Annotated in this window: 55 protein-coding genes and 1 riboswitch (1 of these 56 only partly in view); of the genes, 10 read left to right on the top strand and 45 right to left on the bottom strand. The window is 40.3% G+C overall.

The features are described from left to right. Window positions 1-35: 35 nt before the first annotated feature. The 7 genes from IGI42_RS00555 to IGI42_RS00525 form a co-directional block, all read right to left on the bottom strand. Entirely contained in the window at window positions 36-539 is a 504-nt protein-coding gene (locus IGI42_RS00555) for a dihydrofolate reductase (protein WP_438713585.1), read from the bottom strand. 10 nt (window positions 540-549) lie between these two features. Beyond that, window positions 550-1,497, bottom strand: a complete 948-nt coding sequence (locus tag IGI42_RS00550; protein ID WP_438713584.1) for a thymidylate synthase — start codon at window positions 1,495-1,497, stop codon at window positions 550-552. A 1-nt stretch (window position 1,498) separates the two neighbouring features. Next, entirely contained in the window at window positions 1,499-3,385 is a 1,887-nt protein-coding gene (locus IGI42_RS00545; RefSeq protein ID WP_438713583.1) for an ABC-F family ATP-binding cassette domain-containing protein, read from the bottom strand. A 263-nt stretch (window positions 3,386-3,648) separates the two neighbouring features. Continuing rightward, window positions 3,649-4,101 (bottom strand): hypothetical protein, encoded by a 453-nt coding sequence (locus IGI42_RS00540; protein ID WP_438713582.1) that lies wholly within the window; start codon window positions 4,099-4,101, stop codon window positions 3,649-3,651. A gap of 59 nt (window positions 4,102-4,160) precedes the next feature. Beyond that, the gene (locus tag IGI42_RS00535; RefSeq protein ID WP_438713581.1) at window positions 4,161-4,538 is read right to left on the bottom strand and encodes a thioesterase family protein; all 378 of its coding nucleotides are present in this window, start codon (window positions 4,536-4,538) and stop codon (window positions 4,161-4,163) included. Further along, window positions 4,531-5,751 (bottom strand): CCA tRNA nucleotidyltransferase, encoded by a 1,221-nt coding sequence (locus IGI42_RS00530; RefSeq protein WP_438713580.1) that lies wholly within the window; start codon window positions 5,749-5,751, stop codon window positions 4,531-4,533. Before IGI42_RS00530 ends, IGI42_RS00535 begins: the two co-directional genes overlap by 8 nt. After that, window positions 5,748-6,095, bottom strand: a complete 348-nt coding sequence (locus IGI42_RS00525) for a nucleotide pyrophosphohydrolase (RefSeq protein ID WP_438713579.1) — start codon at window positions 6,093-6,095, stop codon at window positions 5,748-5,750. Before IGI42_RS00525 ends, IGI42_RS00530 begins: the two co-directional genes overlap by 4 nt. A gap of 113 nt (window positions 6,096-6,208) precedes the next feature. Between IGI42_RS00525 and IGI42_RS00520 the strand changes: the two genes are divergently transcribed. Further along, a complete protein-coding gene (locus IGI42_RS00520) occupies window positions 6,209-7,096 on the top strand; it encodes a YitT family protein (RefSeq protein ID WP_438713578.1) in 888 nt (295 codons plus the stop codon). Between the two features lie 155 nt (window positions 7,097-7,251). On the opposite strand, the gene IGI42_RS00515 is transcribed toward IGI42_RS00520, so the two are convergent. The 10 genes from IGI42_RS00515 to IGI42_RS00470 form a co-directional block, all read right to left on the bottom strand. Further along, window positions 7,252-7,812, bottom strand: a complete 561-nt coding sequence (locus IGI42_RS00515) for a YpiB family protein (RefSeq protein ID WP_438713577.1) — start codon at window positions 7,810-7,812, stop codon at window positions 7,252-7,254. A 12-nt stretch (window positions 7,813-7,824) separates the two neighbouring features. Further along, the gene (locus IGI42_RS00510; protein WP_438713576.1) at window positions 7,825-9,078 is read right to left on the bottom strand and encodes a tetratricopeptide repeat protein; all 1,254 of its coding nucleotides are present in this window, start codon (window positions 9,076-9,078) and stop codon (window positions 7,825-7,827) included. Beyond that, window positions 9,079-10,131: a hypothetical protein gene (locus IGI42_RS00505; protein ID WP_438713575.1), complete on the bottom strand. Its 1,053-nt coding sequence runs from the start codon at window positions 10,129-10,131 to the stop codon at window positions 9,079-9,081. A gap of 758 nt (window positions 10,132-10,889) precedes the next feature. Then, a complete protein-coding gene (locus tag IGI42_RS00500; protein WP_438713574.1) occupies window positions 10,890-11,165 on the bottom strand; it encodes an HU family DNA-binding protein in 276 nt (91 codons plus the stop codon). A gap of 231 nt (window positions 11,166-11,396) precedes the next feature. Next, window positions 11,397-12,707, bottom strand: a complete 1,311-nt coding sequence (gene der, locus IGI42_RS00495) for a ribosome biogenesis GTPase Der (protein WP_438713573.1) — start codon at window positions 12,705-12,707, stop codon at window positions 11,397-11,399. Between the two features lie 476 nt (window positions 12,708-13,183). Further along, on the bottom strand, window positions 13,184-14,407 hold the full coding sequence (gene rpsA, locus IGI42_RS00490; protein WP_438713572.1) for a 30S ribosomal protein S1: 1,224 nt from the start codon (window positions 14,405-14,407) through the stop codon (window positions 13,184-13,186). A 137-nt stretch (window positions 14,408-14,544) separates the two neighbouring features. After that, the gene (cmk, locus tag IGI42_RS00485) at window positions 14,545-15,225 is read right to left on the bottom strand and encodes a (d)CMP kinase (protein WP_438713571.1); all 681 of its coding nucleotides are present in this window, start codon (window positions 15,223-15,225) and stop codon (window positions 14,545-14,547) included. A 191-nt stretch (window positions 15,226-15,416) separates the two neighbouring features. Next, window positions 15,417-16,043 carry an SAG1386/EF1546 family surface-associated protein gene (locus IGI42_RS00480; protein ID WP_438713570.1) on the bottom strand — a complete coding sequence of 209 codons (627 nt, stop codon included), beginning with the start codon at window positions 16,041-16,043 and terminating at the stop codon, window positions 15,417-15,419. A gap of 70 nt (window positions 16,044-16,113) precedes the next feature. Further along, a complete protein-coding gene (locus tag IGI42_RS00475) occupies window positions 16,114-17,505 on the bottom strand; it encodes a RecQ family ATP-dependent DNA helicase (protein WP_438713569.1) in 1,392 nt (463 codons plus the stop codon). Beyond that, window positions 17,502-18,488, bottom strand: a complete 987-nt coding sequence (locus IGI42_RS00470; protein ID WP_438713568.1) for a helix-turn-helix domain-containing protein — start codon at window positions 18,486-18,488, stop codon at window positions 17,502-17,504. The genes IGI42_RS00475 and IGI42_RS00470 overlap by 4 nt, the downstream gene beginning before the upstream one ends. 26 nt (window positions 18,489-18,514) lie before the next feature. Here IGI42_RS00470 and IGI42_RS00465 point away from each other — a divergent pair, with 26 nt between their 5' ends. Next, the gene (locus IGI42_RS00465) at window positions 18,515-18,730 is read left to right on the top strand and encodes a ferredoxin (RefSeq protein ID WP_438713567.1); all 216 of its coding nucleotides are present in this window, start codon (window positions 18,515-18,517) and stop codon (window positions 18,728-18,730) included. Window positions 18,731-18,844: 114 nt separating this feature from the next. Here IGI42_RS00465 and IGI42_RS00460 read toward each other — a convergent pair whose 3' ends face one another. The 12 genes from IGI42_RS00460 to IGI42_RS00405 form a co-directional block, all read right to left on the bottom strand. Further along, window positions 18,845-19,441 carry an ECF transporter S component gene (locus IGI42_RS00460; RefSeq protein WP_438713566.1) on the bottom strand — a complete coding sequence of 199 codons (597 nt, stop codon included), beginning with the start codon at window positions 19,439-19,441 and terminating at the stop codon, window positions 18,845-18,847. Window positions 19,442-19,564: 123 nt separating this feature from the next. Next, window positions 19,565-19,683: riboswitch (FMN riboswitch) on the bottom strand. A 66-nt stretch (window positions 19,684-19,749) separates the two neighbouring features. After that, window positions 19,750-20,466 (bottom strand): pseudouridine synthase, encoded by a 717-nt coding sequence (locus tag IGI42_RS00455; RefSeq protein WP_438713565.1) that lies wholly within the window; start codon window positions 20,464-20,466, stop codon window positions 19,750-19,752. Then, on the bottom strand, window positions 20,467-21,048 hold the full coding sequence (gene scpB, locus IGI42_RS00450) for an SMC-Scp complex subunit ScpB (protein WP_438713564.1): 582 nt from the start codon (window positions 21,046-21,048) through the stop codon (window positions 20,467-20,469). Further along, the gene (locus tag IGI42_RS00445) at window positions 21,045-21,791 is read right to left on the bottom strand and encodes a segregation/condensation protein A (protein WP_438713563.1); all 747 of its coding nucleotides are present in this window, start codon (window positions 21,789-21,791) and stop codon (window positions 21,045-21,047) included. The genes scpB and IGI42_RS00445 overlap by 4 nt, the downstream gene beginning before the upstream one ends. Next, on the bottom strand, window positions 21,791-22,159 hold the full coding sequence (locus IGI42_RS00440) for a GNAT family N-acetyltransferase (RefSeq protein WP_438713562.1): 369 nt from the start codon (window positions 22,157-22,159) through the stop codon (window positions 21,791-21,793). The genes IGI42_RS00445 and IGI42_RS00440 overlap by 1 nt, the downstream gene beginning before the upstream one ends. 13 nt (window positions 22,160-22,172) lie before the next feature. Then, the gene (gene xerD, locus IGI42_RS00435; RefSeq protein ID WP_438713561.1) at window positions 22,173-23,063 is read right to left on the bottom strand and encodes a site-specific tyrosine recombinase XerD; all 891 of its coding nucleotides are present in this window, start codon (window positions 23,061-23,063) and stop codon (window positions 22,173-22,175) included. Between the two features lie 120 nt (window positions 23,064-23,183). Next, a complete protein-coding gene (gene fur, locus IGI42_RS00430) occupies window positions 23,184-23,645 on the bottom strand; it encodes a ferric iron uptake transcriptional regulator (protein WP_438713560.1) in 462 nt (153 codons plus the stop codon). Window positions 23,646-23,756: 111 nt separating this feature from the next. Continuing rightward, window positions 23,757-24,608, bottom strand: coding sequence for a CvfB family protein (locus IGI42_RS00425; RefSeq protein ID WP_438713559.1), 852 nt, complete (start codon window positions 24,606-24,608; stop codon window positions 23,757-23,759). Window positions 24,609-24,689: 81 nt separating this feature from the next. Further along, entirely contained in the window at window positions 24,690-26,339 is a 1,650-nt protein-coding gene (locus IGI42_RS00420) for a cell division site-positioning protein MapZ family protein (RefSeq protein ID WP_438713558.1), read from the bottom strand. 259 nt (window positions 26,340-26,598) lie between these two features. Next, window positions 26,599-27,708, bottom strand: a complete 1,110-nt coding sequence (gene rpoD, locus IGI42_RS00415; RefSeq protein ID WP_438713557.1) for an RNA polymerase sigma factor RpoD — start codon at window positions 27,706-27,708, stop codon at window positions 26,599-26,601. Window positions 27,709-27,730: 22 nt separating this feature from the next. After that, window positions 27,731-29,551: a DNA primase gene (gene dnaG / locus IGI42_RS00410; RefSeq protein ID WP_438713556.1), complete on the bottom strand. Its 1,821-nt coding sequence runs from the start codon at window positions 29,549-29,551 to the stop codon at window positions 27,731-27,733. A gap of 140 nt (window positions 29,552-29,691) precedes the next feature. Continuing rightward, the gene (locus tag IGI42_RS00405) at window positions 29,692-30,321 is read right to left on the bottom strand and encodes a lysozyme family protein (RefSeq protein ID WP_438713555.1); all 630 of its coding nucleotides are present in this window, start codon (window positions 30,319-30,321) and stop codon (window positions 29,692-29,694) included. 186 nt (window positions 30,322-30,507) lie between these two features. Here IGI42_RS00405 and IGI42_RS00400 point away from each other — a divergent pair, with 186 nt between their 5' ends. The 4 genes from IGI42_RS00400 to IGI42_RS00385 all read left to right on the top strand — a co-directional run bounded on the left by IGI42_RS00400 (window position 30,508) and on the right by IGI42_RS00385 (window position 35,721). Then, on the top strand, window positions 30,508-31,236 hold the full coding sequence (locus IGI42_RS00400) for an alpha/beta fold hydrolase (protein WP_438713554.1): 729 nt from the start codon (window positions 30,508-30,510) through the stop codon (window positions 31,234-31,236). Continuing rightward, window positions 31,237-33,813, top strand: coding sequence for a bifunctional lysylphosphatidylglycerol flippase/synthetase MprF (gene mprF, locus IGI42_RS00395; RefSeq protein ID WP_438713553.1), 2,577 nt, complete (start codon window positions 31,237-31,239; stop codon window positions 33,811-33,813). It begins immediately after the preceding gene. Between the two features lie 11 nt (window positions 33,814-33,824). Then, window positions 33,825-34,277: a GNAT family N-acetyltransferase gene (locus IGI42_RS00390; RefSeq protein WP_438713552.1), complete on the top strand. Its 453-nt coding sequence runs from the start codon at window positions 33,825-33,827 to the stop codon at window positions 34,275-34,277. 148 nt (window positions 34,278-34,425) lie between these two features. After that, complete coding sequence (locus IGI42_RS00385; protein ID WP_438713551.1) at window positions 34,426-35,721, top strand: MATE family efflux transporter; 1,296 nt, start codon at window positions 34,426-34,428, stop codon at window positions 35,719-35,721. Window positions 35,722-35,770: 49 nt separating this feature from the next. On the opposite strand, the gene IGI42_RS00380 is transcribed toward IGI42_RS00385, so the two are convergent. Beyond that, entirely contained in the window at window positions 35,771-36,676 is a 906-nt protein-coding gene (locus tag IGI42_RS00380; RefSeq protein WP_438713550.1) for a LysR family transcriptional regulator, read from the bottom strand. 107 nt (window positions 36,677-36,783) lie between these two features. Between IGI42_RS00380 and IGI42_RS00375 the strand changes: the two genes are divergently transcribed. Then, window positions 36,784-38,145 carry an acyclic terpene utilization AtuA family protein gene (locus tag IGI42_RS00375; RefSeq protein WP_438713549.1) on the top strand — a complete coding sequence of 454 codons (1,362 nt, stop codon included), beginning with the start codon at window positions 36,784-36,786 and terminating at the stop codon, window positions 38,143-38,145. 2 nt (window positions 38,146-38,147) lie between these two features. Further along, window positions 38,148-38,468, top strand: coding sequence for a DUF4387 domain-containing protein (locus IGI42_RS00370; protein WP_438713548.1), 321 nt, complete (start codon window positions 38,148-38,150; stop codon window positions 38,466-38,468). Between the two features lie 44 nt (window positions 38,469-38,512). On the opposite strand, the gene dnaJ is transcribed toward IGI42_RS00370, so the two are convergent. From dnaJ to hemW, 6 genes are all read right to left on the bottom strand, one after another. Beyond that, complete coding sequence (gene dnaJ, locus IGI42_RS00365; protein ID WP_438713547.1) at window positions 38,513-39,682, bottom strand: molecular chaperone DnaJ; 1,170 nt, start codon at window positions 39,680-39,682, stop codon at window positions 38,513-38,515. Window positions 39,683-39,835: 153 nt separating this feature from the next. Then, a complete protein-coding gene (gene dnaK / locus IGI42_RS00360; RefSeq protein ID WP_438713546.1) occupies window positions 39,836-41,665 on the bottom strand; it encodes a molecular chaperone DnaK in 1,830 nt (609 codons plus the stop codon). Between the two features lie 33 nt (window positions 41,666-41,698). Continuing rightward, a complete protein-coding gene (gene grpE / locus IGI42_RS00355; RefSeq protein ID WP_438716979.1) occupies window positions 41,699-42,235 on the bottom strand; it encodes a nucleotide exchange factor GrpE in 537 nt (178 codons plus the stop codon). A gap of 51 nt (window positions 42,236-42,286) precedes the next feature. Next, window positions 42,287-42,493, bottom strand: coding sequence for a hypothetical protein (locus tag IGI42_RS00350; protein WP_438713545.1), 207 nt, complete (start codon window positions 42,491-42,493; stop codon window positions 42,287-42,289). Window positions 42,494-42,506: 13 nt separating this feature from the next. Then, window positions 42,507-43,550, bottom strand: coding sequence for a heat-inducible transcriptional repressor HrcA (gene hrcA, locus IGI42_RS00345; protein WP_438713544.1), 1,044 nt, complete (start codon window positions 43,548-43,550; stop codon window positions 42,507-42,509). A gap of 121 nt (window positions 43,551-43,671) precedes the next feature. Further along, on the bottom strand, window positions 43,672-44,841 hold the full coding sequence (gene hemW, locus IGI42_RS00340) for a radical SAM family heme chaperone HemW (protein WP_438713543.1): 1,170 nt from the start codon (window positions 44,839-44,841) through the stop codon (window positions 43,672-43,674). 107 nt (window positions 44,842-44,948) lie between these two features. Between hemW and IGI42_RS00335 the strand changes: the two genes are divergently transcribed. Beyond that, window positions 44,949-45,554 (top strand): GNAT family N-acetyltransferase, encoded by a 606-nt coding sequence (locus IGI42_RS00335; protein WP_438713542.1) that lies wholly within the window; start codon window positions 44,949-44,951, stop codon window positions 45,552-45,554. A gap of 91 nt (window positions 45,555-45,645) precedes the next feature. Here the strand turns inward: IGI42_RS00335 and IGI42_RS00330 are convergent, their stop codons facing one another. From IGI42_RS00330 to IGI42_RS00295, 8 genes are all read right to left on the bottom strand, one after another. After that, a complete protein-coding gene (locus tag IGI42_RS00330) occupies window positions 45,646-46,386 on the bottom strand; it encodes a class A sortase (RefSeq protein WP_438713541.1) in 741 nt (246 codons plus the stop codon). Further along, window positions 46,379-47,470 carry a DUF916 and DUF3324 domain-containing protein gene (locus IGI42_RS00325; protein WP_438713540.1) on the bottom strand — a complete coding sequence of 364 codons (1,092 nt, stop codon included), beginning with the start codon at window positions 47,468-47,470 and terminating at the stop codon, window positions 46,379-46,381. Before IGI42_RS00325 ends, IGI42_RS00330 begins: the two co-directional genes overlap by 8 nt. A gap of 73 nt (window positions 47,471-47,543) precedes the next feature. Next, the gene (locus IGI42_RS00320) at window positions 47,544-48,332 is read right to left on the bottom strand and encodes a WxL domain-containing protein (protein ID WP_438713539.1); all 789 of its coding nucleotides are present in this window, start codon (window positions 48,330-48,332) and stop codon (window positions 47,544-47,546) included. A 22-nt stretch (window positions 48,333-48,354) separates the two neighbouring features. Next, a complete protein-coding gene (locus tag IGI42_RS00315) occupies window positions 48,355-49,074 on the bottom strand; it encodes a WxL domain-containing protein (protein ID WP_438713538.1) in 720 nt (239 codons plus the stop codon). Between the two features lie 35 nt (window positions 49,075-49,109). After that, window positions 49,110-49,688, bottom strand: a complete 579-nt coding sequence (locus IGI42_RS00310; protein WP_438713537.1) for a WxL domain-containing protein — start codon at window positions 49,686-49,688, stop codon at window positions 49,110-49,112. Continuing rightward, window positions 49,685-50,041 carry an LPXTG cell wall anchor domain-containing protein gene (locus tag IGI42_RS00305; protein WP_438713536.1) on the bottom strand — a complete coding sequence of 119 codons (357 nt, stop codon included), beginning with the start codon at window positions 50,039-50,041 and terminating at the stop codon, window positions 49,685-49,687. Before IGI42_RS00305 ends, IGI42_RS00310 begins: the two co-directional genes overlap by 4 nt. Before the next feature lie 13 nt (window positions 50,042-50,054). Further along, window positions 50,055-52,622 (bottom strand): pectate lyase-like adhesive domain-containing protein, encoded by a 2,568-nt coding sequence (locus tag IGI42_RS00300; protein ID WP_438713535.1) that lies wholly within the window; start codon window positions 52,620-52,622, stop codon window positions 50,055-50,057. 195 nt (window positions 52,623-52,817) lie between these two features. After that, the gene (locus IGI42_RS00295; protein ID WP_438713534.1) at window positions 52,818-53,492 is read right to left on the bottom strand and encodes a winged helix-turn-helix domain-containing protein; all 675 of its coding nucleotides are present in this window, start codon (window positions 53,490-53,492) and stop codon (window positions 52,818-52,820) included. Between the two features lie 632 nt (window positions 53,493-54,124). Here IGI42_RS00295 and IGI42_RS00290 point away from each other — a divergent pair. Beyond that, window positions 54,125-55,588 (top strand): helix-turn-helix domain-containing protein, encoded by a 1,464-nt coding sequence (locus IGI42_RS00290; RefSeq protein WP_438713533.1) that lies wholly within the window; start codon window positions 54,125-54,127, stop codon window positions 55,586-55,588. Window positions 55,589-55,691: 103 nt separating this feature from the next. On the opposite strand, the gene IGI42_RS00285 is transcribed toward IGI42_RS00290, so the two are convergent. Further along, on the bottom strand, window positions 55,692-57,671 hold the 3' portion of the coding sequence (locus tag IGI42_RS00285; RefSeq protein ID WP_438713532.1) for an ATP-binding cassette domain-containing protein. It continues 276 nt past the right edge of the window; only the last 1,980 of its 2,256 coding nucleotides appear in the window; its start codon lies beyond the right edge, outside the window; it ends in the stop codon at window positions 55,692-55,694.

The raw sequence follows: 57,671 nt of genomic DNA, 5'->3' as shown, positions 1-57,671 counted from the left end.
ACACATTTTAAAGAATCTTGAAAAAAACCGAACCCTTATTCGGCTCGGTCTTTGTTATTCTTGAAAGTCTCAAACACATGGGAGTATAGATTTTTTTCATCCACTGTTCCTTGAGTTTGCTGAATTAATTGCCAGTTTTCCCAAGTGACTGGAGGAAAGTACGTATCCCCTTCAAAGGCGTGATTAATCACGGTTCGATACAACTGGTCACAATGAGGAAGAAATGCTTTATAGACCGCCGAACCTCCTGCAATGTAAGTAATTGCTTTTGTTTGTTGACTATAAGCTATGACTTCTTCTACAGAGTGCATTACTAGAACTTGATTGTTGTTATAATCAGAATTTTGCGTCAACACAATTGTCTGACGATTAGGCAAAGGCCGCCCCCCCATGCCTTCAAAAGTTTTTCGCCCCATTACCAGAGTATTATTTACGGTTTTTTCTCTAAAGAAGCGTAGGTCATTGGGCAGGTGCCAAGGCAACTGATTATTTTTACCGATTAAGCCGTTTTTATCTTGAGCCCAAATTGCAATAAGCATAATTCTCCTCCTAAACTGCTACCGGTGCTTTAATAGCGGGTGCTGGATCATAGCCTTCAATTTTGATATCTTCCATTTCAAAATCAAATACAGATTGCTTATCTTGATTTAGAAGAAGTTTAGGAAAAGCTTTTGGTGTACGACTTAGTTGTTCAGTCATTTGTTCTTCATGATTGGAATACAGATGAGCATCTCCTAACGTATGCACGAAATCTCCAACTTCTAAATTCGTCTCATGAGCGATTAAATGCGTCAACAAGGCATAGCTGGCAATATTAAATGGTACGCCCAAAAACACATCAGCACTACGTTGATACAACTGGCAGCTTAGTTTTCCGTCATTAACATAAAACTGGAACATCGTGTGACATGGAGGTAATGCCATTGAGGGTACATCTTCAGGATTCCAAGCCGAAATAATTAAGCGACGTGAATTAGGGTTGGTTTTGATCATTTCAATCACATCTCCTAATTGGTCGATAAAACCGCCATCCTTGGTTTCCCAATGACGCCATTGAGAGCCATAGATATTTCCTAAATCCCCATACTCTTCAGCAAAAGCTTCATCTTCAACAATTTTCTCACAAAAGGCTTTAAGTTCCTTTTTGTATTGTTGATTAAAGTCCTCATCTTGCAATGCGCGCCGACCAAAATCAGTCATATCCGGTCCTTTGTAGTCTTCAGATTGAATATACCGTTCAAAAGCCCATTCATCCCAGATATGATTGTTGTGCTGCAAAAGATAGCGAATGTTGGTATCACCTTTAATGAACCAAAGAAGTTCGCTCTTGATCAAGCCAAAAGGGACTCTTTTAGTAGTCAGTAATGGAAAGCCTTCGCGCAAATTAAAGCGCATCTGATAGCCAAATAAGCTTTTGGTTCCAGTACCAGTACGATCGCCTTTTTGGTGGCCTTCTGTTAGCAATTTTCTACCTAAATCCAAATAAGCTTGTTCCATATTATTGTTCCTCCATAATTTCACTTAAGTATTCCCAACGTGCCATTTTCTCTTCTAGTTCCTGTTCAGCATTACTAATACCTTGCTGTAATTCCTGTAGCTTCGTAAAGTCATCCCCTTGATGGTTCATCGCTTCTGTAAGATCAGCAATTTTTTGCTCTAGTTCGCCAATGTTATCTTCAATGGTTTCCCATTCTTTTTTCTCATGATAAGATAATTTCTTTTTCTTCGGTTTTTCCTGAGTGGAAACTGGTATCTTTACTGCTTTTTCTTCTTTAGTCTGTTGTGTTTGTTTTTCTAGATAGTCAATGATCGAGCCAAAATAACTGTCAATCACAGCATTACCTTGGAAAATCAACAGCTTTTCTGCCACTTTATCTAAGAAATAGCGATCGTGAGATACTGTGATAACAGCGCCAGGAAAATCAAGCAGATAATCCTCTAATACAGTTAAAGTAGCAATATCTAAATCATTCGTTGGCTCATCTAAAAGCAACACATTAGGCTGTTGAATCAATAATTTCAAAAGATACAGCCGGCGTTTCTCACCACCGGACAACTTTCCGATAACTGTACCATGCATAAATCGCGGAAATAAAAAGCGTTCTAATAATTCGGCTACACCAATTTGACTACCATCGCGTTGTTTTACTTCTTCAGCAGCTTCTTGCAAATAAGCAATCATACGCTGATCAGGCTTCATCTCTTCATTGCGTTGGGTATAATAGGCCAAACGCACAGTCTCACCGACTTCTAAAATACCGCTATCCAACGTAATTCGTCCGGCTAAAATGTTCAATAGCGTTGACTTACCTGCTCCGTTTTTACCAGTAATTCCTAAGCGTTCTCGGGCTTGAATCAACAGGTCAAAATGATCCAGCAGTTGTTTGCCTTCGATTTGATATGAGGCATTCTTTAATTCCAATACTTTTTTACCCAATCGTGTCGTAGCAATATTCATTTCTACCTGACCATCTGTTTTTACTTGATGTAGATTTTCTTTCAAATCTTCAAAACGATGAATCCGCGCCTGCTGCTTAGTTGTACGGGCCTTAGCTCCAGCACGCATCCAAGCTAGCTCCTGTTTATATAGCTGGGTTCGTTTGCCTTCTTGTTCCTGAGCCACGCGGTCTCTTTCTGCTTTTTCCATTACATAAGCTTCGTAATTTCCTTGGTACTCATAAAGTTTGCCAAACGAAAGCTCGAAAATCCGATTAGCTACGCGATCTAAGAAATAGCGATCATGGGTAACCATCAGCAATGCGCCTTGATAATTTCTCAAATAATTTTCTAGCCATTGGATGGCTTCATAATCTAGGTGGTTGGTCGGTTCATCCAACAGTAACAAATCTGGTGCGTCAATTAGCACTTGGGCAAGTCCAACTCGCTTAATTTGTCCCCCAGATAATTCTTTAATTTGTTTTTCAAGCGTATCGATTCCTAACTTGTTTAAAATCGCCTTAGCTTCGCTGTCAGCGTTCCAAGCATTATGTTCATTCATCGCTTCTTCAGCCTTAGCAAAGCGCTCCTGCAGCGTACTGTCCAAAGTATTTTCGTTTAGCTTCAGCAATGCTTGCTCATAAGCACGGACTGTCTGCATTAGAGGATTATCCCCCATAAATACCGCATCCAAAACAGTCATATCTGGATCGAAAGTCTGTTCTTGAGCTAACAAACTAATGCGGTAATCACTTGCCTTTTCGACTGCTGATATATCCCCCTCACCACTGTCAAGTCCGGCTAAAATATTTAACAGACTACTTTTTCCAGTGCCGTTTACGCCAATTAAACCAATCCGATCTTTTTCATGGATCAGAAAAGAAATACGGTCAAACAAGGTTTTGTCACCAAATGTTTTATATAAATCGGTTACTTTTATTTCTTTCATCCGAATCATCCTCAATTTTTCTCTTTGGCTATTGTAACAAAAAAAGCGCTGCAAAGGAATGCTTCTGATTTCTTTCACACATTTATTCGTCTTTCTTTGTCACTCAGTAGAAAACTTTGCAAGCTCGCCCCACCTTAGATTATCATTTATATATTCGGATACCTGTTATATTGCTACAATAGTCTTTATATACATATAAAAAGCATCTGTTTTCTGAACTATAAAAAAAGCTAAATGGTTTTAACCACTTAGCTTTAGTCATTTTAGAAGCGATCGCCGTATACATCTTCGACCGTTTTTTCAGGATCGATAACGATATATAGACTTTTCGTTTTTTCTGATTCTTTAGTTGATTGGTAAACATTATCCAATCCTTCCGTGTCTTTATCTTTATAAGGGAAGTAAACAGAATCGGGGTGCCCGCTGCGATAGATGATCTCCATCCGTTCGATATCTTCAAACTTTTTAGCCCGATCAAACATGCCCATTTCCAATCCACCTAAGTTAATATCGGCAGTTTGCACGTGGTCACCTTCTTGATAAATCTCAATCTTAAAGCCGGCACATGGATGAATTTCTACAAATTCGCTACCGTTGATTCGTCCAAAACTAGTAGTAATTTGTTTGATCCAAAGGTCTCCAATATATCGACGCTCAATCGTCCAAGTTTCTCCATTACGGAAGTAAAATTTTAGTGCGGTCATTTCTCTAGCCATAGTCATTCTCCTAACAATAATTAATATAATCTAATTCTAACATATATATCCGCAAACGGTCACAAATTGTGATTTACTTTCATTTTTCTCATGAATTGTTCATTATTAACAACTGCTCGGGTATGTGAAGCTTTACCAATCAGGTTATCCTTTTCATAAGCTTCTATTAGAAACTCAACTTTTTGCTTTTCTTGATTGATAATTTTAGCTGTTATCACTATTTCAACTCCAACCGGAGACGGAGCAAAATGTTTCAGTTCAACTGAAAAGCCCACACTGGTTTGTGCCGAGGTTAGCTGCTGTTGGAGTGTTTCTTTGGCACAATTCTCCATCATTGCCAGTAATGCTGGAGTCGAAAGCACCTCCAAATCCCCTGAACCAACATTCACAGCAGTCGCTGCCGGTGTAATTTGGTACTTTTTTGTTAACTTAGTCATAGTACTTCTCCTCCATAAATTTGAGAGCAAATTTTAACAGTATCTCCTGATTGTTCTCTAGCTCCTTTTCAATTACAGCTTTTTCCAACGCACGCAGAACAGCGTTAATCCAGGGACCTTTAGGATAATCAAATCGCTGAATTAGATCATTACCTTTGATAGCCAGCTCTTGCAAATTATGGATTGGTAAATTTTGGTACATCAATCGAATTTTTGCTTGATTCGGCTTTTGACCAAAATAAATTATCAGGTATTCTACAGACACTGCCAATTCTCTGCCTAATTGATACAATTGCCAGTTGTCCCAATCTTTCGTACGTCGCAATGCAAGTGCTGGAACCATTTGACTGACATCTTTAATCAATTGATTCGAACATTTCCATTCCTTCATAAAGGGTCTGATTTGTTCTAGTTTAAGGCCCAGCATAGTGATCAAAAGGGTCCACGCTTGACGTTCAGTCGGAATTGCTGGACCGATCAAATCTGCAAATCGCAATAATGCTTCTCCGTACTCACTTAAACCAGGGCAATAAACGTAGCATTCAGACTCGACAAAGGTTTTAACCCCTGCTTGGCGAGAAGAACCCATTAACAGCTTTACAAATTCGACATTTACTCGTTCCACAGATATTTTAGCTAGCAACGAATGATATTCACGAATCGCTTCAAAAGTTTCAGGATCTAGGGTAAAACCTAGTTGACTAATGAAACGTAGTCCCCGCATCATGCGTAGAGCGTCTTCGTGGAATCGTTCATAAGGATTCCCCACTGCACGCAGCTTTCTAGCCCGCAAGTCGCTAAGACCATCAAATAAATCAATGACCTCTCCATCAATCCCTACTGCTAATGCATTAATTGTAAAATCTCGACGTTTTAAATCTTCTTTTAAAGAACGTACAAATTCGACATGATCCGGTCGACGAAAATCCTGATACGTGGATTCGGTCCGAAAGGTTGTTACTTCGTAAGTAGCATCATCGGTTATTACCATCACAGTCCCGTGTTGAATACCAATATCGATTGTTCGACGAAATAGCTGCTTGATTTCTGCTGGAAAAGCACTGGTAGCAATATCCACATCATGAATCGGTTTGTTCAGTAAAATATCACGAACACTACCTCCAACATAATAAGCTTCATAGCCAGCGGCTTGCAAATCACGTAAAACAGGCATCGCTCCTTGAAATTCAATCGGTAGTGCCTCTAGCTTCATTCTTCTCCTGCCCCTTTACCATCTTTGCGTTCAAAGCGAAAACGATCGCGTTGATTAAATTTTTCCATATTTTGATTAAAAACCTGTGTCAGGTCAATATCCATTGAGTTAGCCATAATCAGGGTGACAAATAAAACATCTCCCAGCTCTTCGGCTACTGTTTTTGGTTCCTCTTCAGCCTTTTTAGTTTTTTCTCCATAATGATGGTTGACTTCACGGGCAAGCTCGCCGACTTCTTCGGTTAAGCGAGCCATTTGAGCCAACGGTGAAAAATAACCTGCCTTAAATTGTTGAATATATGCATCGACTTCTTTTTGCATCGCTGCTAGTGTTTTTTCTTCCATCAGACCACCTCCATTCTATCTTAACAAAAAAGCCCTTTGTTTCCTATCAACTTGTTGTAACAATTTATCTTTCATGATATGTTGAATAAGGAATGTCATCCAAGGAGGTACTTATGAAAACAACGACTGCAACACGTGCAAAGGAGATTTTTTTTATTGTTTTTGGAACTGCTATTTATGCATTTGGCCTAGTTTATTTAAATATTGCCAATCATTTGGCAGAAGGTGGAGTAACTGGGATTACTCTGATTATCCGTGCGCTTTTTGGTATTGATCCAGCCTATACAACTTTGATTATTAATATTCCGCTGATTTTGATTGGTGGAAGAATTTTGGGGAAACGATCATTTTATTATACAATTTTGGGTACTGTCAGTCTGTCTGTTTTCTTGTGGATTTGGCAAAGAGTCCCTTTTTCTATCAACCTTGATCATGATCTCTTTATCGTTTCAATACTAGCAGGATTGTTTGCTGGATTTGGCAGCGGGCTAGTCTATCGTTATGGTGGAACTACAGGTGGTGCAGATGTTATTGCGCGCATTCTAGAACAGAAAATTGGTTTTACTATGGGAAAGTCGCTGCTTATTTTTGATGCCATTGTTTTATTGCTTTCCTTGAGTTATCTTGATCTAAAGCGCATGATGTATACACTGATCGTTTCTTTTGTCTTTAGTAAAGTAGTAGATGTTCTCGCTTCTGGTGGTTATGCGGCCAAAGGCGTGATGATTATCTCTACTCATAGTGAAGCAATCGCAGCAATGTTGATGGAGCATTTAGAACGAGGTGTCACTTATTTTCACGGAGAAGGCGGTTTTTCTTCTGAAATGAAAAAGATCGTTTATATTATTGTCTCACAGCAGGAGTTAAATGAGGTCAAAAAAATCATTCATACTGTAGACGAACATGCTTTCATTTCAATAATCAACGTTCATGATGTAGCAGGGGAAGGTTTTACTTACTTAAAACCACAGCGAAGGAAATTTTTCTTGAAAAAGGGGTGATGTTCACTTGTTAGTGATGCCCCTTTTCAAACCAATCAAATGCAATTAAAAAAGTGGCTGTGACATAAAACGTCACAGCCACTAAAAATCCGCATAATCGGTTTAGCTGAAGCAGCTCTTTAGGAAATAAACCGAACACACCTGTCAAAACCTCTTTATTTCGTTAATCCATCTTCACAAATTACTAGCTTTAAACGATTAATTTCATCAGATAACTCTAAAAAGGCTTCTTTATCGCCGTTTTCCAAGGCTAGATTGATTTGGCGATTCAGCAATTTCAACATTGCCTCTTTTTCTTCCCAGGCAATGTGTTCTTCTACCTCCTTGATAATCTCTTCGCTGATTGTGTCATTCCAAGAAGCTGCTGGATTATCTTCTAATACTGATAAATACTGCTCATTGTGCCAAGAATTAGGAAATATACATTCTAAATACAACGGCTGTTGCCAGTGTAAACGAATTTCGTGAAAAATTTGGTCACTGTTGGCAAAAGACTGTTCATGAACAGTCAACGTCATAGGTTCATCTTCCTGAGTAATATCTCGGATAACTAGCCCACGCTTGGTATGGTTAGCATTTTCAACGATGTGAACATTTTTTAAAATCGCTTCGTGATTAATTAAATAGTTCAGAATCCAGATAACTTCACGACGTCGAAAAGAAACGTTGTTGATTAACCAAACAAGGAATTCTCTTTTTTCAGCTACATCAATCATCTAACCACCCCTTTAAAGTAAATCCTCCAATAATGACACGACTTCTAAATCTCCTGGTTCTATTTGTAAATAGGCCGATAATACTTGCTTAGCCTGCTCCACTAAGCCATCTTCTCGCAAGAAAATCCCATATTCTTTCAAAAATTCTGGTTCATGAGAGAGTTGGGCATACGCTTGTTGGTAATGTTGTTTTGCTTGAGCAAATTCTTCTATTTCATTATATGCCTGGCCTAAGTTCCATTCTGCATATGGATTATCTTGTTCATCCATTCTTTCAACCATTACAATGGCTTTTTCTGGTTCGTCCTCGTTTAAGTACAGATTACTCAAGGTTAATAGCGTTTCATCTGTCTTCTCCCCTAGCTCCAATGCCTGCAGTAATAATTCTTCTGCTTTCTTACTATCTTTCAAACGGTAGACGATCTCAGAAGCTAGATGCAACAAATCAACTTGGAAAGGGTTCTCTTTAATCCCTTGTTCAGCTGTTTCAAAGGCTTCTTCTAATAACTCTTCTTCCCTCATAGAGTCTGCTAAATAATAATAGGCGCTTTGGTAGGTCGGTTCTAACGCAATGACTTCCTGTAGATAGATCAGTGCTCTTTGATAATCGTGGAGTTGGTAATAGGTGAAACCTATTTGGAAGAGACGATCCACTGTTCGATCTTCTTTTAACGCTTGCTCTAAAAACGGCAGCGCTTCTTCAAAACCGCCTAAAAGGCTATAGGCCGTCCCTAGACGCTCATTGATAGAAACAGCAACTACTTCTTCGACTCCCTGCTTTTGCAATTGAGCATACTCATCAATCGCTTCGCCTAATTGATTATTGGAAAAATGGAGCTCAGCTAAAGCGAAAATAATCAAAGACTCTTCCGGAGCTGCATTTTTAGCCTGCAGCAATTTTGCTTCGCTGACCTCTGGGATACCCAGTACCTGATATAAATCAGCTGTGATTAGTAAACTTTGGACATAGTTTTCACTTTTCGGTCCTATTTTTTCTAAATATTCAAAGGCCTGATCGATTTCATCATCTTCAATCGCCATTTCAGCCAAGTACAGATAAAAAACATCCTCTTCAGGAAAATCAACAATGAGCTTGTTATAAACTCGTTTTGCTTCCTCTAAAAAGCCCAAACCTTGAAGCTCTTCTGCCAAACTCGCCAGCATTTCTGGCTCATCTTCTTTCAATGCCTGCTCGAATAATAAATTTGCTTCCGTTAAATCCTCAGCTTCTAAAGCTGCTAGCATCTTTTCACTATAACTTACCATTTATGTCCCTCTAATTTCTTCGATAATTTTTTGGTATTCTTCAAATGTTTGAATAAGTTCCTTTTGAGTTGGAACAAACGGTTCTCCTATCTTGCCGACTGACTCTAAGGCAACAAGCGGTCTCTCTTTGGTTAAAGCAATAACCTGCTGGCCGTAATCACCCAATGAAATTGGTTCAGGCAAGTTTAGTGGATAGCCTAATTGTCCCAACCATATCACAAAATTTTTAAAATTGAAATGTAAACCTCTTACACAAACATTCCAGCAAAGCTCTAGCAATAACCCAAACATACTTCTCATGCTGTTAGACAATAAGTGCCCATTTTCAGTCTGAAAGAAGGCCAATTCGAAACTTTTACCGAATTGTTTGATTGCTTTACCGTTTTCCTGATAGTGCATGAGCATAGGCTCAATAAAAGCTGAAAATGATCGCTGCATTAAAAGTTGACGAGTAGGATAATTGCTGTACAGTTGTTGCAAAAATGAATGATCACTAACTATCCCGCAGCGTAGTAAACTCAACAGATCAACCATCTTTCCGTCTGATTGCTGATCAGCCATTGTGTGATCAAACAAAATCTTGTCAGGTGACTCGACAATTTCCATTACTGGTTGAATGGTTTCAGCTAAGACAATTTGACGTTGAAAAGTAAGACTTTGTGCGAATGCGCGAATAGAAACCGGCAGCAGCCATAAATCTGCAGTCAAATTAGATACATGGTGCGAAAATGCTGTTAATTCCATAACCCCTTCATTGCCGATGCCAATGAATAAAAAATTCTCATGTTGAGAAAAACGCCGCAAGAAAAAGATAAAGTCCTCAAAATGATTTATGTCATTGCAATAGTGATTATTGGTCGTAATAAACCAGTCATGATTGCTAGATTTCGGGATAAATTGTGCCAACTTATCAGCATATAAATCATAATAACGTTGGTTGCCGCAAATGATTATCTGATGATTCGCTAAATTCTTTTCTCGCATCATTGATGCCACCGTTTCACCATATATTACTTGAGTTTGTGCATTATCCTGTTGGTAATTAAAGTCCATTTGCCTTATCACCACCTTTAAAGTCTCATTATCATTATATTTCATTTTATATAAACATTCTAGAAAAGATACACTTATTTTAACCACTTGTGTTTTAGAATTATTACTGCTTATTGACTCTGCTTACTTTGTCTTGAAAAGTTTCGGCCGATCTATATTACTCACATAACTCAAGAAATTTGTAGTTTTATCACTAGATGAACCTTTTCTTTAATAACAACCAAAACCATGTTGATAGATACTAAAATCTTAAAAAAGCTATCATATATTTTGCTAATTAGATTGTATCCGTTTTGTTTTTTATTTCTCATAATTATTTGTAAATATTTTGATATAATTTTGGTGTTATAAATCGAAAGGAATTCGCTTATTATGATCTGGTTGAGTAAATTGATATTTTGGATACCCTTTTTATTCTTTTGTGTAATCACACTATCATTCTCTGGACACATGACTAGAAAAAAAGCGATTATTGCAATTTTATTGTTACCTGTTGCTTTTTTCACCCTTAAAATTTTTAATTATCATCATTGGGAACCTGATCATTATTTAGTGTACTATATAATTGGCTTTGTACTGTCGACTTTATTGTTATGTATAGTTTGGTACTTTTTACAGGAAAAAAAATAGTTTGATTTGATGTTACTACGAATATAGAAATTAGAAAGAACCTGATTAGTAAAGCAGTTTGCTTTACTAATCAGGTTCTTTCTTTCAAAAAAAGAATCCTTGCTTAACAAGGATTCTCCAACCTGCCATTATTTGACAGCGTCTTTTAATGCTTTACCTGGTTTAAATGCAGGTACTTTGCTTGCTGGGATTTCGATCTCTTCACCAGTTTGTGGGTTGCGTCCTTTACGAGCCGCACGTTCACGAACTTCAAAGTTACCAAAACCGATCAATTGAACTTTTTCGCCTTCTGCTAATGCGTCTTGGATTGTTGCAAAGACAGCTTCAACAGCAGCGGTTGCGTCTTTTTTAGTTAAGTCTGTAGCAGTTGCAACTTTTTCGATCAATTCCGCTTTGTTTGCCATGAATGAATTCACCTCCTGAGAAATGAGTCTGATGTGGATACATCATTAGTGTAACAGCTGAGTGGTCCAGCTGCTAATGTCGAAATATTGATTTGGTCAATATTCTTTTATAACGATAGCATATGAACCCTGTGATAGCAAGGTTTTTAGCAATTTATGACACAAAATTCATCCTTTTCTCGCTGAAAAAGAAAAATAATTGTCAGAGAAAAAAAAGTATGGTAAAATGCATTATTTTCGGCGTCGTGGCAAGATTTTGATGGGTGTTCCTTCAAATCCAAAGGCTTTTCGAACTTGATTTTCCAAGAATCGTGCATAAGAGAAATGCATCAATTCTTCTTCATTTACAAAGACAACAAATGTTGGTGGTTTAACCGCTACTTGTGTCGCATAAAAAATCTTCAACCGTTTGCCTTTATCCGTTGGTGTCGGGTTAATAGCGACAGCATCCATAATAACATCGTTTAGAACTGCTGATGGCACACGTAGGTTTTGATTCATGCTGACTTCTTCGATCATCTCAGGCAGTTTGTTTAAGCGTTGTTTTGTCATCGCAGAAACGAAGACAATTGGTGCATAATCTAAATAAGCAAATTCGTCACGAATTTCTTCTTCGAATTTTTTCATGGTGTGGGTATCTTTTTCAACCAAGTCCCATTTGTTGACTACAATGATGATTCCACGTCCTGCTTCATGTGCATAACCTGCGATTCGCTTGTCTTGCTCACGTATACCCTCTTCACCGTTTAAAACGACTAATACGACGTCTGAGCGGTCAATCGCTCGCATTGCCCGCATTACGCTGTATTTTTCAGTATTTTCGTATACCTTGCCTCGCTTACGCATCCCAGCAGTATCAATCATTGTAAATTCTTGACCAGAATCACCAACAAATTGAGTATCAATAGCATCCCGAGTAGTTCCTTCGATTTCAGAAACAATTACCCGATCTTCACCCAAGATCGCATTGATTAAAGAAGATTTCCCAACATTTGGGCGACCAATCAAACTGAATTTAATGGAGTCGTCTTCTTCCATTTCTGCTTCATCTGGAAAATGCTTGACAGCCTCATCTAAGACATCCCCTAAACCTAACCCGTGGCTTCCGGATACTGGGAAAGGTTCTCCTAGTCCTAAAGAATAGAACTCATAAATTTCACTGCGCATTTCTGGATTGTCGACTTTGTTAACAGCTAAAATAACTGGTTTTTTACTGCGGTATAAAATTTTGGCAACTGCTTCATCCGCATCAGTCACTCCTTCGCGACCGCTGGTAATTAAAATGATGACATCTGCTTCATCAATAGCAATTTGTGCTTGTTGTTTGATCTGTTCCATAAATGGTTCGTCGACGATATCGATTCCACCAGTGTCAATGACGGAAAACTCGTGGCTTAACCATTCACCTTTAGCATAAATCCGGTCACGGGTTACACCAGGTGTATCTTCAACGATCGAAATTCGCTCACCAGCGATCCGATTAAATATCGTTGATTTACCGACATTGGGACGACCAACAATAGCAATAGTTGGATTTGACATGTTTGTACTCCTTATATAGTTATAGTTTATTGTGAAAAAGGTTTCACATGAATGCCATTTCACTTACTCTTTGCGATACTCACTTGTCTAAAGGGTTTTTAAATTCTATCAAATTTACTTTACTCTTGTGCGTATACCCATTCTACTAATTCATTTCGTGAAGTAGAACTGGCAATTCTCCTTAGTTTAACGAAAGAACTCCCCTCTTGCAAGAGAAGGGAGTTTAAAAATCAATGAAATTAGCCTTTTTACAGCAAAGGATCTGTGAAATCACCTCACTTTTGTGCTCTGAGAGTAAAATTTGATAAATTACCTAGAATCACTGTACTCTAAGAAACTACCGATTATTGGTAATTTTAAAGCATTTTATAAATTCCGCTTAGTGTTCACCCACCGTTGATGCAGCAAAATAGTAGTTGGGTATCGTCTATTTGTTTTCATACAAAAAGACGCACAAAATTGTACGTCTCGCTTTTTTATTCGTTAGAATCTTCGTCAGAGTTATCGCTTAAGGCATCGCCTAAAATATCTCCCATTGTAAATCCAGTACTTTCTTCCGGCATTTCGTAAGAAGTATCTGCTACTTCAACTTTTTCTTCTTCCGGTTTTTCTTCTAGCGCTTTAATGGATAAAGCCACTCGATGATCGTCTGGATGAACTTCTAATACTTTCACTTCCACTTTGTCGCCTTCATGTAAAACTTCATGCGGTGTGGCAATGTGTTTGTGGGAAATTTGTGAAATATGAACCAATCCTTCAACCCCTGGGAAGATTTCTACAAAGGCACCGAAGCTGGTCAAACGTTTCACGGTTCCTTCTAAGACGGTTCCAGCAGCAGCTTTTTCTTCGATACCGCTCCATGGTCCAGGCAGGTTCGCCTTAATCGAAAGTGAAATCCGTTCTTTGTCTGGATCAACGGATAATACTTGTACATCCACTTCTTGACCAACGGTTAAAACATCCGATGGTTTGCCAACGTGGCTGTGAGAAATTTCAGAAACGTGTACTAGACCATCAATGCCGCCAAGGTCGATAAACGCACCAAAGTCTGTTAAACGGGCCACTTTTCCAGTGATGACATCACCTTCGTGCAAGCCAGCCAAGACTTCTTTTTTCTTCTCATTCTTCTCAGCTTCTACGACCGCTTTATGTGAAAGGATCAAACGATTCTCAGAAGGTTCGATTTCGATGATTTTGAAAGCCAATGTTTTATTGACATATTCTGAAAAATCATCAACAAAATGATCATCAATCATTGATGCCGGAACAAATCCCCGTACACCAACATCGACTACCAAACCACCTTTGACGCTGCTTGTAACAGGTGCTTCAATGATTTTGCCGGCTTCGTAATCTTTTTCGATATCTTCCCAAACTTTTTTCGCATCTAAGCGGCGTTTAGAAAGTAAATAACTCCCATTTTCTTTGTCTTTCCCGATAGACGAGATAACAACTAAATCAAGGACATCGCCGACCTTCACTTCTTCACTAATATCCTCGACAGGTAAAGTGGAAAGTTCTTTTGCAGGAACAACACCTTCTACCCCTGCGCCTTCAATACCGATGATAACTTGCTTGTCTTCTAGGGCAAGTACCTCACCTCTGACGATATCGCCGACTTTTACTTCTTGGACACTTTCCATTGCTGCTTCCATAGAAACATTTTCGTTGTCCACTTGGTTCTGTTCAAATTCTGTCATGACGTTTGTCCTCCTAACCAACAATTCATACGTAAATAGACTACATTCTCTATTTTAGAATAATCCACATAAAAAATAAAGCGATTTCTTTCCTTTTTCTAAAAAAGAGTCCGAAAACCTCTTTTTTTCAACTTTTTCTAACTAATTTCGTAACCTTTTTCTTGAATTACTTGTTGAATCTTCGCAACTACTTGTTTGATAGTCATCCCCGTAGTGTCAATTTTGACTGCGTCAATTGCTTGAACCAATGGCGAAACTTCCCGATGAGAATCTAAATAATCTCGTTGCGCAATTGCTTCTTTAATCGTTTCAAGGTCAGATTCCCTGCCTTTTTCAAGATTTTCCTTATAGCGGCGCTGAGCACGCTCATCTACACTGGCAACTAAGAAAATCTTCACTTCTGCATCAGGTAAAACAGTCGTCCCTATATCACGACCATCCATAACAATTCCACCTTGTTTTGCAAGTTCTTGTTGAATGCGAACTAATTGTTCACGAACTTCTCTATGGGCTGAAACCTCAGATACCGCTGCAGTAACATCTGTTTGACGGATTTCTTCGGTCACGTTTTGGTCATTGACGAAAACTAGTTGTCCATCAACCGTTTGTTTAAAAGAGATCGGATAGTTTTTAATTAATTCAACTAATTCTTCCTCCTGATCGAATGCTACCTGATGTTGAATAGCCAAATAAGTAACGGCACGATACATTGCGCCTGTATCTACATAAATAAATTGAAAATCTTTGGCTAGTAATTTAGCAACCGTACTTTTTCCGGAAGAGGCCGGACCATCGATCGCAATTGCGATTTTTTCCACAAAATTCTTCCTTTCTAAGAGAGACTTCGAAAACTTACTTGCGCTTTAGAATGCCCAGCAACAAAACTATTTTGTGATGCCATACATCGTTAGCATTACTGTCCGCAGCTCTTCGATTGTGCAAAGCTTATGCCTCGTTTATTTCTCAAAAAATCAGCCGTAATCAAGTGATTACGGCTGATTTCACACGCTTATTGAATGCGTAATTGTTGGCCTGGGTTAATAGCTGGATAGAACGTATCACCTGTAATAGTGATGCCATTTAATTCAGCGATTGTTTCTACAGGTACGCCTGTCCGATTAGCAATTTGCTGCAATCCCTCGCCAGCTTCTACAGTTGTAGTTGGACCAGCTGGCGTTTGTTGTTGCTGCTGTTGCTGTTGTGCTTGTTGTTGTGCTGCCTGCTGCTGTTGCTGTGCTTCTAGAGCAGCTTGTTGCTGTGCTGCTTGTCGTTGTTGCTCTTCTAGAGCAGCTTGTTGCTGTGCAGCCGTATCATCAGAACTTTCAATTGTACTTGAAGATTCTTCCGTGCTTGACTCGGTAGACTCTACTATTGATGAAGAAGTAGACACTTGTGTCGTACTTTCAGGAGAGGCCGCCGGTTCACCCGTATCACGAGTTATCCAGAAATAGGCACCTGCTGGAATAGAGATTAACAATAATAGTAAAACAACTAAAATTGTCAAGAAACGTGTATTTCCACCTTTGTTTTGCTGCTGGCGAGTTTGGCGTGATGCATTTTCTTCCTCTTCTGTTTCATAAATATTTTGATCCCAAGGCTCGTTATTTGTTTCTTTGTCGCGATCTCTTCTACTCACTATATCTTACCTCCTAATTGCTGTCGTCAAGTATTATACCATAGCTCCTCAGAAAAAGTGACAGACAAATTCAATCTTTCGTTGTTTTTTTAAATAATTTTAGTAAAACGATTGTCCAGTCTTCCGTGACTGACGCTGATTTCTCGGTTATTTTAGCTCTTTTTAATTCTGCGTTATCGTTGTCACAGCAACCTTCAGGCGTGTTTTCTAACGTTTGACCGAAGTAATTGATCAGATACTCACGGCGGCAACTTGTTAAATAAATATAGGCAAGCATTTCTCGTAACTGTGTTTTACGAATTTCTTCACGCTGCTCCAACATTTTTATTAATTCCGCTTCTTCACCTGGAAACAGCTCTTCCCATTTTTGAATCAACGGATCCTCTAACACTAAATCGGTGGTTTGTTTTTTTAACTCAAATAGATGCCGACTGTCAATACTTTGTTGGTGTAGAAATTGATGAATATACTCATCTCCCTCATCATAAAGCAAGATCGCTTGACTTGGTGCACCATCTCGGCCAGCTCGACCGATTTCTTGCAGATAGTCTTCTGGTGAAGAGGGTAAATCATAATGAACAACAAATCGGATATTTTTTTTATTGACCCCCATCCCGAAAGCATTCGTCGCCACAAGTAATCGTAATTCTCCAGCGATAAACTGTTGCTGCAACATTCGTCGCTCTTGTCCAGTCAATCCTCCGTGATAATAAGCAATGTCCTCTTGCTGACGTAACAACTCGTAAACTTGCTCTACATGTTTGCGAGTAGCACAATAAATGATCCCTGCGCCGGCTAGCTGTGAGACTAGCTTAGGTAAATATTCTTGTTTATCACCGATTTTAACAAATAAGCTTACATTCGGACGATCGACAGAATACACAACTTCCTTAACTGACCCATCAAACAACAAGCTTTGAATGTCTCGACGTACTTCTGGTGTTGCCGTTGCTGTTAAGGCTAAGATCAACGGCTGATTTAATGTGCGAATGCCTGTACTGAGTTTTAAATATTCTGGCCGAAAATCAACTCCCCATTGCGAAACGCAGTGAGCTTCATCAACAACAATAAAGGCGAGTTTTAATTTCATCAGAGCTTGTTGCGCTTTTTCAGTTAGAAACATTTCGGGACTCATAAAGACAAATTTGTAGCTAGCAAGATTGTTCAATACATATTGTTTTTCAGGCATCGAGAGTAAACTATTTAATGCAACGGTCCTGCTTTCCCCTAATTGCTGTAGTTGCGTCACCTGATCTTCCATCAGGGAAATTAAAGGAGAAATAATCACTACTGTTCCTTCTAATAAATAACCAGTCAATTGGTAGCAAAGAGATTTCCCTGTGCCAGTTGGCAACATCCCAAGGACTGACTCACTAGCTAGTAAAGTCTCAATAATCTCTTTTTGTCCAGGACGAAACGTTTGATACCCGAACCGTGCGGTCATTAATTGCTCTAAGTTCACGAATACAGCTCCTTCAAAAAGAATATTTGTGAAAGACGAAAATTTAGGTAAGGTGTTTGAGAGAACGCTTGATACGTCCAAGCCAGCATTTCCTCCTCGTTTGCAGGTGTTAGCAACTCAAATTGTTCAAAAGGAAACGTTTCATCCAATAGCGCCCACTCAATAAAATGATCATTTAGTGTACCAGGCTTCAGCTTACGTAGCTGACCGATTTCTTCAACTGAATGCCCTTCTAGATATAACTGCCGGGTCTTAATCATGCTTTGATTATAATTTAATTGATCAAAACGTGCTAATAACCGCCGAAAATTCGGTTGTAGCTGCGCCTGTTGGATGAAAGCATCTAACGCATTTTGATAAAACAGGCCTCCCCAAGGCATTTCTTGCCATTCTGTCGGTAAAAGCTGAAAAGGGACTTTGCCTAATTGTTCTTTACCGCTAAATTGATTTGCCAAAAAATTCGCCTGATCCTTTGTTAGTGTCGCTAAAACATGCGCTAGTTCTTGAGGGAACTCGGTTAAAATCGATTGATTCGATTGCCGCAACCATGTTTTAGTTTGGTATAAGAAAAAAGGTCGTGAATCCAAAGGTACGTACTCTTTATCCTGATAAGTTAAGTAGCTGATTACTTGAGTAGCTAATAGTGTCAACTGCCACATTCGTTGACGTTCGCGACCGTAGCGCAAGCCATTTAAAGCGTTAAGCTGTGCATGCCTCTTTAGCGGCAAATGTTTTTTCCCCAGTTCAGTCAGTTGTCCAAAGCCCTCGTCTTGAGTTATCCAGCGTTTTTCTATTAATCGTTCGATCGTCTCTTTAAAGGTAGATCCTTTTAGTTCTGGCAAACAGCCAAACAAAGAGAGGTTTTGATAGAAAAAACCGTGGAGTAACACCGAACTCGTTCGTTTTCCAGTTAACAAATGATATAAGGTTGAAATACGTAACTTGTGTCCAGTATGAAATAACGCTAAAATAAATGATGCCATAAAAAAACTCCTAGAAGGTGAAAGTTATGAAATGTGAGATCTTACCAGAGCGCTGCATTGCTTGTGGGCTTTGCCAAGCTCTAGCTCCCCATTTTTTTGATTATACCGATGAAGGGATAGTAACCTTCATTGGAGAGCCCCATGCCTTACAGGAATTTGTTCCCAAAGAAGAACAAGCCGCAGTTAAGGACTCTGCTAGACGCTGTCTTGCGCATGCAATTCTCTTACATGATCCACTATAACATACGCAAAAGAGATAGTTCGCATAGAAATTTCTTTCAGTTTGCTTTAAAATGGAAATTTACTGAAAAACGACCATCCATAAGCCTTGGATGGTCGTTGCGTGTATTTAGATATTAGATGGGTTTATGATGATGAGATAAGACTGTTTTCTTACTCAACCAAGGTAATAGCTTGGCGTGTAAAACTAGGAAAACACCACTAACCATCATCCCTTTAATTAAATTGAAGGGAACAATACCAATTAAAACATACTTGCCTAAGCTCATTCCCAGCATCTGTCCGGCGGATAATCCAAAGGCTTTTAGATACAATGGCGTAATCACAAAGTAGTTGGCAACACTCATAAAAATTGTCATAGCGAAAATTCCTAGACCAATACCAATTGCCTTTTTTCTAGTTGTTTGCTGTCTAAACAAGAAAAAGATCGGTAGGGTAAACATGCTGGAGGCTAAGAAACTAGCGGTATCTCCAATTAGATTATCAAAAGAAAATCCCGTTGTGACTAAATGCAGTAACGACCGAATAAATGCGGTAGCTATACCAGCCAAAGGACCAAAGATAAACATGTTAATTAATACAGGAATATCACTGAAGTCCAGTTTCAAAAAGGGAAACATCGGAATAATTGGTAAAGCAATAAATTGCAAAATCAATCCCATTGCGGCTGCTACTGCTACTGCTGTCATTTTTTGTAACCTTACGTTCTTCATAAAAAAATTCCTCCTGTGCGGAATCATCTTCATCAAAGCTTTCCAGGCGGTCTTCTATACGCAAAAAAACTCCATGCTTCAGAAAAAGCATAGAGTTACTTGAATATAGTCATACCCAAATAAGCCTATCTTCTTTATCCAGACTATACTGTCGGTCTCGGAATTTCACCGAATCGGCTGCTTGCGCAGTTCGTGGACTATCACCACCGGTCGGGATTTTCACCCTGCCCCTGAAGACGAACCTAAAATTATTATTTTTTGTATCTTCACTATAACAAGTTTACTAACAAAAAACAAGTGATGAGTTTTTACTTGGAAATATTCCGCAAACTGTTGACTTCTTTTGCGTTTAACCGACGAAATTCACCTGGACGCAACCCTTTAAGCGTTAGATCTCCATATCGTTCTCGTTTTAGCTTTTGCACAGGTAATCCAACAGCCGCCAGCATATTTTTTACTTGGTGATTACGGCCTTCATGAATCGTCAATTCAACGATGCTTGTACCAGCTTTTCGATCAGTGGAAATGACTTCAAAACGAGCAGGTGCTGTTTTTTTACCTTCAATCATTACACCTTTGGTTAAAGGATACAATGTTTTATTATCAGCATATCCCTTAACCTTTGCTACGTAAACCTTGTCTACCTGATGTTTTGGATGAGATAAGCGTTGAGAAAAATCACCGTCATTGGTTAGTAAAAGTGCACCTGAAGTGTCGTAATCTAGTCGACCTACAGGATAAATACGTTCAGGGATCCCGATAAAGTAATCCGTTACCACTTTACGATTTTTATCATCTGAAACTGCAGAAATAACACCCCTAGGTTTGTAGAACAAGTAATAGACAGGCTCTTCTTGGTAGATCGGAACACCATCAACTTCAATAATATCTTTTTTTGATACTTTAGTTCCTAGTTCTTCAATCACTTCACCGTTTACTCTGACCCGACCTTCACTAATTAAGCTTTCGGCCTTTCGGCGTGAGGCAATTCCGGCATGAGCTATTACTTTTTGCAATCTTTCCATTTAACTTTCATCCTTTTCTTTAAAGCGATCATAGAACAAGTCCATTGTTTCATCGTCATCCGCAAGATCGGTTTCCATTTGTTGAACATCTGGTAATTCCTTTAAATCTTTTAATCCAAAGTAATCCATAAAATAGGTCGTTGTTCCATATAAAATTGCTCGGCCCGGTCCTTCAACTCGCCCCTTCTCTTCGATCAGCTGGCGGGCAACCAAGGTTTGAACAGCCCCACTAGACTGAACCCCTCGAAGTTCGTCAATTTCCCCTCGTGTGATAGGCTGCTTGTAAGCAACAATCGACAAGGTTTCTAGTGCCGCTTGACTCAAGCGGTTGGCCAAAGGTGACCGAGCAAATTCTTTGAGCAAAGGTGCATAGGTCTTTTTAGTGGTTAATATAAAGTGGTTGCCTACCTCTAAAATAGTTAAGGCAGAGGTAACATCTTTGGTGTATTTTTCCCGTAATTCAGTTATTGACTGATACACATCTGCTGTTGGGCACTCTAGGGTGAAGGCAATTTCCTCAAGTTCGATTCCTTCCTCCCCCACTACAAACAGCAAGGCCTCAATTTGACTTAGTTGATTCATTTTGATGCTCCTTTAGTGATAACGATCGGTCCGTAGGTGTCGTCTTGACTAGCGACTGCCACCCCGTTTTTCATTAATTCTAGTAAAGCCATAAACGTCGTAATCATTTCATCCTTAGTGAAACGCGAAAAAAGACTATCCAGTGACAAGCTTTCTTCAACACCTAAAGAATCAATCTGGTTACGAATTTGTTTGACCTTTTCCTCGATGGTGATACTTTCACCGCTCACCGTTGTTTCGATCGGTTGATTATTTTTTTTGCGCTGCAAGACATCATGCAAGGCCAAATACAGATCAATCGTATTCAATTGATCAATCGGTAATGGTGGTAATTCTTCTTCATAATCGGATAGATCCATTGGCGCTTTCGTATAAAAGAGACTGCGTTCGGCTTCCTTTTCAGAAAGTACTGAAGCCGCATATTTGTATTTTCGGTATTCTAAAAGCTGCTGAACCAAGGCCTCCCGCGGGTCTTCGCCTACTTCTTCTTCGTAATCATAATCTAATTCCGGTTTAGGGAGCAACATTTGACTTTTGATCGACATCAAGGTTGCCGCCATGACTAAATACTCCCCAGCTAATTCAAGCTCCAGAGTTTTCATCGCATGAATAAAATCCATGTATTGTTCCGTAACCTTGGCAATGGGAATGTCATAGATATCCAATTCCAGTTGCTGGATTAAATGTAAAAGCAGATCCAATGGTCCTTCAAATACATCCAGCTTCAAGTTGATTTGTTCCATTAATTTTCTATCCTTCTATGCCACTTAGCGATATAAGCTGCGGTGGCCTTTGTTCCAATTAGTTGATGTTCTGGGTAACGTGCTTGTAATTGATCCAGCATTACAAATCCTAGTCCTTCACCTCGAAACGAGGGATTCAAACTGATATCATGAAGAATCAGTTCGTGGTCGTTTAAAACCTCAATGCCCAGCACACCTTGAATATTGTTAGCCGCTTGGTCGTAGTAATAGCAGTACAATTCGTATTGGTCGTCTTGCTCGTAGTGATCGATCTCTTTTAATTTCGGGTGTTCTTCTTTTAAATGCTTATGAAAGCTCAATAATCCCATTGCAATCTTTCGCTGGTTTTTTCGATAATGAGTAATCATTTTCTTCCTCCAATCATGCTCTTGGGAAAAATTCTTTGTATACTTCAGTCATACGGCGTTTGGTTATATGCGTATAGATCTGTGTTGTCGAAATATCAGCGTGTCCGAGTAGTTCCTGTACCGTCCGTAAATCGGCTCCGTTTTCTAATAAATGCGTAGCAAAGCTATGACGTAAGGTGTGGGGAGTAACATCTTTAGTGATCCCAGCTTTTATAACTATTTGCTTTAAATTCTTCCAGATACCTTGGCGTGACAATCCTTTACCGTGATTGTTCACAAAAAGATGCGGTTCATTCTTGTTCTTTTTGGTCAAAAGCGGACGTGCTTCAGACAAGTAACGTTCCAGCCAATGAATGGCGTAATCCCCAAGTGGTACAATACGCTCCTTATCCCCTTTACCAATCGTCTGCAGAAGTCCCATCTCCAAATGAATGTCTCCTAATTTTAAGCCAATTAATTCACTTACTCGCAAACCCGTCGCATACATTACTTCTAAAATAGCTCGATCCCGAATCCCTAAAGTAGTACTAGTATCCGGTGTTGCGATCAGACGCTCCACTTCAGCAAGTGATAAAGTCTGCGGTAATTTTTGGGCTTTTTTAGGGCTTTCAATGTGTTGCATTGGATCATGATCGGTATAGCGTTCTTGACGTAAGAATTGATGAAAGCGCCGCAAGCTGGAAATCATGCGGGTAATGGTGGTGGAAGCCTTCCCTTGGTTAGAAAGAATCGCCAAAAAATCTACAACCGTATAGCGATCGACATCCTGCCAGTTTTGTATGTTCTTTTCATTTAGGAAAGTTAAGTACTGTCGCAAATCTCGCTCGTAGCTTGCGCGAGTATTTACAGACAATCCTCGTTCAATTGTCAAATAATGTAAATATTCTTTGATTTGTTCGTCCATTTCTTCACCACTTTCGCTTTATCATACCAAAAAGTCCCTTGATTGGATAGTCTTGTCTCACTATCTTTTCAAGGGACTTGTATGCTTATTTTGATATTTTTGTTTTTTCGAAGGGTTCGTTTACTCTTCTAGCTCTTTTTTTGCTTGGCAAGCTTGACAAATCCCATGAAAAGTTAAGCGATGGTCTTTTACTTGAAAATGAAACCTTGATTCGACGATTTGTTCCACATCTCCTAACAAATCTTCTTCGATTTCTTCAATGCTTCCGCAATCCAAGCATAACAAATGATGATGAAAATGCTCTGCACCTTCTTTTCGCAGATCATAACGAGCTAACCCATCGTCAAAGCTTACTTTATCAACAATGTGCAAATCAGTCAATATCTCTAGCGTGCGATATACAGTCGCTAAACCGATTTCTGGGCTTTTGCGTTTGACAAGAAAATAAATTTCCTCAGCTGACAAATGATCCTTTTCATTCTCAAGCAAAACCAGCAAAGTGGCTTCCCGCTGAGGCGTCAGTTTGAAACCAGAATCATGCAATTGTTTTTTCGTCTTTTGTAGCGCTAACGCTGCATTCATAGGAATCCCCCTTCGGTTAATTAGAATAATTATAAACAAGAAAATTACTCTTCGTTGATCTGATAATAATTATTATAATTTATCCGCTAAAGTTTCGCAAGTGATTCTCAATTAGTTTTTTAAACGAATTTCGCCCTCTTCTTGAACAATCAATTTTTCCTTTAATAGATGTCCAATCGCCCTTTTAAACTGACCTTTACTGATACCAAAGGCTTGTTTAATCTCTTCAGGACTTGATTTATCCCATAATGGCAAACGATGATCATCCTTACGTTGCAGCATTGTTAAAACCATAGCGGCATCATCGTTGATTACTTCATGCGCTCGCGGCTTCAACGACATATTCAAAACGCCATCAGGACGCACGCCGATCACCCGGGCTTCAACTACTTCTCCTAGTCTAGGCTCGTTATATCGTTCAGAAGGATGAATGAATCCTAAGTACAAATCGTCAGTGATTAAAAAGGTTCCCACTACTTTTAAGCGATAAATTGTTCCTTGTTTGTTTTCATTTTGCATTTCAGGAACACCTTTACGACTAAGTGACTGGATATAGGTTTCATCTGCCAACGTACCCCACAGACGTTCTTTTTCGTCCACCCGCAGGCTGATCATCAAACGGTCGCCTTTTTTAGGCCATAATTCCTTCATAGCAGGCATTTCGTCCATTGACACAACGACATCCTTGTCAGGCAGACCTATATCTACAAAAACGCCTAGATCACGACGCACATTGGTTACTTCACCAAAAGCATATTGGCCCATACGTACTTTAGGCAGTATTGTTGTGAAAACCGCTTCTTTTTTTTGATTGATGTAGGCGAAACCTTCAACCGCATCACCGATTTTATATTCTTGATCGGTAATTAAGCGAAACGTTACACCATTTTTTTGGACAAATAAGGTTTGGTCATTTTCATCCATAATAAGTGCAGTAAACACTTGTCCTAATAATTCGTTCATTTTTGTTCTCCTCTTGTTTCTTTGTAATGTAGAGCATTTATTCACAGATAAAGCCAGGGAAATCATTCCCCGGCTTTTTCACTAATTTCCGCCATTTCCTCTAAACCAACCTGTTTTACAGTTAATTGTAACAACATACATTGGCAAATCAGATGGACTCATATTTTTAGTTAATGACGCTTGATTAGACGTTGCATATAAATTGTAATAACCTTCGCCATTTTCAATACGAGCTGGCTCAACGTAATAACCGCCTTCGACGATGTAACCACGGTCAATACACGTTTGAATCACACGTTCTCTAACACCAGGGTTCCAGCCCCATGCTGCATTACTTAAATCAGCAGTCTGGCTTGGATCAGTTTCCATGATTGGTTGGTTAGGACCGCCGGAATTTGTGTTTGAGTTTCGACGTGCTTCTTCAGCCTCTTGTTCAGCTTTTTGAGCTGCCAAGCGTTCTTCTTCGGCTTTTTCTTCTTGTTCGGTTAGCGTTTGATCAACCTTTGCTAAATCTTCTTTTTGCATTTTCACTAATTCTTGATTCACCACCGCATTTACCGCATCATTGGCTGCGTTGTATTGATCGCGTGTGACACCTTCTACGACTGTTCCATCTTGAATTAGTTCATTGAGTGCTTTTTTGGCTGCATCAACTTTATCATATTGTTCTTTGGCCTGCGTGATTGCTTGATCTAGCAGTTCATTGAATTTTTGATCACTAGTATTGATAGTCAGATTAACCGGCTGATCCGCTTTTAATTGTAAATTATCAGCCAACTTTTCGCCATTAATCGCTGGATTAGTGAACAAAGCATTCACTTGCTGAATACTGGTCATTTTATCAGTTAAACGGTCATAGGATGCATCTAAGTCATCATAACGGGAGCTGCCTTTGTACTTGGCAATTTCCTCTGCTAATTTGCTGGTATTTTGACCAACTTTTTCAGCTTTAAGATAGACTAGACTATCATCCGTGTAAAATTCTTCGATCGTTTCTTCCAAGGCATCGATCTCTTGATTCTCTTTCTTAACCTCAGCAATTCTTTGGGCTTCTGCTTCTTTTTCACTATGATAATAATAGCCGCCACCAACACCTAATACTGCAACAGCTGCTAAAGCAATATACCATTTTTTTCGATTCTTTTTCGGCGGACGCACAAAGCTAGTCGTTGCTTCAGATGAAGCCGCAAGCGTTTCTGGTTCAAAAACAGGTTCTGACTCTTCGGCTTTCGCACCCATTGGCTCAGGATCTATCTCAGTGTTAACAGCTGTAACAGGTTCGCTTTCTTGAGAAGAATCCTCTGCCAAGGCTGTCGTTGTTTTGTCTTCTTCAACGATCTCCTCTAGTTCTTTCTTACTTTCAGATTCCGTTGTTTCAACTTCCTCAGGTGCTGTGTTTTCTTCTTTTTCGATCGCTGGCTGAGGTCCTACATCTCTTCGAGGGATGTATTCTCCTCTGTGTTCACGAATATATTGTGCCAAAATTGGATTGGTATCGTCCACATTCGTTTCTGATTGGGCTTTTTCATTTTCTTCCGTGGTGCTTGCCTCATTCTCAGCAAACATTTCTTGGACAGATTCAACTGACATCTGAGACAACTCAGACCATTCAATTTCATCATTTTTATCTTTGGGCGAAGTGTCATTGTCTGACACTAAGGAAAAACCACAATTAGGACAAGTTTCTAATCCGTCGACAGGTTCAAATCGGCAGTTAGGACATTTATGCAATTGAAATCGGCTCCTTTTCTCAATCTTACGCCTTAATCTACCACATCTTTCCCATACTTCCAATAACTTCCAGCCTTTTTTAAATAAAAAAATAGAAAAAAGTGGCTGTGACAGAAAACGTCACAGCCACTGAAAACCGCACAATCGGTGTAACTGAAGCAGCTCTTTTAAGAAATAAGTTAAATAATCGCAAAATTACAAGAAACTATTTTCGGCTTATTTCTGGGAGCTGAACACTTCTATCACAACCTCTGCCTATTTATTCTAGAAAATCTTTTAATTGTTTTGATCTTGAAGGGTGACGAAGCTTGCGCAAGGCTTTTGCTTCAATCTGACGAATTCGTTCTCTCGTTACGCCGAAGACTTTTCCGACTTCTTCTAACGTACGTGTCCGCCCGTCATCTAAGCCAAAACGTAAACGTAAGACGTTTTCTTCACGGTCAGTCAACGTATCCAGAACGTCTTCTAGTTGTTCCTTCAACATTTCTGATGCTGCATGTTCCGCCGGACTGGTTGCCTCTTGGTCTTCGATGAAATCGCCTAAGTGGGAGTCATCCTCTTCACCAATCGGTGTTTCCAACGAAACGGGTTCTTGAGCGATTTTCAAGATTTCCCGTACTTTTTCAGTTGGCAAATCCATTTCGGCTCCGATTTCCTCAGGTGTTGGTTCCCGACCTAAATCTTGCAATAATTGACGTTGTACCCGAATCAATTTATTAATTGTTTCAACCATATGCACTGGAATACGGATAGTTCTTGCTTGGTCGGCAATTGCTCGCGTAATTGCCTGACGAATCCACCAAGTGGCATAAGTTGAGAACTTAAATCCTTTGCGATAGTCAAATTTTTCAACAGCCTTCATTAATCCCATGTTACCTTCTTGGATTAAGTCTAAAAATTGCATGCCGCGTCCGACGTATCGTTTGGCAATGCTGACAACTAAACGTAAGTTAGCTTCTGCCAAGCGTTGTTTTGCTTCTTGATCCCCTTGCTCGATCAACAGCGCCAATTCAACTTCTTCTTGTGCTGTTAACAAAGGTACACGACCAATTTCTTTTAGGTACATGCGGACAGGGTCATTGATTTTTACACCAGTAGGGGCAGATAAATCTTCAACTTGGGCTTGTTTGGCAACTTTTTCATTTGTCTTTAAGCTAGCTTTAGAAGGTTCACCATTTTCATCTACTACACTAATCCCGGCATCTTCAACCTTTTGGATCAATGCATCCATTGCCTCAGCATTCAAAGAAAACGGCGTTGCCAACCGATTGGTTAATTCATCATATACGACTTGTCCCAGTGGTTTTTTTTCCTTAAGAAGTGCTGCTAAAGCTTTTTGGTATTCTTTATTATTTTTTACATCTGCCATTAAATAAATGCCCCTTTCACCTTTAGGCTTGTTTCAAGCGCTTTGTCAATTCGATAATTTGAACCGTTAATTCCAGTTCTCGTTGCTGGTTTCCCGACTTCCTGGCTTCTAGCTGCTCTTTTTGCCGTTGTTTGATTTCATCAGCTATGCCAGAATGGGCAATTACCTGCATCAAGTCATAGATTTCCCGTTCATTACTATCGTCTGACATTTGTAAAACAGAGATATCGATGACTAACTGCTTCATCGAATCTTCTTTTAAATAGTTCAAAAAGTCCGCAAGTACGAACTGCCCATGAACCATCATATAACTATCCAAGTAGAGTAACAATTCTTGGTAGCGGTCATGGATAAATTGAAATTCCTGCTGCACTAGTTGTTCTCGGACGTTGCCTTCATGCATCGCACGATAAATCAACATTCGCTCTGCCTTCTCCAGTCGAGTTAATGCGACCTTAGGAGGTACAGTAATTGTGCTGCTGCGCTGCGGTGTTTGCTGTCGACGCTCCATACGGGAGGTTTGCCGTGCTTGACGCAATTGTTGCTTCAGACTATCTCTCGTTAGATTAAATTCATCGGCTAGCTGACCAAGATACAAATCCTGTTCTACTGGCGATTGAACCTTTACTAGTTCCTCCACCAACCCGTTCAAATAAATGAGCCGATCGGTTTCATTATCCAAGTTCACATCTTTTTTTCGGTAATGCATTTGAAAAACAAAGGGAGTTTGACGACCATGCTGCAGCAAATTCCGCAACTCTTCGGGTCCATACTTTCGCAAGTATTCATCCGGATCCAGTTTTTCAGGAATAGTTACAGCCGATAAACTTAAGCGGCTATGTGCCCCTAGAATCGCCATTGCACGATCGGTAGCAGCTAAACCTGCCTTATCCCCATCGTATGCCACAATCACATGGCTGGTGATACGTTCAATTGCTGTTATTTGCTGTTCAGTCAAACTGGTACCCATAGAGGCTAAACCCGTCTTAATGTCTGCCTGCCAAGCAGCCAGAACGTCCATAAAGCCTTCAAAAAGAATAGCTTCACCTTGCTTACGAATCTCATTACGAGCCTTATCAAAGTTAAACAAGACCTCACGCTTGTTAAACAGCTCGGTTTCCGGAGAATTCAAATATTTCGGTTGACCCTCTCTAGGAAAGTCTGCTGTCTGTAACAAACGACCAGAAAAACCAATTGTTTTGCCACGCGCATCATTTAAAGGAAACATCACTCGTTGATAAAAACGATCACTAAAGCGGCCATCATCTCGTTGGATAAACAAACCACTGCGCGCCATCACGTCTTCTAAAACTCGATCCTTTTGACAAACCTGTACGAGAAAGTCCCGCTGGTTTGGTGCAAAACCGATTTTAAATTCTTCGATCAGCTGATCGCTTAACCCACGCTTATGAAGATACGCTAAGGCCTCTTCACCTGCCTTTGTATTTACCAAAATATGATGGTACAGGTCGCGTATTTTTTCATGCAGGGCAATCAAAGGCTGCTGACGTCCTGCATTTTCATTCGCTGGTTCGCTTGAAATATCAACCCCCAGCGAAATCTGTTCCATGTCAGCAATTTTCTTCACAGACTCAGGAAAGCTAAGACCTTCCAATTCCTGCAAAAAGGTAAAGACATTTCCGCCTTTACCGCAACCAAAGCAATGGAAAATCTGCTTGTCCTCTACGACTGAAAATGACGGTGTCTTTTCTTCATGAAATGGACACAGTCCCACATAATTCTTGCCAGACTTCTTTAACTGAACATATTGTCCAATCACCTCAACAATATCCGTTCGTTCGCGAACTTCATCGATTACTTGTTGTGGAATTCTTTGTGCCAATTATCATCACCTAAGCTTCCAAAAATGCACTAACAGCTACAAAAATCGCCCCAATTCATCTGTTGATTAGAGCGACTTTTAAGGCAAACTTATACAAATATCATTATAGCATATTTTCAGTATATTTCAAGCTTTCGGAATTATTTTTGAATGTTGTAAAACCAGTCAACTAGCCGTTCATTCATGTTGACAATGTCCGCATAAAACATGTTACCGCCATCACTGTACAGATAACCGCCGTTGTAAAGTAAAGATTGCAATTTTACGTAACGATATTGATTTTGAGTACTATTGCCTAACCCTGGAGACAAAACGTCTCTGGAATAAGCTTCAGCTAATTCTACGGAATTTTTACCGCCATTATTTTTTACATAGTCAATGTATTGAAAGCCATAATTATACGCTTGAACTGCAGTGGACAAATCACAGCCGGCCTGCTGGCTCAACTGGTACACTTCGGCAAAATGTTCAACGCCATATTGAATACTTTCTTGTTGCGAGGTGATCTGACCGCGACTGCCATAAGCACTTTCCGAGCTTTGCATTAAGTCTGTTCCAATACCCTTAGATTCTGTGTACATGATTCCTAAGATCGTATCGGTGAAGTCATCAACCCCCATTTCTTGAGCAATAGTTTCCACTTCTTGTCGATATTGATTCACGTTGTTCGTAAATTGATAAGTGCGATAGCCGACAAAACCGACTGCGATAATAATCAATAATAAAAGCGTTCTGATTGTATATTTAAAAAGTTTTCTGAAAAATTTCATATTTATTCCGTCCAAACTATCAAACTGTTTTCTATATAGTACAAGAAGGAGTTGCTCTTTTGAAAGAAAATCTTCAGCATTTTATATTTCTTTAATCATTACTAAAAAAGACTTAATTTTACACGTTGCTCTTATTGGTGTTCATCCTTCTTAAAAATCGGTATACTAGAACAAGTAGGTGATTTTTTGAAGAATGAAAAAAGAACTGCGATGATGTCAGACGGATCGCAAATTTATTATGAAAAATACGGAGAGGGCCCCGCTTTATTCTTACTCCACGGTAACGGAGGAAGTGGTAAATACTTTTCCAGACAGATTAATAGCTTTAGTAAACATTTTAATGTATTTGTAGTAGATAGTAGAGGCCACGGGCGCTCGACTAACACCCAAAGTGAAACTAGCTTTCAACTAATGGCCGAAGATCTATTGACTATCATGGAGGCTGAACAAATTAAAGTGGCTGATTTATTAGGCTTTAGTGACGGTGCTAATTTAGCGATGGTTTTTGCCTTTATGTATCCTGATAAAGTAGATCATTTGATTCTTAATGCTGGCAATACTGGTCCAGAAGGTATTCGCTTGCTTCCGCATTTGGGTAGCTATATTCAATACGCAATCGTTTGGCTTGGTGCCTTTTTTGACGAAGGCATGAAAAATTTTCTTCCGATTTTGCGTCTGTTGTTTCGTGACATTGGATTGTCCACAGAAGATTTGAAAGAAATTAAGGCTCGAACCTTAGTTATCGTTGGTAAACATGACGTCGTAAAGACGCAACACTCTATGTACATCGCTCGTTCGATTCCTGATGCTAGTTTTGCCATTGTTTCTGGACAAGGGCATATGTTTGCCCGGCGTAATCCCAAGCGGTTTAATCAAGAAGTTTTACAATTTTTAATCGAGGACGGGAGTGATTAAATGAAGTCTATTATAGACTGGTTCCATGCCCACTCTAAAAAACTGAAAATGATTTTCCTGCTTTCAGTTGTAGTAATTGTTGGGGTTGAACTAGGTAATATTAGTAAGCAGATCTCATTGAATCAACTAGGCACCATTTTTAGTAACATTAATAAAGGCAATATCCTGCTGATGGCAGTGATCTCTTTGGTCTCAATTACACCGATGTTTGGCTATGATCTTATTTTAAATCGGCTATTGGGGCAAAAGCCTAAGCTGTTTTATTTATTAGAAACCAGCTGGCTGATCAATACATTAAATAACATTGCCGGCTTTGGGGGATTTATCAGCGCTGGGCTACGGTCAGAATTTTATGGCAAAACATCTTCTGGTAAAAAAGTGGTTCAAGCTTTATCAAAAATTCTTGTTTTTACGATGTCGGGACTATCTATCTTTGCGCTGATCTCCTTTTTCTTTGTCATGTTCCACCAAACCAATCCGTACTTAAAACAATATTGGATTTGGTTAATTGGCGGTGGGCTATATTTCCCGATAGTATTTGGCTTAAGCGTCTTTGGCAAAGGTGACTATTTAGGTGATTTAAAAAACAAAGACCGGCTACAGCTGATCGCTACCTCTTTTCTTGAGTGGACTGGCGTATTAGTGTCCTTTATCTCTGTTGGTTTATTGATGGGTATCCGGCTGGATATATTCCAAGTCGTTCCGTTATTTATCGCTGCTACGGTCATCGGGATTGCTTCCATGATTCCTGGCGAACTAGGCAGCTTTGACTTGATGATGATTATTGGCTTATCAGCTTTAGGAATCAATCGCGAAACGGTGATTGCCTGGCTTTTGTTGTATCGTTTATTTTATTATTTTATTCCTTTTTTGATCGGTATTGTGCTGTTTATAAAAAATATTGGAACAACGTTGAACGAGCGCTATAACAATATTCCTAGTGATTTACTCAAAGAGCTTGCCCATAAAATTGAAAGCTTTTTACTATATTTTACCGGAATCATGCTAGTTTTGTCTGCGACTATTCCTGAAGCGTTTGTTCGCTTTCGCTTTTTACGGCAGCTAAATCCGATCCATTCGCAGGCGATCGTGGTTTTTCCGGCGATTCTGCTAGGTTTTTTACTGATCATTGCCGGACGTGGAATCACTGCCCGAGTGAAGCGGGCCTATTATCCAACCATTGCACTAATTGTTTTAACTGGTCTCTACTCCCTAGCAGCAGGCTTTCGTATTTCAAGTGGATTATTTCTTGTTCTATTACTTTTAATCGTTATTTTTTCTAAAGGAGAATTGTATCGCGAGCAATTGGTTTATGGTGCGGAATGGTTGACGATTGATGGTGTAATTGTCGGTGGTTTGACCTTGTTGTACATCGTGATTGGTGTCTACAACAGTCCCACGATTCATCACCGTCATCATTTGCCGGAATTTTTCTTATTCCCTAGCGAAGAACTTTGGATGGTTGGCTTTGTGGCTATCTTATTGGTTTCCATGATTGTCTTGCTGTTCATTCGGTTCTTAAAAGGTAAACATCTCAAGGTTGGCGAACCGTTAAACGAAACACGTGTCCAAAGCATCCTAACAACCTATGGGGGTAACCCTGATAGTCAACTCGTCTTTTTGAAAGACAAAGATGTTTTTATTTACACTGATGGCGAAGTGGATACCGTTTACTTTCAGCTTGCTACCTTTAACAACAAGTTATTAGTCATGGGAAATCCTTCTGGGAAAAAGGAAGACTTTGAAGCCGCAACTGAAGCATTATTGCAGAAGGCTGATCGATACAACTACTCCCCAGTCTTTTACGAAAATAGCGAAGACATGGTGATGACCTTGCATGAGTTTGGTTATGACTTTATCAAATTCGGCGAAAAAGCACATGTTTACTTGCCGGACTTTACGTTAAGCGGCAAAAAAATGAAAGGCCAGCGAGCGAGCTTCAATAAAATGATCAAACAGGGCTTTCATTTCGATGTTCTTCAGCCACCTTTTGATCAAGCAACTATGACACAGTTGAAACGAATCTCTGATGAATGGTTAGGTGGTCGTAAAGAAAAAGGGTTCTCGCTGGGTTTCTTTTCAGAAGATTACCTCCAGCGAGCGCCGATTGCGGTAGTGAAAAATAGCGAGGAAGAGCTGGTGGCATTTGCCAACTTCATGCCTACCTACACCAAAGAAATCGGTACGATCGATTTGATGCGCCATAGCCCTTCAAAGGCCCCTGGCGGCACGATGGATTTCTTGTTTATTAACTTGTTTGAATACATGCGTGATCAGGAAATTCACTATTTCGACTTAGGTATGGCTCCCTTAGCCAATGTTGGAACTTCCCGCAAAAGCTTCATTCAAGAACGAATTGCCTATTTGGTTTACAATTTTGGTTCTCGTTTTTACTCTTTTGGCGGCTTGAAGGAATATAAGGACAAATACGCAACTGAATGGATTCCCGAATATGTTCTTTATTCCCGTGATAGCTGGATTGGCTACGTGATGATCGCTTTGCTGATTACTGACAACGCACCGGTTCAACAGCAGAGTCGCTCGCGAGGTCTTAAACGATTGATCATGAAGGATTAGGGGGTGAACTTATGAATTTGATGATTCGAGCAGTCGACGAAGACAATTGGCGTCAAGTAGTACAGCTGAGTGTTCAACCCGATCAGAAAAACTTTATCGAGAGCAATGCTCAGTCTTTACTGGAAGCTGCATATGATCGCTCCTTGGATTGGCATCCTTTGGCTTTGCATGACGGGGATACGTTAGTCGGCTTTGCTATGGTTGGTGCATTACGTGACCAGAGTATGTGGCTGGACCGAATCATGATTGACCAACATCTTCAAGGGCAAAGCTACGGCAAGCATTTTATTCCTTTACTGCTGGATTATATGCAGGAGAATTTTGCGGTGAACAAGGTTTATCTAAGTGCTCACGAAGAGAACAAAAAAATCTTTGCTTATTACCAACGCTTCGGTTTTGTTGACAGCAAAAAACACGATCCGGCCAACGGTGAACGGATTATGTTTTATTCTTTTTCAAAATAATGATTGCCTTTTGTGACATGACTTGTTAGAATGAAGGAAATTAAACGGACACTTAAGCAAAATCGCCGGGTTTTGCTTTGAGTAGTTGACTATCCCATAGGCCATTGGAGGGATAGCAGCTGCTCTCTTTTTTTTGGAGGTTAGTAGGATGAAAGAGCTTAGAGGTTATGTGACACGCAGTGTATTTAGTACGTTAGGTTTATCGTTGTATATTTTGGCGGATACTTTTTTTATTGCCAATGGAGTGGGTGTCTTAGGTTTGACAGCGCTTAATATCGCTTTGCCGATGTTTAACTTGTTAACCGGCTTGGGCTTGCTGTTAGGAATGGGCGGCGCTACCCTGTTCTCTTTGAAGGCGGGAAAGAATAATTACTTTTCTCAGCTGGTAATGGCGGGAGCAATCATCGGACTGTTCTTTACTTTTCTGGGGATTTTCTTTACCCGTCCGATTGCTGAGTTCTTAGGAGCCAGCAATGATGCGATCGGCTATACCATGACGTATATGCGCTTTATTCTAGTCATGGCACCCTTCTTTATTTTAAACAACCTGTGCTTAGCGTTTATTCGAAATGATCAAAATCCACAGCTGGCCATGAAAGCAATGATCAGCTCGAGTATATTTAATATTGTCTTTGACTATGTTTTTGTCTTTATTTTTCACATGGGGATGGCAGGGGCTGCTTTGGCAACGGTCCTGTCACCAGTGGTCAGCTTACTGATATTGTGTACCCATCGTAACTATTCAAAGCGAAAAATCAGTCTAACTTGGGCCATGCCGAAAATAAAAACAATTTGGAAAAGCACCCAGTTGGGGTTGTCTTCCTTCTTGGCCGAAATGAGTACCGGTGTCAGCATTCTAGTCTTTAACCAAGTGCTGTTGGCTTTAAGTGGCGACATTGCGGTAGCGGCATATGGGGTCTTGGCAAATGTGTTAATTGTCGGCTTGTCACTATTTACCGGAGTTGCTCAAGGTATTCAACCCCTTGTTAGCAGAGCGGCGAGTGTCAAGGATGACAAAAGCATTCGTCAAATTTTACGTTATGGGTTAAAAGTCAGTTTCTCATTAGCAGTGGGATTATATATCATATTGTTCTTTTTCAAGTATCCGATTATTCAGGTATTTAACCGCGATAGTAATCAACTATTGACAGAAGTAGCAGCTTATGGGATTCCGATTTTCTTTATTTCCTTATTTGCTTCCAGCTTTAACGTTGTGTTCAGCATCTTCTTTTCAGCGGTAGGTCAAGCGAAGCAGTCCTTTGTTTTAGCTTTGTCACGAGGCTATTTCTTGTTGATCCCACTAGTGATTCTATTAGCTAAGGCATTTGATCTATTCGGCGTTTGGGTGAGTCTGCCAATCACTGAGATTATTACTTTAGGGATGTCAATTTTCTTCCTGCGTCAGTATTGGCATTTGCAGGTTAAAAGAGAGGATTTAGTTTAGCTTCTTCGTTAAAATGAACAGTAAAAAAGCGGCGAGTTTGCCGCTTTTTTTAATTGGATAAAATATTCCGTTTGGAAAGCATCAATAAATAATCGAAAAAGTCCGTGGTGGTGAGATCTTTTTCATAGACAGCGGCGAGTGACCAATAAATGGGCTTTTCAAAATGCACGTGCTGAATAGGTCCCACTGGATTGGTTAATTCGTTGATCCTGCTGGGAATTAGAGTAGCGCCAAAACCGACACTGGCTAACTTATAGGCAGTAGTGATGTTTTCTGTCTCCATCAAGATCGTGGGTAAAAGATCGCTGGCTTGAAAATACACGTCAGCAATTTGTCTGAGTTTCTGTCCTTTTCGCAACAAAATAAAGGGAATTTTTCGTAGCTGGTCCAGATGAATTTTCTCTGGAAGCTGATTTTTCCCAGGCAGGATTTTTTGTTGCAAAGCCAACATAATCTCCTCACGATAAATGACATCGTAGGTGAATTTGTCATCTGGTGTATAGTGATTCGGCGGCGTGAAAAAGGCAATATCCACCTGTTTCTTTGCTAAACGCTCCATAACATCGATGGTTCGTCCCTCGATAATTTTTAATTCCACTTCTGGATAACGGGCTTGAAATTCAGGTAGAATCCTTGGCAGCAGCAAACTCCCCCAATACCTAGTAATCCCAATCTTTAGGCTGCCCATCTTTACTACTTGTAATTGGGTGAGCTGCTTTTGCATTTTCTCTTCCAAGTAACGTATTTCATAAGCTGTTTTTATAAATTGTTCACCCGCTTGGGTCAAGGTGATTGGCTTGGTTCGGCGGTCGAACAAAAAGACACCTAAATCTTCTTCAAGGTTTTTGATGTACTGGCTCAGTGAGGACTGGGCGATAAAGAGTTGCTTCGCCGCCTTCGAAAAACTACCCGTTTCAGCTACTGTGATCACATAATGATAATTTTTAGACAGCATGTTTTCTCCTATCGGTTTAACAGATACTTTTGATCGCTTAATCGTATTAGACGATTATCCTACTTGATTATACAATAGACTTGTGAGAATAAATAGGAGGGATTTACATGGATGAACTGCGTATTTTAGTTCCAAACGGCATGTTGGGTTATGGCTTTCCCATTGAAGATTTTAAACGAGGAATGGCAAGAAAGCCCCATGCTATTGTAGTGGATGCAGGCTCAACTGATAGCGGTCCGCAAAAATTAGCATTAGGTGAAATGACCTGCCCTGAGGCTGCCTACGAAAAAGAGTTATCGATCTTAGTTCCAGCAGCAAAAAAAGCCGGTATTCCTTTGATTATCAGTTCGGCTGGTGGTGATGGCACCAATCAGCACGTAGATTTATTTGTCGAAATTATTGAAAAAATTGCCAAAACTCAAGCCTTGAACCTTAAAATTGCTTCAATCTATAGCGATATTCCCAAAGAGCAAATTAAGCACGCATTGCAGGCAGGAAACGTCAAACCCATGACCAATGTGTCAGAATTAACCAATGAAGAAATCGACCAAGCAGCTGTGGTTACTGCGCAAATGGGGGCTGAACCTTACCTTGCGCTACTAAAAGATGAAGCAGGTTTCCCTGATGTAATTATAGGTGGACGCAGCTACGATCCAGCACCGACAGCAGCTGTTGGTATTTACTACGGCTTCGATCCAGCGTTAGCTTGGCATATGGGGAAAATTATTGAATGCGGTGCGATTTGTTGTGTCCCTGCGGGTAAAACCGTGTTAGGCACCTTGCGGAAGGATCACTTCTTAATCGAGCCGATGAATCCTCATTCAAAAGCGTTACCACATACTGTTGCCGCTCATACAATGTACGAAAAAAGTAGCCCCACTCATTTACCAGGACCAGGTGGTGCCCTAGTATTAAAGGACTGCAAATTCGAGGCTGAAACTGAACGGATTGCTCGGGTATCAGGCAGCGTTTTCGTTCCCACTGAAGAATACCAAATCAAATTAGAAGGGGCTAAAGTCGTTGGTTACCGTTCCATCACCGTGATGGGCTTGCGGGACCCCATTTTAATCAGTCAGCTAGATGACGTGTTAGACTATGTCCAAAAACAGACAGAAACCGAATTGCCTGATGAATGCCAACAAAGTCAAATCATTTTCCATCCTTACGGCAAAAATGCCATTATGAAGAATTTAGAAGCTTTATCTGATGAGGTAGGTCACGAATTATGTGTCATTGCTGAGGTGGCCTCACCGACGCAAGAAATGGCTCAGCTAGTGGTCAATCGTATTCGGACGACCTTGCTGCATTATCATTATCCAAATCGGGTAGCAACCTCTGGAAATGTTGGGATGCCTTTTACCCCGTTGGAAATTCCGTTAGGCAAAGTTTGCCAATTTAACGTGTATCATTTAATGACCATCACTGATCCGACTGCTCAATTTCCTGTTATTGTTAAGGAGGTCAACTAATTATGAAATTACAAGAATTAGCCCAAGTTATCCGCAGTAAAAATTCAGGTCCCTTTGAATTGACCTTCGATATTTTATTCAAAACCCAAGAGGATTACCAATTTTTTATCGATAGTCAAGTGTTGACCAAAGAAGTGTTTGCTGATTTGTATCAAATTGATCCGCAAGATATTATTACTTTTGAAAGCTTTGAAGCAGCTCGTGGGTTTAAAATCACGATCCCACGCCCGTGGCAGCAAGGAAGTGTCGGCGAAAGTGATATGCACGGTTCGCAGCAGTATGCCAATCTGTTAATCTTGGAACTGCCTGAAAAAGTAGAATAAATAAAAAAGTGGCTGTGACATCAAACGTCACAGCCACACTTTTTTTATTTTTTACCGCCGAAAGCGTCTTTAACTTTACCAAAGAATCCTTCGTCTTTTTGTTCGGTTACTTTTTGTCCACCAGCATCAGCAAACGCGCGTAACGCTTCTCGCTGCTGATCGTTTAGGTTGCGTGGCGTAATGATTTGGACCGTGACTTGTTGGTCGCCATTTGAGTTGCCTCTTAATCTAGGCGCCCCTTTGCCCCGCAGTCTGAATTTCGTACCGGTCTGTGTTCCCGCTGGGATTTTCAGCTTCACATCGCCATGAACTGTTGGCACCGCAATTTCATCACCCAAAGCTGCTTGAACAAAGCTTAGCGGCAAGGTGTAGTAAATCTCTGCGCCTTCTCGATCAAAGATATCGCTTTGTGCGACTTTGAAGACCACATATAGATCGCCGTAAGGTCCACCGTTTACACCGGCTTCTCCTTGGTCAGCTAAACGCATTTGTTGACCGTCTTCTACTCCGGCAGGTACATTCACCTTCACTGTATGAGGGCGTTTTTCGTGACCTGAACCATGACATGTAGGACAAGGATCTTTAATTTCTTTCCCTGTTCCATGACAAACATCACAGGTTTGACGACTCATTACGCGGCCAAGTGGGGTTTGATGTTCCACGTTGACGGTTCCTGAACCATGACATTTATGACAGACAACTGGTTCTGTGCCTGGTTTTGCGCCATTTCCGTGACAGGTGTGACAGACTTCTTCACGGTTGTATTTGATTTCTTTTTCGACACCAAAGATCGCTTCTTCAAATTCTAAGTTTACAGAATATTGCAAGTCTGCGCCTTGTCTTGGTGCATTTGGATCGGCTTGACGACCACCGCCGCCGCCGAAGAATGATTCGAAAATATCCTCAAAACCAAAGCCAGCATTTCCACCGAAACCGCCAGCGCCGCCACCAAATCCGCCAAAGCCACCTGCACCGCCACCAAAGTTTGGATCGGTTCCTGCATGACCGTATTGATCATAGGCTGCCCGTTTTTGCGGATCACTTAATACTTCATATGCCTCAGAAATTTCTTTGAACTTATCTTCAGCATCAGCTTCTTTGTTGATATCTGGGTGGTATTTCTTGGAAAGCTTGCGGTATGCTTTTTTGATTTCATCATCCGAAGCCCCTTTTTGTACTCCTAGGACTTCGTAATAATCGCGTTTGTTAGCCATTGGCTTCCCTCCATCTTTTTAACATCTTATGTATTGTATCATAATTCAAAATCGATACGCATAGTTTCCTGCTATTTTTTGGTGCAAAAGCCAATTTTTTAATGGAAAATAAAAAGCCAAAGCGATGACTTTGGCTTTTTATCGACTGGCTAATTATTTATCATCGTCGTCTACTTCTTCGAAATCAGCATCAACCACATCATCTGCGCCGCCTTGGGCTGCTTCAGGATTTTCTTGTGCTTGTTGTTGTGCTGCTTGTTCGTAAAGTTTTACTGTTAAGTTTTGCACGATTTCATTCAATGAATCGCGTTTTGCTTTCATTTGTTCCAAATCGTTGGCTTCAACAGCAGCTTTCAATTCGTCACGCGCTTCTTCAGCTTTTTTCACTTCATCTGGATCCACTTTGTCTTCTAGTTCTTTCAATGTCTTGTCAACAGAGAATAGCAAAGCATCAATATCGTTGCGTAGATCTACTTCTTCTTTGCGGGCTTTATCCGCTTCAGCATTTGCTTCTGCGTCTTTCACCATGCGTTCGATTTCTTCGTCTGATAAACCTGAAGAAGATTTGATGGTAATTTTTTGTTCTTTTTGAGTGCCTAGGTCTTTGGCAGATACATTTACAATACCGTTTTTGTCGATATCAAACGTTACTTCAATTTGAGGAATACCACGTGGTGCTGGTGGAATATCCGTTAATTGGAAGCGTCCTAGTGTTTTGTTGTCGCTAGCCATTGGGCGTTCCCCTTGAAGAACATGGATATCAACGGCTGGTTGGTTGTCTGCTGCTGTAGAGAAGACTTGTGATTTACTTGTTGGAATGGTTGTGTTGCGATCAATCAACTTAGTAAATACACTACCCATTGTTTCGATACCTAGTGATAACGGAGTAACGTCTAGTAATACAACGTCTTTTACATCACCAGTGATAACACCACCTTGGATCGCCGCACCCATCGCTACTACTTCGTCAGGGTTTACTGATTTGTTAGGTTCTTTGCCTGTTTCCTTACGAACAGCTTCAACAACTGCAGGAATACGAGTTGAACCACCAACTAGGATTACTTCGTCTACTTCAGATTGAGATAAGCCAGCATCTTTTAACGCTTGACGTACAGGAATCTTAGTACGTTCAACTAAATCAGCAGTGATTTCGTCAAATTTCGCACGAGACAAGGTTGTTTCTAAGTGCAATGGACCAGCATCGCCAGCAGTGATAAATGGTAAGCTGATTTGGGTTGAGCTTACGCCTGACAAATCTTTTTTGGCTTTTTCAGCAGCGTCTTTCAAACGTTGCATCGCCATTTTATCTAATGAAAGGTCAATGCCGTTTTCTTTTTTAAATTCAGCAACTAAATGATCAATGATCTTGTTATCAAAGTCATCCCCACCTAGTTTGTTATCGCCGGCTGTTGACAATACGTCGAATACGCCGTCGCCTAGTTCAAGGATCGATACGTCAAAAGTACCACCACCAAGGTCAAATACTAGGATTTTTTGGTCTTTGTCGGTTTTGTCTAAACCGTAAGCAAGTGCTGCTGCAGTTGGTTCGTTGACGATACGTTCAACTTCCAAGCCAGCAATTTTACCAGCGTCTTTAGTTGCTTGACGTTGAGAGTCATTGAAGTAAGCAGGAACAGTGATAACTGCTTTTTCAACTTTTTCCCCTAAGTAGTCTTCGGCAAAGCCTTTGATGTATTGCAGGATCATTGCTGAAACTTCTTGAGGTGTATAAGATTTTCCTTCAACTTCTGTTTTGTAACCAGCTTCGCCAATATGACGTTTGATTGATGAAATGGTATTTGGGTTAGTTACTGCTTGACGCTTTGCAACTTCCCCTACTTGAATTTCGCCATTTTTGAAAGATACAACAGATGGTGTTGTACGATTTCCTTCTGGGTTAGCAATAATTTTTGCTTCGCCGCCTTCTAACACTGCGACAGCAGAGTTTGTTGTTCCTAAGTCAATACCAATAATTTTACTCATAGTTGAATGCGCTCCTTTTATTTTTTATCTATATTATTGTGCTACGATAACCATTGCTGGACGTAACACACGATCGTGTAGTTTATAGCCTTTTTGCAAGACTTGAATAATTGTGTCTGCGGCCACACCGTCTTCTGCCGGCATAGTTTGCAGAGCTTGGTGAAGATTCGGGTCGAAGGCTTCGCCATCCGCCTTAATTTCTTCAATGCCTTCTTCTTTTAAGGCATGACGCAAGCTTTCCAAGGTCATTTCTACCCCTTTTTTCAAGCTTTGGCCTTGGTCATCTGATACTTCAGTTTCCATTGCCCGCTCCAGGTTGTCGATGACTGGAATCAGTTTTTTACCTAAGTCTTGAGAACGGTATTTTTGCAGCTGTTCTCTTTCGTTGCGGTTGCGGTTGGTGATATTGGCAATCTCCGCTCGGGCTCTTAAATACTGGTCTTCAAGTTCATCTACTTTTGCCTGTAACAGCTCTTCTTGTGAAGCTTCCACTTCTTCGGTTGCGTCAGTTGCTTCGGTTTCTTCAACTTCCAGCTCTTCATTTTTTTCTACTTCTTTTTCACTCACAATTGGGCCCACCTTTCTTCCCTTATTTTGATTTGCATCAGCAGGGAGTCACACTTATTTCTTGTCTTTTTTGCTTTCTTCGTACGCCTCCGCAAAGGCTTCTGTCTGTTCTTCGGTCATACCAGAATCATCGACAGCTTCTTCGGAAATTTGGTCATACTCAGTTTTTTTATTTTCAAAAGCTTTTTCAACAGCTGCAGCTTCTTCTTCGGAAACACCAGACATATCGACAGCTTCTTTATCGAATTCTTTATCGCTCATTGTCAACAGCTCCTTATTGATCGGATCGATCAAGCGAACGATAATAGTCCGCCAGTTTACTTCCAAGCTCCCTGCGGAACACGTCAATCAAACTAAACATTCGGGAATAAGGCATGTTTGCTGGACCCAACAAACCGATTATACCCTTTCCATGTCCTTCGATCTCGTAACTTGCTTGGATCAGGCTCATATTATCAAAAAGTTCATTGCCTAACTCTGTACCAATCCGAATATGAATCGGTGAGGTAAAAGGAAGCAAAAGCTGTGTTAACTCACTTGGGTCTTTCATTAACGAATACATCATCTTAAGCTGCTGTACATCTGGATCATGATTGTAGTTGAGAATGTTCATTCCGCCACTGACAAAGACCTTTTCTTCAAAGGCTTCATTTAAAATGACATCAAACAGATGGGAAATGCCGTCGGTTGTTTGAAAATACCGATGCAAAATCATCGGAATCTCTGTCCGCAGTTTCTGATACACTGTCAACAGTGGTTCGCCGACTAAACGGTCATTGATAATCGCCACCATTTTCTCCAAGTCGCTGCTTTCCACGTTCTCGGGAATACGGAAGACTTGGCTCTCTACGTTGCCGCGGTCGGTCACGATAATCGCTAAGATCTGTCGGTCATTTAAAGGAACAATTCGAAAGCCGGTCAGCTTGCGGTCCTTCATCTCAGGTCCTAAAGAAAATGCCGTATAGCTGGTCACTTGGGAAAGAATGTCTGCCGACTGACGAATGATATCGTCAATCTCGTGAATATCCTTCTTTAAGGAAGAGCGGATTTGGTCCACCTCTTGCTCCGTTACCAAGCCTGGCGTCAGCAGGTGATCTACGTAATAACGATACCCCTTCATTGATGGGATACGTCCAGAAGAAGAATGTGTCTTTTCCAACAAACCGTATTCTTCCAATGCCTTCATGTCATTTCTGATCGTTGCTGAACTGGCATTGACGCCTTCTTCCATCAATTTCTTCGAACCAACTGGTTGCCCGTTAGTGGTAAATTGCTGGATGATTAAACTAAGAATTAAATTTTGTCGTTGCGTTAACATGATCTTCACCCTCTTGTTAGCACTCTTTCTTGATAAGTGCTAACTCGATTACTAATATAACATACTGTCGCTAGAAGTCAAGTAATTATATACAAAAATTAGCACTCTGGTGTCGAGAGTGCTAATCGTCTGATTCAATTAAAAATTGTTCAAAAACATCGTTGCCCCGAAACAGGCCTTTTTGCGTTAACTGTAGGGCTTTTGGGGTCTCTTTTAGCAATTCATTCGCCACTAAATCATCAATTTTAGCGCGGTAAATATCCTCAAGGGAACAGTTAAATTTTTGTTTAAATTTTTGTTTATCTACCCCCGCAAGCTTTCTCAAACCTAAGAACATTTCCTCTTCGATTTGCGCTTTTCGCGTTAATTGTTCCTCTTCAATTACTGGCAGCTTATTTTCTCTTAAAGGCTTTAAGTAATGTTGAATCGGTCCATGATTTTTGTACCGGCGATTTCCTAAATAACCGCTAGCACCTGCTCCGATTCCGTAATAGTTTTCGTTATTCCAATAAACCAGATTGTGTTGGCTCTCAAAACCGGGTTTAGCGAAATTACTGACCTCATATTGATGCCGTCCGGCTTTTTCCATGGCTTCGATTGTTTCTAAAAACATTTGAGCTTCTACTTCTTGATCCGGCAGCTCTAGCTTGCCGCGACGTACCCAGTTCATAAACATGGTTTTGTTTTCTAGAATTAATGAATACAAGGAATAATGGGGCAAATCCAGCGCTAAAGCACGCTCAACGGTGTCTCGGAAGCTTTCCAAGGACTGTCCGGGCAACGCATAGATTAAATCAATTGAAACGTTGGAGAAATCTTTTTCCTCTAACAAGGCAATTGTCTGATAGACATCTTCTGCTGTATGTTTGCGGCCGATTTTCTTCAGCAACCGATTGTCAAAGGTTTGCACCCCCATCGACAAGCGATTGACACCATACGTTTTCATCACGTCCAATTTCTCAGCCGTTAAGTCCCCCGGATTGGCCTCTACGGTGAACTCTCCTTGACTAAAAGGCATCACCCTACGAAGACCACCTAACAGACGGTCCAGCTGTTGAGGATTCAATGAAGTGGGTGTGCCGCCGCCTACATACAAGGTCTTACTAGAAGCAGCCGGATGGCTCGTTTGTAAAAGTTGCGCCTCCTTAAGCAAGGCTTCGATATATTCATCTACTGGCTGCCCTTCAATAAACACCTTATTGAAATCGCAGTAGTAACAAATGTGTTCACAAAATGGAATATGGATGTAGGCAGAGATATCTTCGGTCCCTGATCTATGTAAAGTTGACATACTAAGTTCCTTTCAAATCACAAAATACTTGCAGGCGACTTTTTCAAAAGCCTTTCTTACTATTTCATCATCCGGAAAAGAAGTCAAGCGATTGCTTAGATTCCCTATTGTTTTTTAGCAACATTCATTCGCTTTTTCCGCTACGCTTCTTTATCATAAAGAAAAGAACCCTAAGGAGGCTGACCATCATGCACTTTGCAGAAATCGCTCTTACTTCAGAAAAATTAGCAGAGGTAAAAGCAATCTATTATTCCTCATTCCCTGAAAAAGAACAGCATCCATTTGACTGGCTAGTGAAGAAAGCTCAGCAAGAAAAAGGACACTTCGCCGGTCTGATTCACGAAAATCAAGTGATAGGGATGACCTATTACACCGTTAACGAAGGTATTGTCTATGTATTTTACTTTGCCATTGACCCAACAATTCGCTCGCAAGGATATGGTCAACAAATGATGCAGGCACTTCAAGAAAAATTTCTCGGCTGCAAGCTAATGCTGCTCATTGAAGAAATTCTGGAAACCGCCGCAAATAACGCTGAAAGAATCCGTCGTAAAGACTTTTATTTAACGAACGGATTCGAAAGTAAGAATGATTTTGTTGAAGTCTTAGGTGCCACCTTTGAGCTGCTGCATTTGAAAAGTGTTAATTCTTCGATAAAAGATTATCGAAAGATCAAAACCTATTTTTATTCCGAGCACCAAATAAGCGATTGAACCCTTCCCGCATATTTAAGCAAAAAGAAAGCCGTCAGATTATCGCAACGGATAATTCTCACGGCTTTCTACTATTATAATGTCTTTTTTACTACTCTTTTTTGGTTACCCCAAATATAACTCTCACGAAAATGGCAAAAACCAACACGACAAGGAGTGTTTGAAGAACCAGCTTCAGCGGAATTTTTCTCCCGGCATTTGCTGCCATATCTTCACTCGTTGCTACCGATGCCTCTTGCAGTTGAGCCGCTTTTACCATAATTCGATTATCGGTAGCTCCTGCCTGATCACAGGTCAGTAGCGTTAGCTCGCCTCTGTCCGTTTCATCCACCACCGAGATTTGCGTTTCTGAGATGACTTGATTCTTAGTTACTTCGTATGCGTAGTCTTCTCCTAAATAATTCAGCAGGATACTTGCGCCATTTTCCAGTTGTCCCAGACCACCGAACAGTAGTTCAGAATACCCGACATGATGCCCGACAATGACGATATTGTTGTTTTTGGGGTTTCTTTCCGGAAACATCGTCCCCGCTCCGGTTAACAAATCCACCGATTCTAATCCAGCAAAAACGGGTAATGTCATCTCCAAGTCTGGAATAACCAACGTACCCATCGCTTGATTCGTCGTTGTGGGATTTTGTAACACATCCGTCAACGTAATCGGTTCGATCTGTTGGAATTTCGGTTCAATCGTTTCTATCTGACTGTTTATTTCAATATCTTCTGATTGATGAAAAACCAATAACCAGCCTTTGGCAATATTCAAGCTGATAAAGGCGGTTCCAACGATTAAAAGTGCCAGCATCAGCACACGTAAAACAATCTTATTCATTTTTCTTTTTATTTTTTCTGACTAACAAAATGACCACAATCAATAGTAACAACACGATTGCGCCTAGCAGGTAGTAAACCCAAGTCAGATCTGGTTTGTTTTCTTGTACGTCCACATCAGCTTCATTAAAGGAAGATGCCGTTTCTCGCGTAACTTCAAAAGGTTGTTCAAACTCCCAGCGTTGCTGGTAATTTTGTGGATTGCCTTCAGCGTCTTCCCCAAAGGTAAACTCCCCTTCAGCCGATTTGACTGCATACGCTGTAGCACGATAGACATAATTGCCCGCTTCTAACTCTTGCCCGTCCAATGGGATACTGTACCAGAAGGAGGAATTAGGCGCCATTTGCATGTTTTCAGTTGTTGAAGAGTAAAGAGCAGTGTCTTCCCCTTCTCTAAATACTTCCCCTTGAATCGCTAAGCCGTTCACATAATAAGGCGCAGTGTTTTCAAAATGCCCTCTGATGACATTTCTGACATTCCGTTGCGCCGCTTCTGCTTCAGTTAGTTGCAGCTCGCCGACACCAGATGTTTCTGATTGATTTAACAACACCGCAATTGCAAAGGCAAATTTATTTTTTACCGCTACGCCTTGTTCATTGGTGGACTCTGCCGTTTCATCTTCGGCGGCTTGTAAAGAAAGACCCCCGGCAATCACGCCAGGAATTTCTTCATTGGGCATTCTTACTTTAAAGGTATACACCTGCTGAGCACCGGCAGGAATCGTTACTTGTTCTTGGTATTCAACTAAATCTTCAAAGGGATGCGTCAAAGAACTATGTACAGGAATGTCATTAGCCGAATACTCTACAACCCCATTATCATTTGTTTTCGCATTGGATAAAGCGACATTGACCGTTACATCTTTATCGGTGCCATTCGCTAATTCCACACTTAGTTCTTGTTCTTGCCCAGGCTGCATTAACACATCGTAATAGCCTTTTTGTCCGGCAATTTGGTTTTCTGGTAACACGGGATTCACACTGAAGGGAAATTCGGAAGCTTCAGCGGAGATGCCTGCACTGATACTAAACATAAGAGCGATAAAACTACTAATAAGTAAAATGACTGAGAATCTATTCTTCATGACGTTTTTCCTTTCAAATGAACGGAATTCCCGAAAAGTTCTCGGAAATTCCGTCTTGATAAATATTACTTGTTTAATTTGATACGGGTGTATTTGCTAAGGTCCAGACTAATTCAGTTTGATACTTAACTGCTTCCTTCGGTGTTTTCCCTGGGATGCTTAAAGAAACCGCTCGGGTAACTGCGACATTTACATCGTCACCTTTATGATCTTTCTCCGTAATGGTTTCAACATTACCCCAGCCATTTACCCAAGTACCGGCTCCCTTGTTAGCTTCGGCCATCATCACAATTTGTGAGTTAACACCGTCTAAAACAACGGACGTTCCGGCAATTGGAGCTATTGCAGCTTCCTCATTACCATCGGTCATCGGGCTATCCACTTTAGGATCAGTTAATGTAAGTCTAGCACCATCAAGTGTTTTATATTTTTTAGCAACACTAGAAGCAAAGGCACCATCTTGTTTGACTGATAATGTCCAGCCAACATACTCACCCCGTGTATCCGTTACTTGAACGTAGTTTCGGGTAAGTGCGCTTGGATCTTTATATCTTTGTGCTCTTGCATAGTACGTGCGATCTTGGTTAGTAATTTCTTGCAACCCAAAATCCAAGCTAGAGGCATAGTCGATACTCAAAGGTCCCGGCGTACCCGGATTAGGCCCATCAGGATCAGTTGGATCGACAGGGTCTACCGGGTTATTCGGATCGGGATCATTGGGATCAACTGGTGGAGTTACCTCGCTGCCTGGCATAAAATCAATCTCACCGGTTGATTTATACTCAGCCGCCAGTGCACCTGTACTAGAGGACGCAAGAACAAACAAGCTTACTAACGCAAAACCTATTTTTGTTCTTTTCATCTTATCCTCCTTTGCTTACAGCCTAGTTAGGTCCTTCAGTAAGAGTCCAAGTTAATTCAGTAGTGTAGGTGCCTTTTTCTGGATTCGCAGTACCTGGAACTTCTAGTTGTACAGATTCTGATTCTGTAGCTTGGGCTGTATCAGTACCAAAACGCATAGCCCAAGTTCCTTTACCATGTTTGTCTTGGGCTGTAGCAATCGTTGATGCCTCTCCTGGAACTAGTGCAATATCCCCGCCAACTACAGGAGCATTAGTTGGATTAGCACTATTCGCTACAATATTTTTTAATGACAATTCCGCACCGGTTAATACACTAGTACCTTTTGCGAATTGAGCGTTTTGAGTAACCGTTAATTTCCAACCAGTGTATTCACCAGTTGTATCCGTCACTTGAACATAGTTAGGTCCCCGAACTTCACTATTTTTATATGTTTGTAAATCTGCATTGTAAGTTTCTTTTTTCGAAGAGATTTTTTGTTCTCTAAACTGGAAACTAGACGCATAGTCGATTGACAATGGTCCATCTGTACCTGGTTTAGGACCAGTTGGATCTGTTGGATCCACTGGATCTACTGGTTTTTCTGGATCAGGATTAACTGGGTCTACTGGTTTAGTTCCACCTTCACCTTGTTTGAATGTAATTTCTCCCGTTGATCCATAATCTGCTGCACTAGCAACTGTTCCGCCTAAAACAGACGCACTTACTAGTAAAGTTGCTAATAATACGGTTGACTTTTTCATATTTTTTTCCTCCAATAAATTTTTATGGTTGATAATTAGCTAGCTGGTCCTGAAACCAATGACCAAGTTAGAGTAGTTGTGTATTGCACTGAATTTGGAACAGCTGTAGCAGGAACATCTAATTTCCCACCATGATCATAACTCCAAGCACCTTTACCTTGGTTCGCTGCCGCTGACACAACAAGGTAATTTTGATCCATCGTAGCAAACTCTACTGAAGGTGCTGCTGTTCCTGGCGCTGTACCTGGTCCAGAACCTGCAGAAATCCCCGTCAAGCTCAACTCAGCCCCAGTAAGTACAGATGCATCTGCTCCAGTAAACTGTGCTCCTTGTTTTACTTGTAAATTCCAACCAGCCGCTTTCCCGCTAATATCAACTACTTCAAAACCATTGCTTGCAGTCGTATATGATTGATTTGTAGTAGCAATAGGATTCGAACCAAAATCAAGATCTGAGACACGCTCGATGTAAAGACCTTCATTTCCTTCAGTTCCACCAGATGTAAACGCTACTCTTCCTGTTGAAGGTTTACCATCAGCTGCAAAAGCTGAAACACCGCCCAATGTTACTGATGCTAATACCAAACATGTAAGTGCTACTGTTGTTTTTTTCATAATTTTAACTCTCCCTTTTTGTTTTTTACTATTAATAACAGCAAGAAGCCTAAAAGTGTATAACCCATCAGGCTAATGCCAAAATAGTTACTTTGACCTGTTTGTGGCAATGTTTTACTGCCACTGGTTGATGTTCCATAGCTGACGCCTCTTCCGGTTGTTGTTCCAGGTAGCGTACCACTGGAACCTCCGGCTGGATCTTCTGCCGGCTCTTCATACTCACCGTAAAAGCCGATTTGGCCATTACTTCCATAACTGCTAGCATGAACTGCGGTTGAGGAGAAAGTAAAAGCAAACAAAGAGAACAGCAAACTAATCAACACAGTTGAAACTATCGTTTTTCTTTTAACCATTTCTTTCTCCTTTCTAACCACTAGTCGGACCGGCAGTAAGTGTCCAAGTTAATGTACCTGAGTAATTACCGTTGTATTGCTTATCAACCGGAACTTTTAGCATTAAGCCTTTTGTATCCGACCAACTTTCAGTGATATTTTTCGTAGTTTCTACATTAGGAGTAAATTGATCTGACTCTACTACTCTAGCTGCATCTGAAATATCCAAATCACCGTAATATAGACAGCCAGCTAAGTTTTGGGTCGCTCCGCCACTTAATGTAACAGTCAGCGGATTCGTTTCAGCTAACGTCAGGCTCCAACGCTGTGTCTCATAACGATCGTCGGTAATGGTCAAAGCAGCCGGTTGTTCGCCACCATCTAAAACCCGTGGTTGAGTGATTTTCAATCCATCCAAGCTGATTGCATGACTGCCAAAGTCATAGATCGTTGGATAACTTACTTTGATACTGCCATCGTAAGTATAGTTCATGTTGACAGTAACGCCTTCAGCTGGCATAAAGTCTGGTACTGGATCTGGATCCGTTGATGCAACTCCTTGATAAGTATAGCCTGCATAGGTTTTTTGATATTGATCGAAGTTCTTGTCAATTGCTTCATTGATATTGATTAGAATTTCGGCTACTTCAGGCGTACCTTCAGTCGCTCCATGTTTATTCTTTTGATGCTTGACTTTTAGCACCGCCGCTGATGTAGGTTCAATGACAAGCCGCTGACGATTATCGGTTTGATAGTTAGCATTAAAACCTTCCAGACTTGGTGTGTGAGTACAATTTGTACTCTTAGTGTTTACCCTTGTGCCCATATATTGAATGGAAGTAGTCGACAAAGGTTGCCAATTATGATTTTCAGTGTCTGACGTATTACCATTATTCCACAAGCGAATTGCATGAGAGTTTGCGGCTTGGAGTGTAGCATAATAGGTATTTCTTCCCAAACACATCAGCGCATTCCCATTCGTACTTCTGGTTTTAGCGATATCAAAGGTTGCACCGTCACCCACCGTGATACTACCGTTTCTATAATTGGCACATGCCATGTAGATAAGGGTCCCATTTGCTGTACTATTAGGGGTATTCCTAGTATCAGATGTATCAGAACGTACTCTAAATAACGAACCTTTTCCAAGTTCGATAGTAGATCCGGCCCCGTTCATTCTTATGGCGTTCCCGTTGTCACCTGTTGCACCAGTGATATCTAACGTGAATTCTGCATTTTCGCCTAATGTTAAGCGTGATTGGTCACCAGCAAATCCGACTGGCACTTCACTATCTATAGTATTACCTCTCGAGTCTCCCTTAGAAGTCATATGCAACTTCCCAGCAATATGTGCTCTGGTATCTGCGTTATCAAAATAAAGTACAGCTGCATCTCTTTGCCTTGACTGGCCATTAATGATTTCAACTTCGGCACTTTCAGGTATATAGAACAAATTACTAGATTTCCCACCAAAGCTTGCTGCATTATTCGCCCAAGAAGAGTTTGGTCCAGCACCATTAATGGCTATAGATGCTGGTGAATAGTCTTGTCCTGACCACTCTCCTACGTTAGTGCTAATATCATTATCTAAGGTTACCTTGGTAAAATCTCCAGGTTCAATATAAAAATTCCCATTCCCTGTAATAGCGAAATTTCCACCTTTCAAGCCATTTCGAGCCGTTATGTTAGATCCAGCCTTAATATAAAGCTGCGCAGCTTCGATGTTAGCTGAGCTAGTATAAGAACCGATACTGGTAGGAGAAAAGTTGCGTATTGTACCGCCAACCGGAGAAGCGTAATTCGTTTGACCCGTCGGACCATTATTTAGCGAAACATCACCAGACAAGATGACTCTACCAGCCCAGCCTTCAAATATTTGGGTCCCTACTTGGTTAATATTGTGAAATGTGAATACTGAGAAATTATCACCCCCGTGGAAGCCATCAAAAATTCCCCATGCGTTACCATTTCCTACTAATAAGTTTTGAACGACAACGTCAGCATATCGATTAAAATAATAAGTCTGTCCAGTAAAGTCAATTGCATTTCCATTTCCTTCAATAACAATTTTTCTACCAGATGTATTACTAATCCCCGTCCGAAGTTCTCTCTCCTCTATTACGAAGCTTTTCATTACTTTAATAACTGTGATACCTCTAGAATTATCTTTCAGTCCATCCTCAAATTGTGCTCGATCCCTAACCTCATGAACCGCAACATTATCTGCACCTTCAATACTAGCAACATCTACTGGCAACGGTCTTTCCGTAGGATGCCCAATATCCGCAGCAAATCTAGTCCCTACACGATCTGCTAAATCCTCTGATTCTTCAGTTTCATCTGGCTGTTCTGCTTCATTAAGCGCATCGACTGAATTCGCTTGATTCGCTTCATCGGTCGAAGCAGTCGTATCAGCCTCATCCTTGTTCAGTTGATCAACTGTGTTATCCAGAATATTTTCTGATTCTGTTTTTAACCCCTCTTCAGAAGTGGCAGTGGTAGTTTGAGCTTCACTGCTATCAGTAACCGTTTCAGCAAATACCGGTGCTAGCGGTGTTGCTGCGATGAAAAACAAACTAAGAATCGTTATACATTTTTTCAAATTTTTGCTCCCTCCTTTCTTAAAAATTCCAAGCATAAAACAATCCTCAAACACTCATCACCCCTTTCAAATAATTTCTATGTCAATCATGTAGAATAAAATCCCAAAAATCAGGTTTTCATGCTACCACTCCTTTTTTATCGATAATGATCTACTAAGTAATTAATTGCCCTGATTTAGCTAATCTAGTGGAATTTATATATAATATTTCTGTAGCACCTCATCTGTTAAGCGATACCCCTGCCCCCAAAGCGTTTCAATCATCATGCCATCTGCAAAAAATGAACTAAATTTTTTATTGATGTTTTTAACAATTACCGAGAGTTGAACTTTGCTGGAATCTAGTGATTTCGATTCATTGTTTTCCCAAAGCATCCGGCACAATTGATCTCTCGATAAAACCTTTCCATTTGATTCAAACAAATGAATCATTAATTGCTTTTCTTTTCTAGTCAATTTGTACAACGTAGCAATGTTCTTTTTCTCATCTAATTTCACATTCCCTTTGTTGCTATCAAATAGATCGTGAAAGACTCCAATCGTAGGATTATGCGGAATCCAATCATCAATTCCTTGCGCTTTCATTTTCTCCAGCGCCTCTTGCTTTGGTGGTGTTTCCATCTTTCGAACCATGACCGTTCTTTCGGTCAACCTGTCAACAATTTGATCTACTTCTCTATTTGATAAGGTTTCGCTTAAAATGATAAGCCACCGTTTGTCTAATAACAGGCAAAACTGTGTTGAAAACGAGAGACCTTCTAAAACGTTTGTTGTACAAAAAACATCAATATTCATTTTTTGTAATTTTTCTTGTATTTCAATTTCGTTTAATGTATTTTTTGTCAAAATTAAGACGTATTCAAATCCCATTGTTTATCCCCCGTATATCAACTTGCTGTTCATGTTTTTTTAACTAAGTTATTCTCCTATCCCTAATAGTTAAACCCAAAAAAACAGCGCTCATTCTCAGATTGTTTCCTAAATATAATGGGCTCCAGCCGCACCTTTTCTCATTTTTGTCTTTAAACTCTCTAATTCACTATATATTTAAGTTCTTTTTGGACATTTATTCTATCTACGATTAAAATTATAACCTTAATTATGTTAAAACAAAAACTCAATATTAGATACATTACAAACACAAAACAATATATGAACAGGTTATTAAAAACTAGATTAGATAACTATCATCAAACTTCCTAGAGAAGTCATTGTTATTAAATATATCCATTACAATATTTTTGTCATTTTATTCGCCAAAAATGATAAAAAAGTAGAAAATAAGTTTGCTGACACTCCTTTCATCTCTAATAGAAGTAATATTTCCATCTTAATAAACAATTATGACCACACGACGAAATATATAACCCTTCTACTTCACTTAAAAACTCAATATAACTTTACTTCGTCAATATAATTGATAAAATGAAATTAACAATCAGTATAATAGATGAAGCGAGTAGTTAAAGAGCGTTACACTGACTGACAAGGAGCATGAATGAATGATCTCAACTTTTTTAAACGAGGAATCAAAAAAAAAACTTGCTATATTTGAAAGTTTGATCGATTTACCCACAGGTTTTTACTCAACGGCTTATTTAAGTTCATTAACTAATTTATCCAAACCAACTGTTGCTTCTTACTTAGTTGAAATGAATCAAGAAGTAGCTGAGGTCTATTCTTTCGAACTTTTGAATGAACAATCTAAACTATTTTGGGAAAAGAAGCAGGCAAATCCTTCTGATTACCGACTATACTTAGCCAGAAAATCAATTCCCTATCAATTTATTTTGTATGCCTTCAATCATCCGACTAAAGTTCTGACTGATTTTTGCAATTTGCACTATCTAAGCACCTCATCCGCCCGAAGACTACTGATGCCGTTAGTTGATTTATTTAAAAAGTTCGACATTAAAATTCGACTTTCTACCATGAGCTTTGAGGGAAGTGAATTTGAAGTTCGCAACATTTTTTATTCTATATTTTGGATTGTCGGCTATGGTGTAGATATTATTGACCAGGAAGAAACGGTTGATGGAGAATTAGAGGTGCTTGAGAAAATTGGTATTTCAGACTGTGTGTACATCGATACGAACGAAATACTACTTACACTATTGATTGCTAAAAAAAGAATGTCAGCGAATTTTCTAATTGATTCTTTTCCTTTGAATGATTTGCCTTTTAGTAAAAGCGAGGAACAATACTTATCTGGTTATATCAGCCAATATGCGAAAAGTGATCAACAGATTCACGGGGAGTTTCATGCATTACTCTACACGATCTTTTATTCGAACTTTGTTTTTGCAGCAGATGATCTGCGAACACAGAAGATAATGACTTATTTTAAGTTATTAGAAGCCAGAGATGATGAGCTAATACGTTTGAATAAGGAATTTCTCACAGCTTTAGCCCCCGAGCTTCGGAATGACGAGGAAACAGATGTGGTATCGGCGAATACCTTAATTGCCTTTTTGAAATTTTTTATTTCACGAAGGTTACTTCTCAGTATTACAGAATTTAAAAGCAGAGTTGAACATCGGATACCGAGGAAAAGCACTGCGTTGAAAAAAATTACCCTCTTTGTAAATAAAATTTCTCGCAGGAAAAGCTTAAGATGGGTGGAACACTGTGCTAACGACCTAATTGTTTACTTGAATTTTGTGATAACTCCCTTTTTAAAACGACAAGAGCGACAGCTAGTTGTAGGTATTTTACCACTACCAAATCATTCGTTACTCTTAGAACTTACTGAATATCTCGCAATGTTTTCATTTATTCATTACCGATTTGCGAAGACTTCAATTGAAGGTATCGACCTGTTTATCGCTACTTTTGCCGATCATATTTCTGATCCTAATCGACCATTCATTTTAATTAACTCTGGAGGTCTGACAGCCATGAACAAGACCGAAATTTTCAATTTATTGTACAAAGAATACCAAAAGCTAAGTAGCCCCCTTCAGTAAAAAGGACTTAAAACCAAAAAAAGTAGCTGTGGTATGAAACGTCACAGCTACTAAAAACCGTATAATCGATGTGACTGGAGCTGAACACTTCTGCCACAACCTTTTATGTTTTATTTTCCATACTTTTCTTCAAATACTGACCTGTTAGGGTGCCACTTTTTAGCAGCTCTTCCGGTCGCCCACAAAATACAACCTCCCCTCCTTTACTGCCACCTTCAGGTCCAATATCAATTATCCAGTCGGCTTGCTTTATTATTTCGCTGTGGTGCTCAATAATAATCAATGTGTTGCCTCGATGGACAATCTGCTGAAATAATTCGTTTAACTTTCGAATGTCGGATAGATGTAAACCAGTCGTTGGTTCGTCCAAAACAAGTAGTGACTCTCCTCCTGTGATGGCTTTAGCTAGTTTTAGTCGTTGCCTCTCTCCTCCAGACAAGGTCGTTAGAGAACAACCAATCGGTAAATAGGTCAAGCCAGCATCGATTAGTGCGTGCAGTTTTTTCAACATTCGCTTGCTTCCACAACTTTGAAAAAAACTGCCAGCTTCTACTGCGGTCATCTCCAATACATCTAAGATCGTTTTCTCATGATAGGTGTAACTAACCGCTTTAGCCGAAAATCGCTTCCCTTTGCACCGTTCGCATTCATTTACCACGGGGTCCATGAAGACCAGCTCGACAGTTGTCTCTCCTTTGCCCTGACAATTGGGGCAGGCCCCTTTGGAGTTAAAGCTGAACATCCCAACATCGACTTTGTTTTCTCTGGCAAATAAACGGCGGATTTCATCATAAATTCCCATAAACGTTGCCGGCGTTGCTCGTGGCGTCGCATTTATTGGTGACTGGTCAATGATCGACAGCTCTTCGGGGAATTGCTGAGGGAGGACCTTAGTAATCAATGTCGACTTCCCTGAACCGGCAACACCGGTAACTACCGTTAAAATATGCTTAGGAATATCGACGGTGATATTTTTCAGATTGTGAAGAGTTGCGTCTTTAATCGTCAGTTTTTCCTGCCATGGTCTTGGATTCAAGTTGATCGGTGGCGCATGCAGAATTTCTTGACCAGTTAAACTGTCGGAGGTCAATAATTGTCGGTAATTGCCACGAAAGACGACTTCACCGCCATTTTTTCCTGCTAATGGACCAATATCAATAATTTCATCTGCTACGGCAATCACATCCGGATCATGTTCTACCACAAACACCGTATTTTCTTTGTCCCGCAGATCCAGCAGCAGTTGATTGATTCGCGAGACATCTCGAGCATGCATTCCCGTACTTGGTTCATCGAAAATGTAGAACATCCCATTTAAGGAACTCCCCATATGCTTCACCAGTTTTACTCGCTGCGCTTCACCGCCAGAAAGGGTTGGTGTTTGACGATCCAAATGCAGATAGTCTAAGCCGATATCAATTAAACGTTGCACCTGTCTTTGTAATTCATCGATCACATCACTAATTTCTGGATACGCCAAGCATTGCAAATAAGCGAATAGTTGACGCATATCCAGCTGTACACAATCAGCAATCGACTGTCCGTTGACCGTGACAGCTAATGATTCTGGATTCAGACGTTTTCCCTGGCATTTGGGACACAATCCTTGGATCAATAAGTCCTGTTGCTTCTTCTCATAGTGTTTCCCATAAGCAGACAAATCCCGCTTCATTAAGATCCGTTCGTAGTTGCGATAAATTCCTTCTAACTTCGGATTGACAGGATGTGCTTCTTTATCAGGGTGTCCATACATCAGCTGATTCCACTGCGCCTCCGTCAAATCTTTCAAGGGAATACTGCTGTCAAAAAAATCCGACTTATCATACTGTTGCCAATACCAGCTGCCGATGGCATACTTGGTATCCAGCATTGCGCCTTCTTTCCAAGACTTCTCAACATCAACAATTTTGTCGAAATTGATCTGATTCACGTAACCCAGACCAGAACATCTAGGGCACATCCCCTGCGGATTATTGAAGGAAAAATGTCCAGCTGAGGGCATCCGTGGTGTTCCTACTCGCGAGAATAATAGTCTCAGCAAAGAATAAATTTCAGTGATAGTTCCTACTGTTGAACGCTGGTT

The organism is Enterococcus sp. AZ109 (assembly GCF_051714625.1).
Taxonomy (GTDB): Bacteria; Bacillota; Bacilli; order Lactobacillales; family Enterococcaceae; genus Enterococcus_A.
Note: the sequence above shows the minus strand (reverse complement) of the source record. Positions and strands in the feature narration are given on the sequence as shown.

Bases quoted from the DNA above. Each gene is read 5' to 3' on its own strand.
- dnaJ (WP_438713547.1), bottom strand. From the start codon at position 39,682: ATGGCTAACAAACGCGATTATTACGAAGTCCTAGGAGTACAAAAAGGG.
- hrcA (WP_438713544.1), bottom strand. From the start codon at position 43,550: ATGTTAACGCAACGACAAAATTTAATTCTTAGTTTAATCATCCAGCAA.
- IGI42_RS00295 (WP_438713534.1), bottom strand. From the start codon at position 53,492: ATGGGATTTGAATACGTCTTAATTTTGACAAAAAATACATTAAACGAA.
- IGI42_RS00290 (WP_438713533.1), top strand. From the start codon at position 54,125: ATGATCTCAACTTTTTTAAACGAGGAATCAAAAAAAAAACTTGCTATA.
- IGI42_RS00545 (WP_438713583.1), bottom strand. From the start codon at position 3,385: ATGAAAGAAATAAAAGTAACCGATTTATATAAAACATTTGGTGACAAA.
- IGI42_RS00325 (WP_438713540.1), bottom strand. From the start codon at position 47,470: ATGAAGAATAGATTCTCAGTCATTTTACTTATTAGTAGTTTTATCGCT.
- IGI42_RS00310 (WP_438713537.1), bottom strand. From the start codon at position 49,688: ATGAAAAAAACAACAGTAGCACTTACATGTTTGGTATTAGCATCAGTA.
- IGI42_RS00405 (WP_438713555.1), bottom strand. From the start codon at position 30,321: ATGAAATTTTTCAGAAAACTTTTTAAATATACAATCAGAACGCTTTTA.
- IGI42_RS00445 (WP_438713563.1), bottom strand. From the start codon at position 21,791: ATGGAACAAATCAACTTGAAGCTGGATGTATTTGAAGGACCATTGGAT.
- rpoD (WP_438713557.1), bottom strand. From the start codon at position 27,708: ATGGCAGATGTAAAAAATAATAAAGAATACCAAAAAGCTTTAGCAGCA.
- IGI42_RS00540 (WP_438713582.1), bottom strand. From the start codon at position 4,101: ATGGCTAGAGAAATGACCGCACTAAAATTTTACTTCCGTAATGGAGAA.
- IGI42_RS00550 (WP_438713584.1), bottom strand. From the start codon at position 1,497: ATGGAACAAGCTTATTTGGATTTAGGTAGAAAATTGCTAACAGAAGGC.
- dnaK (WP_438713546.1), bottom strand. From the start codon at position 41,665: ATGAGTAAAATTATTGGTATTGACTTAGGAACAACAAACTCTGCTGTC.
- hemW (WP_438713543.1), bottom strand. From the start codon at position 44,841: ATGTCAACTTTACATAGATCAGGGACCGAAGATATCTCTGCCTACATC.
- IGI42_RS00515 (WP_438713577.1), bottom strand. From the start codon at position 7,812: ATGATTGATGTAGCTGAAAAAAGAGAATTCCTTGTTTGGTTAATCAAC.
- IGI42_RS00465 (WP_438713567.1), top strand. From the start codon at position 18,515: ATGAAATGTGAGATCTTACCAGAGCGCTGCATTGCTTGTGGGCTTTGC.
- IGI42_RS00315 (WP_438713538.1), bottom strand. From the start codon at position 49,074: ATGAAAAAGTCAACCGTATTATTAGCAACTTTACTAGTAAGTGCGTCT.
- IGI42_RS00460 (WP_438713566.1), bottom strand. From the start codon at position 19,441: ATGAAGAACGTAAGGTTACAAAAAATGACAGCAGTAGCAGTAGCAGCC.
- IGI42_RS00500 (WP_438713574.1), bottom strand. From the start codon at position 11,165: ATGGCAAACAAAGCGGAATTGATCGAAAAAGTTGCAACTGCTACAGAC.
- IGI42_RS00425 (WP_438713559.1), bottom strand. From the start codon at position 24,608: ATGAACGAATTATTAGGACAAGTGTTTACTGCACTTATTATGGATGAA.
- IGI42_RS00555 (WP_438713585.1), bottom strand. From the start codon at position 539: ATGCTTATTGCAATTTGGGCTCAAGATAAAAACGGCTTAATCGGTAAA.
- IGI42_RS00375 (WP_438713549.1), top strand. From the start codon at position 36,784: ATGGATGAACTGCGTATTTTAGTTCCAAACGGCATGTTGGGTTATGGC.
- IGI42_RS00320 (WP_438713539.1), bottom strand. From the start codon at position 48,332: ATGAAAAGAACAAAAATAGGTTTTGCGTTAGTAAGCTTGTTTGTTCTT.
- IGI42_RS00330 (WP_438713541.1), bottom strand. From the start codon at position 46,386: ATGAATAAGATTGTTTTACGTGTGCTGATGCTGGCACTTTTAATCGTT.
- IGI42_RS00350 (WP_438713545.1), bottom strand. From the start codon at position 42,493: ATGAGCGATAAAGAATTCGATAAAGAAGCTGTCGATATGTCTGGTGTT.
- IGI42_RS00390 (WP_438713552.1), top strand. From the start codon at position 33,825: ATGAATTTGATGATTCGAGCAGTCGACGAAGACAATTGGCGTCAAGTA.
- IGI42_RS00370 (WP_438713548.1), top strand. From the start codon at position 38,148: ATGAAATTACAAGAATTAGCCCAAGTTATCCGCAGTAAAAATTCAGGT.
- mprF (WP_438713553.1), top strand. From the start codon at position 31,237: ATGAAGTCTATTATAGACTGGTTCCATGCCCACTCTAAAAAACTGAAA.
- der (WP_438713573.1), bottom strand. From the start codon at position 12,707: ATGTCAAATCCAACTATTGCTATTGTTGGTCGTCCCAATGTCGGTAAA.
- rpsA (WP_438713572.1), bottom strand. From the start codon at position 14,407: ATGACAGAATTTGAACAGAACCAAGTGGACAACGAAAATGTTTCTATG.
- IGI42_RS00470 (WP_438713568.1), bottom strand. From the start codon at position 18,488: ATGGCATCATTTATTTTAGCGTTATTTCATACTGGACACAAGTTACGT.
- IGI42_RS00455 (WP_438713565.1), bottom strand. From the start codon at position 20,466: ATGGAAAGATTGCAAAAAGTAATAGCTCATGCCGGAATTGCCTCACGC.
- IGI42_RS00525 (WP_438713579.1), bottom strand. From the start codon at position 6,095: ATGGAAGAAAAAACACTAGCAGCGATGCAAAAAGAAGTCGATGCATAT.
- IGI42_RS00520 (WP_438713578.1), top strand. From the start codon at position 6,209: ATGAAAACAACGACTGCAACACGTGCAAAGGAGATTTTTTTTATTGTT.
- fur (WP_438713560.1), bottom strand. From the start codon at position 23,645: ATGAATGCAGCGTTAGCGCTACAAAAGACGAAAAAACAATTGCATGAT.
- IGI42_RS00530 (WP_438713580.1), bottom strand. From the start codon at position 5,751: ATGAAGCTAGAGGCACTACCGATTGAATTTCAAGGAGCGATGCCTGTT.
- xerD (WP_438713561.1), bottom strand. From the start codon at position 23,063: ATGGACGAACAAATCAAAGAATATTTACATTATTTGACAATTGAACGA.
- IGI42_RS00385 (WP_438713551.1), top strand. From the start codon at position 34,426: ATGAAAGAGCTTAGAGGTTATGTGACACGCAGTGTATTTAGTACGTTA.
- IGI42_RS00535 (WP_438713581.1), bottom strand. From the start codon at position 4,538: ATGACTAAGTTAACAAAAAAGTACCAAATTACACCGGCAGCGACTGCT.
- IGI42_RS00440 (WP_438713562.1), bottom strand. From the start codon at position 22,159: ATGATTACTCATTATCGAAAAAACCAGCGAAAGATTGCAATGGGATTA.
- IGI42_RS00510 (WP_438713576.1), bottom strand. From the start codon at position 9,078: ATGGTAAGTTATAGTGAAAAGATGCTAGCAGCTTTAGAAGCTGAGGAT.
- IGI42_RS00505 (WP_438713575.1), bottom strand. From the start codon at position 10,131: ATGGACTTTAATTACCAACAGGATAATGCACAAACTCAAGTAATATAT.
- IGI42_RS00305 (WP_438713536.1), bottom strand. From the start codon at position 50,041: ATGGTTAAAAGAAAAACGATAGTTTCAACTGTGTTGATTAGTTTGCTG.
- IGI42_RS00380 (WP_438713550.1), bottom strand. From the start codon at position 36,676: ATGCTGTCTAAAAATTATCATTATGTGATCACAGTAGCTGAAACGGGT.
- scpB (WP_438713564.1), bottom strand. From the start codon at position 21,048: ATGAATCAACTAAGTCAAATTGAGGCCTTGCTGTTTGTAGTGGGGGAG.